Annotated in this window: 50 protein-coding genes and 1 tRNA gene (2 of these 51 only partly in view); 21 read left to right on the plus strand and 30 right to left on the minus strand. The window is 59.7% G+C overall.

Translation table 11 applies throughout. From position 1 onward, the window contains the following. The 4 genes from GAO09_RS00780 to GAO09_RS00795 form a co-directional block, all read right to left on the minus strand. Positions 1 to 442: the 5' portion of a CTP synthase gene (locus tag GAO09_RS00780; protein WP_153352169.1), read on the minus strand. 1,187 nt of this gene lie to the left of the window's left edge; the window shows 442 of its 1,629 coding nt (coding positions 1–442); its start codon is at positions 440 to 442; its stop codon lies off the left edge, out of view. A 142-nt stretch (positions 443 to 584) separates the two neighbouring features. Then, positions 585 to 1,025 (minus strand): preprotein translocase subunit SecG, encoded by a 441-nt coding sequence (secG, locus tag GAO09_RS00785; protein ID WP_153352170.1) that lies wholly within the window; start codon positions 1,023 to 1,025, stop codon positions 585 to 587. 108 nt (positions 1,026 to 1,133) lie between these two features. Beyond that, positions 1,134 to 1,913 carry a triose-phosphate isomerase gene (gene tpiA / locus GAO09_RS00790; protein ID WP_153352171.1) on the minus strand — a complete coding sequence of 260 codons (780 nt, stop codon included), beginning with the start codon at positions 1,911 to 1,913 and terminating at the stop codon, positions 1,134 to 1,136. A 155-nt stretch (positions 1,914 to 2,068) separates the two neighbouring features. Further along, positions 2,069 to 2,959 (minus strand): alpha/beta hydrolase family protein, encoded by an 891-nt coding sequence (locus GAO09_RS00795; RefSeq protein WP_153352172.1) that lies wholly within the window; start codon positions 2,957 to 2,959, stop codon positions 2,069 to 2,071. Between the two features lie 230 nt (positions 2,960 to 3,189). On the opposite strand from GAO09_RS00795, the gene parE reads away from it, so the two are divergent. Continuing rightward, entirely contained in the window at positions 3,190 to 5,223 is a 2,034-nt protein-coding gene (gene parE, locus GAO09_RS00800; RefSeq protein ID WP_153352173.1) for a DNA topoisomerase IV subunit B, read from the plus strand. Between the two features lie 32 nt (positions 5,224 to 5,255). On the opposite strand, the gene GAO09_RS00805 is transcribed toward parE, so the two are convergent. After that, on the minus strand, positions 5,256 to 7,820 hold the full coding sequence (locus GAO09_RS00805) for an HWE histidine kinase domain-containing protein (RefSeq protein ID WP_153352174.1): 2,565 nt from the start codon (positions 7,818 to 7,820) through the stop codon (positions 5,256 to 5,258). A 439-nt stretch (positions 7,821 to 8,259) separates the two neighbouring features. On the opposite strand from GAO09_RS00805, the gene GAO09_RS00810 reads away from it, so the two are divergent. Beyond that, positions 8,260 to 9,456: an AI-2E family transporter gene (locus GAO09_RS00810; protein ID WP_324184731.1), complete on the plus strand. Its 1,197-nt coding sequence runs from the start codon at positions 8,260 to 8,262 to the stop codon at positions 9,454 to 9,456. 83 nt (positions 9,457 to 9,539) lie between these two features. Next, the gene (locus tag GAO09_RS00815) at positions 9,540 to 9,968 is read left to right on the plus strand and encodes a hypothetical protein (RefSeq protein WP_153352175.1); all 429 of its coding nucleotides are present in this window, start codon (positions 9,540 to 9,542) and stop codon (positions 9,966 to 9,968) included. Positions 9,969 to 9,971: 3 nt separating this feature from the next. On the opposite strand, the gene GAO09_RS00820 is transcribed toward GAO09_RS00815, so the two are convergent. Continuing rightward, positions 9,972 to 11,144, minus strand: coding sequence for a DUF2336 domain-containing protein (locus GAO09_RS00820; protein ID WP_153352176.1), 1,173 nt, complete (start codon positions 11,142 to 11,144; stop codon positions 9,972 to 9,974). Positions 11,145 to 11,353: 209 nt separating this feature from the next. On the opposite strand from GAO09_RS00820, the gene GAO09_RS00825 reads away from it, so the two are divergent. Beyond that, positions 11,354 to 11,893 (plus strand): aldolase/citrate lyase family protein, encoded by a 540-nt coding sequence (locus tag GAO09_RS00825; protein ID WP_209018562.1) that lies wholly within the window; start codon positions 11,354 to 11,356, stop codon positions 11,891 to 11,893. A gap of 3 nt (positions 11,894 to 11,896) precedes the next feature. Here the strand turns inward: GAO09_RS00825 and GAO09_RS00830 are convergent, their stop codons facing one another. Together GAO09_RS00830 and GAO09_RS00835 are read right to left on the minus strand one after the other, a co-directional pair. Next, a complete protein-coding gene (locus GAO09_RS00830; protein WP_153352178.1) occupies positions 11,897 to 12,511 on the minus strand; it encodes a flavin reductase family protein in 615 nt (204 codons plus the stop codon). Between the two features lie 2 nt (positions 12,512 to 12,513). After that, positions 12,514 to 13,089, minus strand: coding sequence for a nitroreductase family protein (locus GAO09_RS00835; RefSeq protein WP_153352179.1), 576 nt, complete (start codon positions 13,087 to 13,089; stop codon positions 12,514 to 12,516). Positions 13,090 to 13,224: 135 nt separating this feature from the next. Between GAO09_RS00835 and GAO09_RS00840 the strand changes: the two genes are divergently transcribed. Continuing rightward, entirely contained in the window at positions 13,225 to 14,199 is a 975-nt protein-coding gene (locus GAO09_RS00840) for a hypothetical protein (RefSeq protein WP_410767681.1), read from the plus strand. A 24-nt stretch (positions 14,200 to 14,223) separates the two neighbouring features. On the opposite strand, the gene GAO09_RS00845 is transcribed toward GAO09_RS00840, so the two are convergent. From GAO09_RS00845 to GAO09_RS00860, 4 genes are all read right to left on the minus strand, one after another. Then, complete coding sequence (locus tag GAO09_RS00845; protein WP_153352673.1) at positions 14,224 to 15,081, minus strand: lysophospholipid acyltransferase family protein; 858 nt, start codon at positions 15,079 to 15,081, stop codon at positions 14,224 to 14,226. A 111-nt stretch (positions 15,082 to 15,192) separates the two neighbouring features. Further along, entirely contained in the window at positions 15,193 to 17,217 is a 2,025-nt protein-coding gene (gene thrS / locus GAO09_RS00850) for a threonine--tRNA ligase (RefSeq protein ID WP_153352180.1), read from the minus strand. Between the two features lie 120 nt (positions 17,218 to 17,337). Continuing rightward, on the minus strand, positions 17,338 to 17,709 hold the full coding sequence (yidD, locus tag GAO09_RS00855; RefSeq protein WP_153352181.1) for a membrane protein insertion efficiency factor YidD: 372 nt from the start codon (positions 17,707 to 17,709) through the stop codon (positions 17,338 to 17,340). A 3-nt stretch (positions 17,710 to 17,712) separates the two neighbouring features. Then, positions 17,713 to 18,162 carry an iron-sulfur cluster assembly scaffold protein gene (locus GAO09_RS00860; protein ID WP_153352182.1) on the minus strand — a complete coding sequence of 150 codons (450 nt, stop codon included), beginning with the start codon at positions 18,160 to 18,162 and terminating at the stop codon, positions 17,713 to 17,715. 293 nt (positions 18,163 to 18,455) lie between these two features. On the opposite strand from GAO09_RS00860, the gene folE reads away from it, so the two are divergent. The 3 genes from folE (at position 18,456) to GAO09_RS00875 (ending at position 20,650) form a co-directional block, all read left to right on the plus strand. Beyond that, complete coding sequence (folE, locus tag GAO09_RS00865; RefSeq protein ID WP_153352183.1) at positions 18,456 to 19,067, plus strand: GTP cyclohydrolase I FolE; 612 nt, start codon at positions 18,456 to 18,458, stop codon at positions 19,065 to 19,067. A 25-nt stretch (positions 19,068 to 19,092) separates the two neighbouring features. Then, positions 19,093 to 19,542 (plus strand): phosphoribosyl-AMP cyclohydrolase, encoded by a 450-nt coding sequence (gene hisI, locus GAO09_RS00870; protein ID WP_153352184.1) that lies wholly within the window; start codon positions 19,093 to 19,095, stop codon positions 19,540 to 19,542. A 124-nt stretch (positions 19,543 to 19,666) separates the two neighbouring features. Continuing rightward, positions 19,667 to 20,650 (plus strand): patatin-like phospholipase family protein, encoded by a 984-nt coding sequence (locus tag GAO09_RS00875; protein WP_153352185.1) that lies wholly within the window; start codon positions 19,667 to 19,669, stop codon positions 20,648 to 20,650. A 13-nt stretch (positions 20,651 to 20,663) separates the two neighbouring features. Here the strand turns inward: GAO09_RS00875 and GAO09_RS00880 are convergent, their stop codons facing one another. Both GAO09_RS00880 and GAO09_RS00885 read right to left on the minus strand, forming a co-directional pair. Beyond that, complete coding sequence (locus tag GAO09_RS00880; RefSeq protein WP_153352186.1) at positions 20,664 to 21,098, minus strand: CBS domain-containing protein; 435 nt, start codon at positions 21,096 to 21,098, stop codon at positions 20,664 to 20,666. A 134-nt stretch (positions 21,099 to 21,232) separates the two neighbouring features. Then, entirely contained in the window at positions 21,233 to 21,991 is a 759-nt protein-coding gene (locus GAO09_RS00885; RefSeq protein WP_153352187.1) for a rhomboid family intramembrane serine protease, read from the minus strand. Positions 21,992 to 22,129: 138 nt separating this feature from the next. Between GAO09_RS00885 and GAO09_RS00890 the strand changes: the two genes are divergently transcribed. From GAO09_RS00890 to GAO09_RS00915, 6 genes are all read left to right on the plus strand, one after another. Continuing rightward, positions 22,130 to 22,726 (plus strand): PAS domain-containing protein, encoded by a 597-nt coding sequence (locus GAO09_RS00890; RefSeq protein WP_153352188.1) that lies wholly within the window; start codon positions 22,130 to 22,132, stop codon positions 22,724 to 22,726. 123 nt (positions 22,727 to 22,849) lie between these two features. Continuing rightward, positions 22,850 to 23,461 carry a PilZ domain-containing protein gene (locus GAO09_RS00895; protein ID WP_153352189.1) on the plus strand — a complete coding sequence of 204 codons (612 nt, stop codon included), beginning with the start codon at positions 22,850 to 22,852 and terminating at the stop codon, positions 23,459 to 23,461. Positions 23,462 to 23,986: 525 nt separating this feature from the next. Beyond that, positions 23,987 to 24,595: a transglutaminase-like cysteine peptidase gene (locus GAO09_RS00900; RefSeq protein ID WP_153352190.1), complete on the plus strand. Its 609-nt coding sequence runs from the start codon at positions 23,987 to 23,989 to the stop codon at positions 24,593 to 24,595. Positions 24,596 to 24,722: 127 nt separating this feature from the next. Further along, complete coding sequence (locus GAO09_RS00905; protein WP_153352191.1) at positions 24,723 to 25,481, plus strand: hypothetical protein; 759 nt, start codon at positions 24,723 to 24,725, stop codon at positions 25,479 to 25,481. A 229-nt stretch (positions 25,482 to 25,710) separates the two neighbouring features. After that, complete coding sequence (locus tag GAO09_RS00910) at positions 25,711 to 27,108, plus strand: D-alanyl-D-alanine carboxypeptidase (RefSeq protein WP_324184819.1); 1,398 nt, start codon at positions 25,711 to 25,713, stop codon at positions 27,106 to 27,108. A gap of 107 nt (positions 27,109 to 27,215) precedes the next feature. Then, entirely contained in the window at positions 27,216 to 27,485 is a 270-nt protein-coding gene (locus GAO09_RS00915; RefSeq protein WP_153352193.1) for a hypothetical protein, read from the plus strand. 59 nt (positions 27,486 to 27,544) lie between these two features. Here the strand turns inward: GAO09_RS00915 and GAO09_RS00920 are convergent, their stop codons facing one another. Beyond that, entirely contained in the window at positions 27,545 to 27,982 is a 438-nt protein-coding gene (locus GAO09_RS00920) for a DUF1489 family protein (protein WP_153352194.1), read from the minus strand. A gap of 86 nt (positions 27,983 to 28,068) precedes the next feature. Continuing rightward, a complete protein-coding gene (locus GAO09_RS00925) occupies positions 28,069 to 29,466 on the minus strand; it encodes an L-serine ammonia-lyase (protein WP_153352195.1) in 1,398 nt (465 codons plus the stop codon). 227 nt (positions 29,467 to 29,693) lie between these two features. On the opposite strand from GAO09_RS00925, the gene GAO09_RS00930 reads away from it, so the two are divergent. Together GAO09_RS00930 and GAO09_RS00935 are read left to right on the plus strand one after the other, a co-directional pair. Then, positions 29,694 to 30,392 (plus strand): DUF599 domain-containing protein, encoded by a 699-nt coding sequence (locus GAO09_RS00930; RefSeq protein ID WP_153352196.1) that lies wholly within the window; start codon positions 29,694 to 29,696, stop codon positions 30,390 to 30,392. Positions 30,393 to 30,420: 28 nt separating this feature from the next. Further along, entirely contained in the window at positions 30,421 to 31,410 is a 990-nt protein-coding gene (locus GAO09_RS00935; RefSeq protein WP_324184732.1) for a heparan-alpha-glucosaminide N-acetyltransferase, read from the plus strand. Between the two features lie 611 nt (positions 31,411 to 32,021). On the opposite strand, the gene GAO09_RS00940 is transcribed toward GAO09_RS00935, so the two are convergent. From GAO09_RS00940 to GAO09_RS00980, 9 genes are all read right to left on the minus strand, one after another. Further along, positions 32,022 to 32,810 (minus strand): ABC transporter ATP-binding protein, encoded by a 789-nt coding sequence (locus tag GAO09_RS00940; RefSeq protein WP_324184939.1) that lies wholly within the window; start codon positions 32,808 to 32,810, stop codon positions 32,022 to 32,024. After that, positions 32,810 to 33,811 (minus strand): FecCD family ABC transporter permease, encoded by a 1,002-nt coding sequence (locus GAO09_RS00945; RefSeq protein WP_153352197.1) that lies wholly within the window; start codon positions 33,809 to 33,811, stop codon positions 32,810 to 32,812. The genes GAO09_RS00940 and GAO09_RS00945 overlap by 1 nt, the downstream gene beginning before the upstream one ends. Then, the gene (locus tag GAO09_RS00950; protein WP_153352198.1) at positions 33,808 to 34,785 is read right to left on the minus strand and encodes a FecCD family ABC transporter permease; all 978 of its coding nucleotides are present in this window, start codon (positions 34,783 to 34,785) and stop codon (positions 33,808 to 33,810) included. The genes GAO09_RS00945 and GAO09_RS00950 overlap by 4 nt, the downstream gene beginning before the upstream one ends. 5 nt (positions 34,786 to 34,790) lie before the next feature. Beyond that, positions 34,791 to 35,870: an ABC transporter substrate-binding protein gene (locus tag GAO09_RS00955; RefSeq protein ID WP_153352199.1), complete on the minus strand. Its 1,080-nt coding sequence runs from the start codon at positions 35,868 to 35,870 to the stop codon at positions 34,791 to 34,793. Positions 35,871 to 35,997: 127 nt separating this feature from the next. Further along, the gene (locus GAO09_RS00960) at positions 35,998 to 38,136 is read right to left on the minus strand and encodes a TonB-dependent siderophore receptor (protein ID WP_324184940.1); all 2,139 of its coding nucleotides are present in this window, start codon (positions 38,134 to 38,136) and stop codon (positions 35,998 to 36,000) included. 221 nt (positions 38,137 to 38,357) lie between these two features. After that, the gene (locus GAO09_RS00965; RefSeq protein WP_153352200.1) at positions 38,358 to 39,824 is read right to left on the minus strand and encodes a PQQ-dependent sugar dehydrogenase; all 1,467 of its coding nucleotides are present in this window, start codon (positions 39,822 to 39,824) and stop codon (positions 38,358 to 38,360) included. Between the two features lie 3 nt (positions 39,825 to 39,827). Next, the gene (locus GAO09_RS00970; RefSeq protein ID WP_153352201.1) at positions 39,828 to 40,262 is read right to left on the minus strand and encodes a DUF2231 domain-containing protein; all 435 of its coding nucleotides are present in this window, start codon (positions 40,260 to 40,262) and stop codon (positions 39,828 to 39,830) included. A 92-nt stretch (positions 40,263 to 40,354) separates the two neighbouring features. Continuing rightward, positions 40,355 to 42,271 (minus strand): potassium transporter Kup, encoded by a 1,917-nt coding sequence (locus tag GAO09_RS00975; protein ID WP_153352202.1) that lies wholly within the window; start codon positions 42,269 to 42,271, stop codon positions 40,355 to 40,357. A gap of 186 nt (positions 42,272 to 42,457) precedes the next feature. Continuing rightward, positions 42,458 to 42,533 (minus strand) — tRNA-Thr (locus GAO09_RS00980). Between the two features lie 309 nt (positions 42,534 to 42,842). Here GAO09_RS00980 and GAO09_RS29495 point away from each other — a divergent pair. Further along, positions 42,843 to 44,174, plus strand: a complete 1,332-nt coding sequence (locus tag GAO09_RS29495) for a hypothetical protein (protein WP_209018563.1) — start codon at positions 42,843 to 42,845, stop codon at positions 44,172 to 44,174. Between the two features lie 44 nt (positions 44,175 to 44,218). On the opposite strand, the gene GAO09_RS00990 is transcribed toward GAO09_RS29495, so the two are convergent. From GAO09_RS00990 to GAO09_RS01000, 3 genes are all read right to left on the minus strand, one after another. Continuing rightward, a complete protein-coding gene (locus GAO09_RS00990) occupies positions 44,219 to 50,197 on the minus strand; it encodes an IPT/TIG domain-containing protein (protein WP_153352203.1) in 5,979 nt (1,992 codons plus the stop codon). 168 nt (positions 50,198 to 50,365) lie between these two features. After that, a complete protein-coding gene (locus GAO09_RS00995) occupies positions 50,366 to 51,265 on the minus strand; it encodes a phage tail protein (protein ID WP_153352204.1) in 900 nt (299 codons plus the stop codon). Positions 51,266 to 51,337: 72 nt separating this feature from the next. Beyond that, a complete protein-coding gene (locus GAO09_RS01000; RefSeq protein ID WP_153352205.1) occupies positions 51,338 to 51,556 on the minus strand; it encodes a hypothetical protein in 219 nt (72 codons plus the stop codon). A 265-nt stretch (positions 51,557 to 51,821) separates the two neighbouring features. Here GAO09_RS01000 and GAO09_RS01005 point away from each other — a divergent pair, with 265 nt between their 5' ends. The 3 genes from GAO09_RS01005 to nadE are packed head-to-tail and all read left to right on the plus strand — an operon-like array spanning position 51,822 to position 54,639. Then, positions 51,822 to 52,073: an acyl carrier protein gene (locus tag GAO09_RS01005; RefSeq protein ID WP_153352206.1), complete on the plus strand. Its 252-nt coding sequence runs from the start codon at positions 51,822 to 51,824 to the stop codon at positions 52,071 to 52,073. Between the two features lie 29 nt (positions 52,074 to 52,102). After that, the gene (locus GAO09_RS01010; protein ID WP_324184943.1) at positions 52,103 to 53,662 is read left to right on the plus strand and encodes a class I adenylate-forming enzyme family protein; all 1,560 of its coding nucleotides are present in this window, start codon (positions 52,103 to 52,105) and stop codon (positions 53,660 to 53,662) included. After that, positions 53,662 to 54,639 (plus strand): NAD(+) synthase, encoded by a 978-nt coding sequence (gene nadE / locus GAO09_RS01015; RefSeq protein WP_153352207.1) that lies wholly within the window; start codon positions 53,662 to 53,664, stop codon positions 54,637 to 54,639. Before GAO09_RS01010 ends, nadE begins: the two co-directional genes overlap by 1 nt. A gap of 30 nt (positions 54,640 to 54,669) precedes the next feature. Here nadE and GAO09_RS01020 read toward each other — a convergent pair whose 3' ends face one another. After that, positions 54,670 to 55,785, minus strand: a complete 1,116-nt coding sequence (locus GAO09_RS01020) for a hypothetical protein (RefSeq protein WP_153352208.1) — start codon at positions 55,783 to 55,785, stop codon at positions 54,670 to 54,672. 147 nt (positions 55,786 to 55,932) lie between these two features. Continuing rightward, positions 55,933 to 56,325, minus strand: coding sequence for a PRC-barrel domain-containing protein (locus GAO09_RS01025; RefSeq protein ID WP_153352209.1), 393 nt, complete (start codon positions 56,323 to 56,325; stop codon positions 55,933 to 55,935). A gap of 305 nt (positions 56,326 to 56,630) precedes the next feature. On the opposite strand from GAO09_RS01025, the gene GAO09_RS01030 reads away from it, so the two are divergent. Continuing rightward, positions 56,631 to 57,671, plus strand: partial view of a long-chain fatty acid--CoA ligase gene (locus GAO09_RS01030; protein ID WP_153352210.1) — the 5' portion only. The gene runs 660 nt beyond the window's last position; 1,041 of the gene's 1,701 nt are visible here — the first part of the coding sequence; the start codon lies at positions 56,631 to 56,633; its stop codon lies beyond the right edge, outside the window.

Below are 57,671 nucleotides of genomic sequence, written 5' to 3' on the forward strand. Positions count from 1 at the left end.
CGATGTCGCCGACCGTGCCGCCGACTTCGCACAGAACGAAATCGTAGTCGTCATTGCCCTCGGTGACGAAATCCTTGATCTCGTTTGTCACGTGCGGAATGACCTGAACGGTTGCGCCGAGGTAATCGCCGCGACGTTCCTTGTCGATGATGTTCTTGTAGATGCGACCGGTTGTGATGTTGTCGGTCTTGGTCGCCGAGCGCCCGGTAAAGCGTTCGTAGTGACCGAGATCGAGATCCGTCTCAGCGCCGTCGTCGGTGACAAACACCTCGCCGTGCTGGGTCGGGCTCATCGTGCCCGGATCAACGTTGAGATAAGGATCGAGCTTGCGAAGCCGAACCCGGTAACCCCTCGCCTGAAGCAATGCTCCGAGGGCCGCGGCCGCAATTCCCTTCCCGAGGGAAGAAACCACGCCGCCTGTGATGAATACATATCGCGCCATGGGAGTCACCGGTTACCTTTTTAAGAATGATTCCGCCAGCCCTAATCGTCCGTTCTTCTGTTGAAAAACGACAGGGGAGAATCAGCACAAAACAAAACCGGCAGGCTTTTGGCCTGCCGGAGGTTCAAACTTTCGACCGGTATTACTGTCCGGTCGGGACAGCCGACGGATCGGCAGGAGCCGGAGCCGGCGTGGCCGGGGCAGCGGGTGCTGCAGCGCCGTTACCGGCTGCGGGAGCCGCACCGGACGGTACGCCATTATTGGCCGGCGGAGTTGCCGGTGCCGGGCCGAGCGAGTCGAGAATACCGGTGCCGGTGCCGCGCTGCTGCTCCGGAATACGATCGAGAATATCGGTCGGACGGGATTCGTAACGGGCGAGAATGCCGAGGCCGAGCGAGGTGATGAAGAACAGCGTCGCCAGGATCGCGGTGGTGCGGGTCAGCGCATTGGCCGTGCCGCGTGCCGACATGAAGCCGGAGCCGCCGCCGACGCCAAGGCCGCCGCCTTCGGAACGCTGAATCAGCACGACGCCGACAAGCGCGAGCACGATCAGGAGATGGATGACGATCAATACGGTCTGCATAACAATCCAGTCCGCCCCGGATGCCGAGGCCCAGTCAAATCTTTGCGGCTCTTTAGCCGAGGCGCGCGCGCTTTAAAAGCCCTTACGGCACGTTTTACGCGCTTTAACTCAGGCAACCTCGGCAACGAGCGGTTCACATGCGGCGTAAATGGCAAGAAAGTCGTCGGCTTTCAAGCTCGCACCACCAACAAGAACGCCATCGACGTTTTCGATTGCCATGATTTCGCCAGCATTGCCCGGCTTCACCGAACCACCATAAAGAATACGCATGGCGGCGCCTTCCCCGCCCAAACGCGCAACGAGTTCGGCGCGCATGAAGGCATGGGCAACCTCGATATCGCTGTTGGTCGGCGTCAGTCCGGTGCCGATCGCCCAGACGGGCTCATAGGCAATCACAGTGTTTTCCGCCGTGGCGCCTTCCGGCAAGGAATTGAAGATCTGGCGCTTCAGCACATCGAGCGTCTGGTAGGCATCGCGCTCGGCCAGTGTTTCGCCGATACAGACGATGGCGGTCAATTCAGCTTCATGAGCCGCTTCCGCCTTGGCGCGCACCAGATGGTCGGTTTCGGCGTGATCACCGCGACGTTCGGAATGGCCGACGATGACATGGGTGCCAAAGCAGTCTGCGATCATCTGCGCGGAAATATCGCCCGTATGGGCGCCCGAAACCTTCTGGTGGCAATCCTGCGCGCCGATCAGCAGCGGGCTATCGTCGCAGAGTGCTGTTGCCACATAGAGAAGGGTCGCGGGCGGGCAGAGAAGCGTTTCGACCTTTTCCGACAGGGGCGTCTTCACGCCTTCCGCCATGGCCTTGATCTGATCAAGCTCGGCGCGGGTGCCGTTCATTTTCCAGTTTCCGGCAATCAGCGGGCGAATGTCTGGCGTCATGAAAATCCTGTCCTCATCCCTATCGTTTCAGTTTGCCGATGCAAAAACTTGTCCGCGGCAAGCCCGGTCGTATCCAACTAAACCGTACTTAGCCAAGTCGGCAGAAAATTGGTATTCGAAAACGTCAACACGGTTCAAAACCATGGTTACCGGCGTCAGGTCCTGGCGTTTGTCAGGAGAAAGTTCAGAATTTCGCGCCAGTCGCTCATGCGCACCGGCGTGCCGTGGCCGCCGGTATTGAACAGCGTGAAACGAGTGGGGTATTTTTTGGCCAGCAGCGAGCGGAAAATGCTGATCTGATCTTCGGCCTTGTAGACCTTGTCGACGCTGCCATGGGTGAAAAACACCGGGATACGTACCTTTGCGGCAAGCGACGTCGGAAAATCCGGATCCGGCGGACCGCCGAGCACCGCCATGCCACTCAGATACCGCACGGCCTCCTTGTCGCGCGTGATGCCGGCACAGATGAAGCCGCCCATCGAAGCGCAGGTCAGGATGACCGGTCGCCCACCGGATTTTTCCGAAGCATGACGGATCAGCGCGGTGATATCCGCGACGCCCTTGTCATCGAAGCTTCGAACGCTCGGCGAATAATAGGTGCCGCCGTTTTCGACTGCGAGGTTTTTCAGACGGTTGAAATTGCCGCCGAAGGAATAGTCGTTGGCACCGAGGCGGCGATCCCCTCCCCGGCCGTGGATGAAGATCACGGTAAAAGCCGCGCCATCGCGTTTGCCGACACGGGTGACGTCGAGGCCGCGGCTACCGATGGAGAGCGTTTCGTTCTCCTGTGAACGGCGCACGCCGAGCGAGACGTATGGCGACTTCACCCGCCGTTCCGGCTCGCTGTCACGGCCGTTGATGTCACGCATTTCCTGGTAGTCGATGACCTTGAAGGCGCCGCCATCCTTGGTTTCCAGCACGGTCTGCTTTGAAAACAGCTCGTCCTTGAACGGTTTCAGCGGTCCGTCGGCGGCGACAACAGGTGAGGCTATTCCCAATGAAACCGCCAGAACCAGCGAGACACGCGACAAAAGAGCTGTGGACATGCGGCGTTTCATGGTGAGTGTGACCCTTTCAATCTTGCCTTCGACCGAGTGGCAAAGCATCACTTCGCCAAAAGCCGCTTTTGTGACCGTTCTTTGTTACCGTTTTCGGGCGGCATCGCGAAAAGGCCCGCTTTCTGGCAGAATTGCGGGCGATTCGAAACAGCACAAGATCGGGACGGCCGCGCATCGCGCCTCCCATCTCACGCAGACAGGTAGTAACGACGCCACCCATGGATGACAACGACCTCTTCGCCGCAATGCCCGCGCAGCCCAAGCCCGAGGCAAAAGAACCAGCACCGGAACCCGTTCGCGCTCAGCCGGCGACGCCGGCGACCGGTGGGGAATACGGCGCGTCGTCGATCCGCGTTCTCGAAGGTCTGGAGCCGGTGCGCATGCGTCCCGGCATGTATATCGGCGGCACCGATGCCAAGGCGCTGCACCATCTGTTCGCCGAAGTCATCGACAACTCGATGGACGAAGCGGTGGCCGGCCACGCGAATTTCATCGAAGTGCATCTCGATACCGAAGGATTTCTGACCGTCAGCGATAACGGTCGCGGCATCCCGGTGGAAAACCATCCGCAGGTTCCGGGCAAGTCGACGCTCGAAGTGATCATGACCAAACTGCATGCCGGCGGCAAATTCGACGGCGATGCCTATGAGACCTCCGGCGGTCTTCACGGCGTCGGCGTGTCGGTCGTCAACGCGCTTTCGGATGTTCTCGAAGTCGAGGTTGCCCGCAATCGCAAACTCTACAAGCAGGTCTTTTCCCGTGGCATGCCGCAGGGTGGGCTGCAGGAGCTCGGTGATGTTCATAATCGTCGCGGTACCCGCGTGCGCTTCCATCCCGATCCGCAGATTTTTGGCGAACATGCAAAATTCGAAGCCGGCCGCATCTTTCGCATGGCCCGTTCGAAGGCCTATCTGTTCGGCGGCGTTGAAATCCGCTGGAGCTGCGATCCCGGCATGGTGCCGGAAGGCGGGGACATTCCTGAAAAGGCAGTCTTCCATTTTCCCGGTGGCCTGAAGGATTATCTGGCAGCCACGCTTGGCAAGGAATTTACGGTTACCCGCGAGATCTTTGCCGGCCGCACGGAAAAAACCGGCGGCCACGGCGCCATGGAATGGGCGATCACCTGGTATGGCGGCGACCCTGCCCTGCATTCCTACTGCAACACCATTCCGACCCAGGAAGGCGGCACGCACGAGGCAGGCCTTCGTATCGCGCTCACCAAGGGCCTGAAGAACTACGCCGAGCTGACACAGAACAAGCGCGCCAAGGACATCACCACCGACGACGTGATGATCTCTGCGGTCGGCATGCTGTCGGTGTTCATCCGCGAGCCGGAATTCGTCGGCCAGACGAAGGACAAGCTCGCCACCGTCGAAGCCCAACGCATCGTTGAAAACACCCTGCGCGATCCGTTCGACCATTATCTTGCCGGCAACCCGAACGAAGCGGCCAAGCTGCTGGAATGGGTGATCGAGCGCTCCGAAGAGCGCATGCGCCGCCGCAAGGAAAAGGAAGTCAACCGCAAGACCGCGGTGCGCAAATTGCGCCTGCCCGGCAAGCTGGCCGATTGCTCGCAGAATACCGCTGAAGGCGCCGAACTGTTCATCGTCGAGGGCGACTCGGCCGGCGGCTCGGCAAAACAGGGGCGTAACCGCGCCAACCAGGCCATTCTGCCCCTGCGTGGTAAAATACTCAACGTCGGTTCGGCCAGCCGTGAAAAGCTGTCGGCCAACCAGCAGATCGCCGACCTCGTCCAGGCGCTCGGTTGCGGCACGCGTACAAAATACCGCGAGGAAGATCTTCGTTACGAGCGCGTCATCATCATGACCGATGCCGACGTTGACGGCGCGCATATCGCCTCGCTGCTGATCACCTTCTTCTATCAGGAAATGCCGGAGCTGATTCGCGGTAACCACCTCTATCTGGCCGTGCCGCCGCTCTACGTCATTCGCCAGGGTGCCAAGAGCGCCTACGCGCGCGATGATGCCCACCGCGCGGAACTGATGGAAACCATGTTCAAGGGCAAGAAGGTCGAAATCGGCCGCTTCAAAGGCCTTGGCGAAATGATGCCGGCGCAGCTGAAGGAAACCACGATGGACCCGAAGAAGCGCACGCTTCTGCGCGTTCTCATCGATGATGTCGATTTCGAGGGTACGCGTGAGGCGGTGGACAATCTGATGGGTACCAAGCCGGAAGCACGCTTCCGCTTCATTCAGGAACGCTCTGCCTTCGCGGAAAATCTCGATATCTGATCAAGGCCTGACAAAGCCTTTTCTACGCCGCCTCAGTCCTGCTGGGGCGGCGTTTCGCGTTCTTCGACGACCTTCATGACCGCAGAGATCAGTGCCGCCGCTTCATAGGGTTTGCGCACGACCGGCGCATCGAAACTGGCGGGAATGATCGAGCGGTCGCTGTAACCGGTGGCGAAAACGAAAGGCACGTTGCGCCTGGTCAGTTCCTCGGCGATCGGTAGCGAGGTTTCAGCCCCGAGATTGACGTCGAGGATGGCGACGTCGGGCGTGAAATCGCGCAGGCGACGCAGTGCCTCCGACGCGGACGGGGCAGTGGTCACCTTGCTGATACCGTGATCGGCCAGCATCGTTTCCACATCGGCGGCGACCAGCATCTGGTCCTCGACGAGAAGCAGGTCGAGTTCCGACATCAGCAAAACGGCCGCATCCTGCGGCTGTCCCGTGTTTTCCGCCAGTTCCGGCAGGATTTCAGTTTCGGCGATATGGATATGCTGCGCCGGGATCAGGAACCGTCCCTGGACACCATCCGACGCGTATTCAACCTTGCTCTTGCCACCGAGTTCAAACGGTACACTGCGATCGATCAGCACGGTGCCGAAGCCCGCACGCGACGGCGGTGTGACGGCAGGTCCCTTGCTTTCGCTCCAGTTCAGTTCGCAATCGCCATTGTCCAGCCGCTGCCATCTGATCTCCAGAAGGCCTCCTGTCACCGACAGCGCGCCATATTTGGCGGCATTGGTCGCCAGTTCGTGCAGGACCAGCGCCATGACGGAATAGGCCCGGCTGTCGAGCCAGACATAGGGACCGAGCAGGGTGACGGTGCGGGCGCCGTCCCGGTAGGGTTTCAGTTCGGCTTCGAGCAGTTCATGAAGCGCACCGCCGTCGCCGCCGCGCACCACCTGATCGTGGGCGAAAGCGAGCGCCTGGATGCGTCCCTTCAGGGTGGCGATATAATCCTGAAGGTTGCGGCCTTCCTGTACGGGATGGCCGATCAGCGCCTTGATGACGGCAAGGATGTTCTTGACGCGGTGGTTGAGCTCCTCGTTGAGCATGCGCTGGCGCACATCCGCCTTGCCGCGCTCGTCCTCCAGCAACTCGTTATGGTGCAGAACGATTTCGACCAGAACGGAACGAATGGCCTCCGCGATTTCCTCCTCGCCGACCGTCCAAGGTTGCGATTGCAGATGCACGGTTTCCTTCCAGATCGCAAAACTCTTGCGTGGTGTCAGGCGGTCGCCAAGCGGGCCCGTCTCGTAGGATTTTTCGGGATTTCCGGCCCAGTTCACCGTCTGCACCACTTCGCGGCGGAAGAAGAACAGGTAATCGCGTGGACGCTGCGACAGCGGGATGGCCAGCACACCGCAAACCTCGGATGCATAAGCGACGGCTTCGGGAAGTTGGCCGACGAGATTGTGGGTTGACCAAGTGCGGCTGTTGGAAACGCTACCGATGAAATCTGCAAGTGCAGTAACCGCGCCGACCGGTGGAGCCATGCCCGAGGGCGTCCATTCGCCATCCAGCCAAAGGCCGATACCGTCGCTCGGAATCATCGCCCGGAATTCGGCGATCGATGTGCGCAGCAGTCCACCGAGATCGGTGTGATGCGACGCGGTCTGCAGGAACTGGTCGAGAAAACGACGCGCTTCGTTGGTGGTGTCTAGGATCTGCTTCTGCTGGAGTGCCGAGAGGTGCATCGACAGGAACTCGCCGAACATTTCGGCGGCAACCCGCTGGGTCAGCGACAGGGTTTTCGGGCTGTAGTGATGACAGGCGATCAGGCCCCAGAGTTCGCCATCGATGACGATCGAGATCGACATGGAAGCGCCGACGCCCATGTTGCGCAGATATTCGCAATGGATTGGCGAGACGCTGCGCAGATGCGCGAAGGAGAGGTCCAGCGGCAGGCCAGCCTCGTCCAGCGTCGGAACAACCGGAACACGATGGCCTTCGGCATCGGAAATGATGCGGATAGTGTTGCGCAGGTAGAGGGTTCGCGCCTGTTTCGGGATGTCGCTTGCCGGAAAATACTGCCCCTTAAAGCTCTCGAGGTCGCGGCGCTTGTATTCGCTCACCACCTGGCCTGCGCCATCCTGCTCGAACCGGTAGACCATGACGCGGTCGTAACCGAGCATGGCATACATCAGGCGGGTCGACTTCTCGATCAACTGACTGATGCTGGAAATGCTGCGCACGCGGCTGATCAGCATGCGCGCGGTTTCGAGCGGCTGGTCGGAATGGGCCGCAGCCGGCTGGAATTCGATAATGACGGAGGTCTCGACACGATGCACGGAGACGTCGAAAGCGCCAGCCTCGTTGACATGCACACCCATGCGCAAGGCCGCCCGGCTCGGGTCATCCGATGTTGCCAACGCATTGCGCAGCGTATGGGCCGCCTCACCGCCGATTACTTCATCGAGGCGCAGTCCGTTGACCTCACCTGAAACGCCCAGCATGTCGGCAGCGTTGGCGGAATGGCGGGTGACCACGGCACCTGTGGCATCGCATGCCAGGAGGCAGCCATGTGGCTGGATGCTGCCTGGAATATGGATCGGTTCGCGGTCGCAATTGGTAAGATCGACCGTCATCTTGTCAGGCATGTATACTTTCCCTGAAAGCAGATCCGACTGCTTCCGATACGGCCAACCCATCGAAATCGACAGGGTTCCCGCGCAACCTCATCCTCTAGAACTCCGAAAACCAGACCGACGCCGCCGGCTTGCCGTGAGCGTTTCGTGTCCCTCCCGAAGGCATCGCTGCGAGATACCCGACAATGTACCACAGATATCAGCGCTTTAGCACGTGAGCAGATAGAGCACAGTCTTCAGATTTTCCAGATTACGCCGAAGGTTTCGTTTACGCATCGGCTTAAACAGCATCGCTGCCACACAGCTACTTTGTCACGATCTTCATATTTCTATCGTAAACTTGACCAATCGCAAGTGAGAGGGTTGCGATCCGGCCGCCAAAGGGTTCCCTTGCGCAGCGGGGTCACATGGCCCATATGCTGATCAACATTTCAGGGAAGAGCAGCCGGCTGTGAGTGCATTTGAAAAAAAGACACCATCCAAGGAACCGCGCTGGCTTGGACCGGTCGCGTCTTCCAGCGTTGCCTTGATTCCCTCCATTTCGGCGGCGCGCTGGCTGTTGGTGCTGGTTGTCTTTGCCGGCATTTATTTCTTCCACGGCTTCATCGTTCCGGTTCTGGCGGCTCTCGTCATCGGTTTCGCCAGCTGGCCGCTCTACAGACGCCTCCTTGCCCGCATCGGCGGCAGCACCACGCTCGGCGCAACGATTGCCATTCTCTTCATCATCACTTTCCTGCTGGTGCCGATCGGCATCGCCATTTCCTATACGACCGGAGAAGTGCGTGAATGGGTGGGCTGGGCGCTTGAGGTCAACCGCATCGGCGCACCCACGCCGGAATGGATCGCCACCCTGCCCTATGCCGGCTCATGGCTGGATAACCAGTGGACCAGTCATATCGGCGTGCCCGGCGCGATCGGCGAGTATATCCAGATCGTCAGCGGCGCCAATATCGGTAACATCTATCGCGCGGTCGTCGCGGCTGGCGGCGGCGCCTTCCACCTCGTTCTGACGCTGCTGTTCATGCTGATCGCGCTGTTTTTCGTCTACCGTGACGGTGCATCCTTCTCGCGCCAGATCGACCTGCTCGGCGAGCGCATCCTGCCGTCGCGCTGGGAGCGCATTTCGCGCGTCGTACCGGCCACGATCAGCTCCACCGTTACCGGCATGACGCTGATCGCCATCGGTGAAGGCATCGTGCTCGGCATCGCCTACTGGATTGCCGGCGTGCCCTCGCCCGTCACGCTCGGTGTCATCACCGGCGTCATGGCGCTGATCCCCGGCGGCGCACCGCTTTCCTTCACCCTCGTCTCCATCTACCTCGTTGCCAGCGGATCACCGTTCGCCGGTATTGCACTTCTGGTGTGGGGCAGTGTCGAACTCTTCATCGTCGACAAGACGGTGCGCCCGCGTCTTGTCGGCGGCCCGATCAAGCTGCCTTTCCTGCCGACCTTCTTTGGTCTTGTCGGCGGCGTGAAGACGATGGGCTTTCTCGGCCTGTTCATCGGCCCTGTACTGATGGCGTTGCTCGTGGCCGTATGGCGCGAGTGGGTGCGCGAAGTGGAACTGTCGGAGCCGCGCGAAGCGGAAGCGGCAAACATACCCGCCACGGAAACGCCAGCCGCACGCCGCGAGGTCGCATCCTCCTGATCCTGAATGACGCCGGCGGGCTTGCCTTGCTGGCGTCACGATCCTTGGCATAAACTCGTTCTGGAAACAGAACCGGGATGCCCATGAACCCTGCCATCATCGCCATGACCATTCTCGGCTGCGACGACGCCGTGAAGGATTGCCAGTATATCGCCACGCTGCAGCAGCGCTGGCCGTCGATCGAGATGTGTAACTCGGTGTCGGAGCAGCAACTGGCCTCCTTCGCCAATGTCTCCTACCCCGTGGTCATTGCCGTCTGCCAGGACCCCAGAGCACCGGAGACGGCCGACAACGCGTCCCCGCAGCCAAACCAGCCGGACACCGAAACGGCGGCCAAGCCGCCGGAAACCGAAGAGCAGAAACGACAAGAGGAACGCGGCATGGCAGCCCGTGCCATCAGTCGCGTAACATCGGCCCTGCCGAGCAGTGACGGTATTCGCACACTGTTCGGCAAGCCGGTACGGCTGGTGGAAAACAGCTATTCCTGGGTCGCGAAGAAATTCCGGGACTGAGGCTTACGCTGCGAAGGCAAGATCGCCGGCATAAGAGCGCGCCAGCAGGCGCTCTTCCATCAAATGCAGCTTCTCGATCATGTCGAGCATTTCCGCCAATGGCGACATCGGCTGCGCTTCGGCCCTGAAACGTTCGATCAGCGGCAGGCAAATGCTCTGCAGTGAAAAGCCGATCGGCGACCGCGCCGCCTCCCGCCATAAAAGGACAGCCTCGACAAAAACATTGGCGATCGACCGATCAAGGCCCGCCGCCTCGAAGAGCGCGCGCACCGCATGCATTCGGCCGGTGGCGAGGATGGATCGCACACGCTGGTCGTCGAGGCCTGACAGGTTGCAGATCGCACCGGAGAAGAAATCCACCTTGCCACCGCACAGGACATGAATGAGGAAAGCCGGCGTCAGGCGGCCTTTCTGGCGAAGATGTTCGACCAAGCCGGCAATATCGTGATGCCGCACCGTGCCGGCAATGGCGACGGTTGCCGCTTCACTGGCCTCTCGGGTGACATAATCGATACGCGACGCAGTCAATGTGGTTCGCATCAGATCACTGGCTGCCAATGCCTCGCTGACATGGCTAACCAGAAGATGGCGCGCATCGGCGGCCAGATCCTCACGATCGAGCAGCACGTTACGGATATCTGCATTGTGGCCATGACGCTCAGCAATACGACGCAGCGTGAAACGGGTGATCGATGCCGTTTCGTTTTCAAGCAGCAGCAGCGCCTCCTCCTTGCCCGCCACTTCGGCGATGGCTGCGGAAATGCCGCGCGACAGGTTCGGTCGAGAAGCCACAAGCGCCCGCGTCACGACACTTCCCCGCCCGACCAGATCGACAAGATCGATATCGGTCAGCACCGGTGAACGAGTTATGACGGAGGAGGCGATCAGTGGCTGGTCTTCGGCCAGCGACATGATCATGCCGCGCGGAGCATCCGGCGAATCGGCAACTGCCTCGGCGAGCGCTGTGCGCACCACAGGAGACGGATCGTCCAGCAGATGCGTCAGCGCCAGTACGGCCGCCTGCCGCTTTTCGTCCTGCACGGACGAGGCAAGATAGCCCCGCGCCAATGCATGGGCAGCTTTTGCCCTGTCTGCTGGCCTGGCGGTTTCCGCCCAACGAAGAAAAGCCTGTACGATCACCCCGAAACCCCAATACAAAAGGAGCGTTACCCGCATTTACCCTACGAAATGCAGCTTAGGCAAAAATCGTTTAAGATTGGTTCACCATAAGATTTAACCACGAACGGAGAGTATTTCTGTCCGCTTTACTGCCGAAAACATGGCTGATCGTTTCGCCCGCGGAAGACCTTGTCCCGGCGGGGGAAACCGCGTCTTGCACCATCGTCGCCGACCTGCGCAAAATGCAGGCGGGCCCGGACTCGTTCGTGCTCACCGGCGCGACCGGTGCGCTTCTGTCGGCCGTCACCACTGATGCGACAACTGCACTACTCGACCTTTGCGTGGCGAAAAGGATCGCATTCGTCATTCTCTCCGGCGTGCGTCACGGCACAGAGATTCAACATCTGGACGTCCTGCTGCAGGTCGCCGAGGCGCGCGCAGGCATATCGACCGGGACGACCCGAATCATCGCCATGGCTGGAGACAACCCGCATGGGCTATTGGCGGCCGCCAGCTTTGCGGAAAAAAGCAAACGCCTGATTGCGCTTGGATGGGATGCGGGTGCTCTGGCTGTGGCCATGGGGTCCAGACATGGGCTCGGCACAGAGGTTGCAGCCACCGCCCGCGCCACCCTGCTACTCGCCGCAGCCGCTGCGAATGTATCGGCAATCGATACGGTCGAACCGAACACGGACGACGAATCGTTCCGCGCCGCCTGCCTCCACGCCAGGGCGCAAGGTTTTTACGGAAAAATGACCGGCGTTCCTTCGCACGTGCCGGTCATTCAGTCGGTGTTTAGCGATTGATCATCAGCCCTTGGGCGTCGTCGGCCGCGTCATTTCAAAGACGTCTGCACCGCCATCGGCATAATCGCGATAGCCCATGCGGCCGAGCGGGCGGGCAATGCCCATATCCACCCTGCCCTCGTGCAAAATGTCTTCGCTGAGATGGATGCCGACCACCTGCCCGAAGACGACGATGGCCTCGGCCTTGCCGCCGTCCATCGTTTTCGGCTCGATGATGTCGGTCACCCTGCATTCCAGCGCCGCATAGGCCTCGGCCACGAAGGGCGCATCCACGAGCGTCCCGGGCTTTGCCGTCAGGCCCGCAATGGTGAATTCATCGACGCCGTAATCGACGCTGACCGAAGAAGCATTCATCTGTTCGGCAAGGTGCCGGCTGGCGAGGCTTGCCGTGAACACGCCTGTCTCGCGGGCATTGCGAAAACTGTCCTTCGGCCCGCTCGACGCGAACATGACCAGCTTGGGCTTGTCGCAGATCGCGTTGAAGAACGAATAGGGCGACAGGTTCAAAGAACCATCCCGCCCCTTCGTACCGATCCAGCCGATCGGCCGTGGCGACACGATCGCTTTGAACGGATCGTGCGCCAGACCATGCCGGTTTTCATCGGTCGAGTAAAACATCGTCATTCCACCCAGGAGACGATATCGGCCAGGTCCGGCCGCGGCCGATCCGGGGTATTGAAATCGCTTGAGCCGATATGGATGAAGCCCGCGGCCTTCTCGCCTTCATGAATGCCAAGCGCCGACTGCACGCGCTCGTCATAGGTGATCCACTCTGTCCGCCAATTCGCGACATAACCATGCGCCTCGCAGGCCATAACCAGATTGAGGCAAAGCGCACCAGCGGACAGCAGCTGCTCCCATTCCGGAATTTTTGCATGAGGCGCAGCGGTGCTGACGACGGCAACGACGAGAGGCGCACGGGAAAAGCGCGCCAGTTCCGCCTGCTGCGCTGCCTCGGTCATGTCAGGCGTCTTTTCCAGCGAGAGGCGCAGGAACTCTTCGCCGAGTTTGACCCGCGAATCACCGCGATAAACGATGAAGCGCCATGGTGCGATCTTGCCGTGATCGGGCACGCGCGAAGCAAATCGCAGGATTTCCGTCAATTCTTCCTGCGAGGGGCCGGGCTCTCTGTATTGCGCCACCGGGGTGGAATGGCGTTGGCGCAGGTAGTCGATCAGCTTGATATCATTGCCCATGGTCACACTCGCATGTTTGACAGTTCGATGACGGACGCGTCCGGCATTTCGGCCTGTTTTTGATACAGGCCTTGAATTTGCCTTGGCGTTGGTTTTCAAGTGAAGTCTGCAACACGAAGAGTCAATCCGGGCGACATGACCAGAACCTCCATTGCCGTTTATGTGATGATCGGTGCAGCTTTTGCTGCCCTGCCGGCATCACCGTCTTTTGCCCAGGATGCATTCCAGAATTTCAAGCAGCTCGGCGGTTCCACAAAGATGCCGAAGCTCAACGCCTTTTCGGCAACGCCCAGCGCTCCCGCTGGCCTTCTTGCCCGCAACGTTGCTTTCGAAGCAAAGCTGACCAATGACGGCGAAGCGATGAAGGATGGCCTGGCATGGCGCGTCTTCGGTCCCATCCCGGGTGCTGACGGCAAGCTGCCATTGCTGGCCAGCGCCGATGGCGGCACCGCCGATTTTCAACTGGCCCCCGGCGATTATTTCGTCAACGTCGCGTTCGGGCGCGCTGGTCTCACCCGCAAGCTCACCGTGCCCGAGCAGGGGCAGGTCGACAAGCAGACGGTGGTTCTCGATGCCGGTGGCTTCGTACTGAATGCGGTAACCGGCTCTGACGTCCGCATTCCGCCGGCACAACTGAGTTTCTCGGTCTATTCTTCGGAAAGTCGCGAGGATGGCGAGCGCGGTCTGGTGATCGCAGACGTCAAGCCCAACAGCATCGTGCGGCTCAATGCCGGCACCTATCATGTCGTATCCGAGTATGGCAGCGTCAACGCCGTGGCGCGTGCCGATATCCAGGTGGAAGCCGGCAAGCTGACGACAGCAACGCTGCAACATCGCGCCGCCCAGATCACGCTGAAACTTGTCTCCCAACCCGGTGGCGAAGCGATTGCCGATACCGCCTGGTCGGTTCTGACGGGATCAGGCGACGTCGTCAACGAAAGCGTCAGCGCCTTTTCGACAATGATCCTCTCCGAGGGAGACTACCTCGCCGTTGCCCGTAACAAGGACAAGATCTACCAGCGCGAATTTACCGTGAAAGCCGGCCAGAACGCCGATGTCGACGTTCTGCTTTCATCTCACGCCCAGACGGCCAACGCCGATATCGAGTAATCCGCGTCGTTTTTGTCAGGCCCGTCAAGCCGCTTCGCTGCGGTTCGCAGCCTTGCGTGCCTCACGCCGCGTCAATGGCCGCATGGCAAAGACGGCATCATAGAGCTTGGCCAGCAGCAGTTTCCGATCGGTTGTCGCTGCCATTTCCTCATAGGCAATGACGGAACCGATACGGGCACGAATGGTGGTGCCCGAAAGCCGCTTGAACTCGCGGATCAGCAGCGACAGGCGCAGCACGAGCGAGATCTTGCTGGCAAAATGGAAGAGCGGACCGTTCTGCCCTTCGAAATAGATTGGCAGCACATTCGCCTTGGCGGACTGGATGAGTTTGGCCGGAAACATTTTCCACGGCAGGTCTTCAGCACGGCCAAAGCCGCGTCTTGCCGTCGCGACACCGCCTGCAGGAAAGATGATGATGGTGACACCCTCTTTCAGCAGCTTCAGCGCCTCGTGGCGCATAGCCATGTTCTGCGCCAGCGCCTCCCTGGTTTCCTCGAAGGAGACGGGCAGCGAATAGGGCGCCATTTCCGGCACTTTTAGAAGTTCGTTATTGATCATCACCCGGAACGGACGCCCAAGCTGCTCCGCCAGTGCCAGACTGGCGATACCGTCACCGATGCCGAAGGGATGGTTGGCAAGGATGACCAAAGGCCCTTCCGGCAGATTGCGCGGCGGCCATTCGCCGGCCACGTCCATGCCGACATCGATCAGATCGAGCATCTTGCCGAAAACGCGGTCGCTCTTGCCGACGATATCACTGCGCCAGATGTCGTAGAGCCGGGCATACCGGTTGCGGCCTGACATGCCCTCGATCGAGCGGATGATCCAGCGTTTCAGCCGCGTATCGCGCTCGTTGGCGTATGAAAGTTCCCTGAACTGCAATGCGGCCTCCACGCGGACCATCAGACATTTTCGCCGGTTATCATTGCAGTTCGATGACGAAATGAAAACGGCGCCTGTGGATTTCTCCGCAGGCGCCGTTTGTTTGTCAGATCAGGCCGAGAGCTTGGCCTTGCGGGCAGCAAGCTTGCGCTTGACGTCCGGCGGCGTTGCCTCATCGACCAGCGATGCGACAGCTTCGTCGAGCGACATGGCTGTCTGTGCCTGCGAGCCGAGGCGACGGATATTGACCGACCGCTGTTCGGCTTCCTGACGACCGCAGACGATGATCACCGGCACCTTGGCAACAGAGTGCTCGCGGACCTTGTAGTTGATCTTCTCGTTGCGGAAATCGGTCTCGACCTGCAGACCGGCATCGCGCAGCTGTTCAGCAACTTCACGACCGTAATCGTCGGCATCCGAAGTGATGGTGGCGACGACGACCTGCGTCGGCGCAAACCACAGCGGCATGTGACCGGCAAAATTTTCGATCAGGATGCCGAGGAAACGTTCCATCGAACCGCAGATGGCGCGGTGGATCATCACCGGCTGGGTCTTTTCCGAGTTCTGGTCGATGTAGAAGGCGCCAAAACGTTCCGGCAGGTTGAAATCAACCTGCGTAGTGCCGCACTGCCATTCACGGCCGATGGCGTCCTTCAGCGTGTATTCGAATTTCGGACCATAGAAAGCGCCCTCGCCCGGCAGGATGCCGGTCTTGATGCGGCCTTCAGACTGTTCCTCGATCATCTTCAACACGTCGGTCATGACGCTTTCGGCGCGATCCCACAGATCGTCGGTGCCGACGCGCTTTTCAGGACGCGTCGAAAGCTTGACGACGACTTCCTGGAAACCGAAATCTTCGTAGACCGACAGGATCAGTTCGTTGATGCGCAGGCATTCCGCTGCCAACTGTTCGTCGGTGCAGAACACGTGGGCATCGTCCTGCGTGAAACCGCGCACGCGCATCAGGCCATGGAGCGCGCCCGAGGCTTCGTAACGATGCACGTTGCCGAATTCGGCGAGACGGATCGGCAGTTCGCGATAGGATTTCAGGCCGTGCTTGAAGATCTGCACGTGACCCGGGCAGTTCATCGGCTTCAGCGCGAAAACGCGGTTGTCGGCTTCCTCGTCGTCAGGATGCGTGAACGCGTAGGCCGATTTCACGGCGAACATGTTGTCCTGATACCAGCCCCAGTGACCCGAGGTTTCCCAGAGCGAGCTGTCGAGAACCTGCGGCGCGTTGACTTCCTCATACGTACCGGCCAGACGGCGGCGCATATAGGAGGTCAGGGTCTGGAACATGCGCCAGCCCTTGCCGTGCCAGAACACCACGCCCGGACCTTCTTCCTGGAAATGGAAAAGGTCCATTTCGCGGCCGAGCTTGCGGTGGTCACGCTTTTCGGCTTCGGCGAGAATGTGCAGATACTGGTCGAGCTCTTCCTGTGTGGCCCATGCCGTACCGTAGATGCGCGTCAGCATCGGCTTGGTCGAATCGCCACGCCAGTAGGCGCCGGCAACCTTCATCAGCTTGAAGGCGGTGCCGATCTGGCCCGTCGAGGCCATATGCGGTCCACGGCAGAGGTCGAACCAGCCGCCCTGATTGTAGATCTTCAGGTCCTGACCTTCCGGGATCATGTCGACCAGCTCGACCTTGTAGGTCTCGCCCTTGTCGGCAAACACCTGCTTGGCTTTTTCGCGCGTCCAGATTTCCTTGGTGAAGGCGGCGTTCTTCTGGACGAGTTCCTTCATCTTCTTTTCGATCTTTGGCAGATCGTCGGGAGTGAAGGGCCAGTCTTCCTTGCTATCCGGATGGATGCGCTTGAAGTCGTAATAAAAACCGTTCTCGATGACCGGGCCGATCGTCACCTGCGTGCCGGGCCACAGATCCTGTACGGCCTCGGCCATGACGTGGGCGGCATCGTGGCGGATCAGTTCCAGCGCGCGCGGATCGGTGCGGGTGACGATCTCGATCTTACCATCGGTGACGGGATCGGAGAGATCGCGCAGCTCGCCATCCAGCGTGATCGCCACGGCCTTCTTGGCCAGCGACTTGGAGATGGATTCGGCGACGGCAAAGCCGGTCGTGCCCGCGTCATAGGCGCGAACGGAACCATCGGGAAATGTAAGGGAAACGGACATGTTGAATTCTCCTAGCCAGTCCCGCCAACGAATGCGGGTGGACAAAAATGGGCTGCGAGACTTTTTCACGCAGCAACGAACGGCGCGGTGATAGTCAAAAAACACGACTGAGTAAAGGTTTCAGGCCTTCTTGCCGAAGCGCCAGAGCGCCCATGGCATCAGGCGGCGGGTTCCCTCACCCAGCACTTCCGGCACCGGATCGAGACCGGATGTGCCGCCAGGGCCGCAGCGGCCAACCCGGAACAGGGTCAACCAGAAGCCGGACCAGAAACCGTGGCGTGCGAAGGCCTCATAACCGTATTCCGAACAGGTCGGGATATGACGGCATCCATTGCCGATAAAACCGGAAAGCGTCAGCTGGTAGAGACGGATGAAACTCATGCCCATGAGGCGGCCCGGCGTTTTGCGGAACGGGCCGTTCCAGTTGCGGCCGGTATATTTTCTAACGTCACCAGGTTCGTCTTCATCCGGTTGGCCACAGGCGCCGCACATGTGTCAGCCCGTCGCTACGGCAGTATCGCTCTTCGCTTCCGCCTGATCGATCGCATCAACGACGGCATCGAAGGTCAGCATGGTGGAGGCGTGGCGGGCCTTGTAGTCCTTGACGGGTTTCAGCACCCGCATTTCCTCGAAACGACCGACCGGCCCTTCGCCGTCCTCTTTCAGCATGGCCAGCATGTCGATCCGCGCCTGCCGCAACTCTTCCACACTCGCGCCGATCACGTGTTTCGCCATCGCTGCCGATGAGGCCTGCCCCAGAGCGCAGGCTCGCACCTTGTGGCGAAAGTCGCTGACGATACCGCCTTCGAGCTTTATGAAAACCTTGACCTTCGACCCGCACAGCTTCGAATGTTTTTCCGAGGCACCGTCCGCGTCTTCCAGTTCACCGGAAAGCCCGATATTGCCGGCAAGCTCGAGAATGCGGCTATTGTAGATGTCGTCCATAATCACCAGTTTCCGGATTATCGCACACGTCGCCGAAGAGCGCATGTCGAACACTGCGTCTTCGCAGATGCTCCTGTCATACCGTTCGTTTTATCATTATATGCTAGCGGAGAAAGCCCGCATCAAGACGTAAGCTTTTGCATGACGATCATCAAAATCGGAATGCAATGTCTTGTAAAATGGCTCTCGCGGCGTCAGATAGCGCCAAAATGGCGTTTTGTGGCCGAATGCCCGGCGTCACTGTACTAGGATCGGATGCGACCTTGACCCGCATCAGGATCAGGAGACTTGAAATGGATGCCATTGTGAAGAACTTTCCGGCCACAGGCCTCGCTAATGCTCGCCCGACGCAGCAGGAGGCCGAGGATGCAGTGCGTGTGCTTTTGCGCTGGACCGGCGACGATCCGTCCCGCGAAGGTTTGCTCGATACGCCCAAGCGTGTTGCAGCCGCCTATCGCGAGCTGTTTTCCGGCTATGACCAGTCGCCCGAGGAAATCCTTGGCCGTACCTTCGAGGAAGTGTCCGGTTACAAGGACATGGTTCTTGTGCGCGACATCCCGTTCTATTCGCACTGTGAGCATCACATGGTGCCGATTATTGGCAAGGCGCATGTCGCCTATCTGCCGAAGGGCCGCGTTCTCGGTCTTTCCAAGATCGCACGCCTCGTCGAGGTCTTTGGCCGACGCCTGCAGACGCAGGAAGCACTGACGGCACAGATTGCCGATGCCATTCAGAGCGTGCTTGAACCGCGCGGCGTTGCCGTGATGATCGATGCCGAGCATATGTGCATGGCCATGCGCGGTGTCCAGAAGCAGGGTTCGACCACCCTGACGACGACCTTCACCGCTGAATTCCAGGACAACGCCGCCGAGCAGGCGCGCTTCCTGACCCTTATCCGCACCTGAAAACTGCCGATCCGCAGGTATTGCCATGACGCTGACATTTGCCGCACCGTCCGCCGACAAGCACGCGCTCGAAGCGGGCGGCGATTTCACGCCACGCTTCGACGCCCATGGTCTCGTCACCGCCGTCGTGACCGATGTGCGCGATGGCGAATTGCTGATGGTGGCGCATATGAATGCCGAGGCGCTGGCGCTGACGATCGAAACCGGCATCGCCCATTATTACAGTCGTTCACGCGCAAAAATCTGGAAAAAAGGTGAGACCTCCGGCAACCTCCAGACGGTTGCGGAACTTCGCACGGATTGCGATCAGGATGCCGTCTGGCTGAAAGTCCGCGTTGGCGGCCATGATGCCAGCTGCCACACCGGCCGCCGCTCCTGCTTCTATCGCACGGTAAAGGAAACCGATGGCAAGGCCATCGTCGAGATCGCCGATGATGACCGCCATTTCGATCCCGATTCCGTGTACGCGAGCTGAGGAACGAATCTTCTCGTCGTCCCGTTTCCTGTCACATTTGCCGTTGATCAATACTTTCGAAACGCATTCGGGAGCCTAATGATCATCTGGGTTGATGATCTGGCGTGGAGGAGACGCGGAAGACATGAACTGGACTTGGAATAGAAACGCCCCGCATCCCGCCCCCGTTACGGACGTCGGAGGTGCGGTTGTTCTCGATGCTCCGCCATCCCCTCCTGAAAAACATCATCCCGAACCTCGCAAGGCCAAGATCGCGCTTGCCCTCGGTGGCGGCGCTGCGCGCGGCTGGGCGCATATCGGCGTGCTGCGTGCGCTGGACGAGGAAGGTATCGAAGTCGGCATGATCGCCGGCACCTCGATCGGCGCGCTGGTCGGCGGCTGTTATCTTGCCGGCAAACTCGATGAACTGGAAACATTTGCACGCTCGCTCACCATGCGCCGTATCGCCGGCCTGCTGGATCTGACGATCGGCGGCGGTGGTCTTTTTGGGGGCATGCGGCTGACCAAACGCATGCAGGAACATATGGAAGGCATTGCGATCGAGGACCTCAGCCGTCCTTTCGTTGCCGTCGCGACCGAATTGCAGAGTGGCCACGAAGTCTGGATCGCCAGCGGCTCGCTGATCACGGGCTTACGCGCCTCCTACGCCCTGCCCGGCATTTTCGAACCTGTCAAATGCAACAATCGCACTTTGGTCGATGGCGCGCTGGTCAATCCGGTGCCGACATCCGTGTGTCGTGCCTATGAGCAGCCGCTCGTCGTCGGCGTCAATCTCAACTACGATATCTTTGGCCGGGCCGCCGTGGTGCGCCACAATGCCAGCATTCAGGAAATCGAGCAGCGACAGCGCATGGACGATGCCGGTGGACGCGCCGCCAGCCGTATCAGCATGACCGGCACGATGGTGCAGGCCTTCAACATCATCCAGGAGCGCATCTCACGCGCGCGTCTTGCCGGTGATCCGCCGGATCTGGCGCTGCATCCGCGCCTCAGCGATATCGGCCTGTCGGAATTTCACCGCGCCGGTGAAGCCATCCGGCGCGGCTACGAGGAAACCAAAGCGCAGATCGTTGCGTTGAAGCGCATGCAGGAAATCTGCGCCCGATAATCGGCTTCAGCGGTCAGCCGGCGATATAGGCCTTGATCTGTTCGGCTTCGTGTTCGATTTCGCTGATCCGCGATTTCACCACGTCGCCGATCGAGATAATGCCGACAAGCGCACCATCGGCCTCCACCGGCACGTGCCGGAAACGACCGGCCGTCATCATTTCCATCAACTCGTCATTGGTATTGTCTTCGCGACAATGGGTCACATTCGCAGTCATCGAGGATGACACCGGCTTTTCCAGCACCGCCGCTCCTTCACGGGCAATGGCACGCACCAGATCCCGCTCCGTAAAAATTCCGGCAATGCGACCTTCGAGGCTTGTCACCACGACGGCGCCGATATGCTTTTCGTTGAGGATGGCGGCAACCTCGCTCAGCGTCTGCTCCCGACTGACCGAAACGACAGTCCGACCTTTCGCATCCAGCATGCTCTTAACGGTTTGGGGCATGGTTCTCTCCTCACGTTTCTTTTGCGTCTCACCACAAGGCTGAAGCACCAAAAGCCCTCCCCGGCCAGCGCTGCAACCAGAAGGATGGTGCCCCTTAAGAGACCCAAAAGCAATGTTTTGTCAGAGAGCGAGACTTACCGCACGCGATCAAACAGGCCGAACAGCAGATAACCGAACAGAAAACCGCCTATATGCGCGTCCCAGGCAATGGCGTCGGAACCGGCATCGATCAGGGGCAAGCCTACCGCCGCCAGCAGGTTCCCGGCGAACCAGAGAATCACGAATGTCTTTACGGTCCGGCTGCGCATGGCGCCGGTAATCGTCTGGCGCGGGTAAAGATGGCCGAAGGTCCGGTCATAGCCGCCATCCCTCGGAAATGCGAACCTGCAGGCTGCGCCCATCAATGCGGAGACCACGCCGGAAGCACCGATCAGAATCGTCGTCTCACCCCAATTGATCGCTGCGTGAAAAAAAGCCGAAGCAGCGGCCGACAAAATCCAGAACAGCAGATAGCGCGCGGTACCTATGCGACGCACCACCGGCGCACCGAAAGCCAGAAGCCACAAGGTATTGAAAATGAGGTGCTGAAAGCTTCCGTGCAGAAAGGAATATGTGACCGGCGTCCACAGCCACTCCAACCCCTGTTCCGACAAGGGGTGGACATAACGCACAGGACTGAAGGCGAACTGGACCATAAACCAGTATTCGATCTGCTCGGAAGGCGCATAAGCCTGAAAAAGGTAAACGGCCGCCAGAACAACGACCGTCACAACCAGTGAGGTCGGCAGATTGAAGATTGGCTGCCTGCCATTGTCTTCTTCTTCAAGCACGGCCTGTTGCGCCCGTTCCTCATCCGCCTCTGAATGCGGCGGCACATCCTGTCTGTCAGCCATTCATCACCTGCTGTTCTCTCTGCCTCAGCCTTACCGGACGAAGGGTGCGAACGGAAGCACTCGGCGACTTGGCACGGTTTTCGCTACGTCTGTCACAAGGGCTCGGGAAAGAATGAATCTTGTTCCGAAATATAACACATGAGTACCATGCAGACCGACGCAGGAAACGAATTATTCAGCTACTGGCTTGAACTGAAACGCGATGGAACGATCCCGCAGCAGCGGGAATTCGAACCCGCGCGGGTACGCCACATGCTGCCCGACCTTTTTATTCTCGGCAAAAATGATGCCGGCACCATGTCGTTTCGATTGGCCGGCACCCGCCTTTGCGCGCTGTTCGGGCATGAACTTCGGGGGCGCCCCTTTACATGCCTTTGGCACAAGTCCCAACGCCGGCAAGCGGGCATCGGCATTCAGGCCATGCTTGCCCGAGGCAACCCGATGGTTACCGATGTGACCGGCGTGGGCGCGGAAAGCAATCATGAATATCAGATGATGCTTCTGCCAATGCGCTCGGGCGAATCGGAAGCGGATCGCATCCTGGGCGCAATCTTGCCCCGCCAGCCCCGCGCGAGCGCATTGCTGGAGCACATTTCCTGCCTCTATGCCGGTGAGTCGCGCAGTATCGCCGAGGAAAGCGTGGACATTCACCCCGAAGGTAAGCGTTTTACCCGCTTCATGCGACGTCTTCTTTCTGTTGAAATAGTAGATGACGGACTTTCGGGAAGAAGCTGACAAGCCAGTCAGAACGTTCTATTAACCGCGATGCGATATCCATTACAGCGCCTTGCACCGTCAGGCGCATAATGGGCATCATAACATTTCAGAATTTACGCATCGCGACTTGAGAGAACGAGCATGTACTCTTTCCAGCCAGCTCAACCATCGACACCACCGCAGGGCGCGCAGGAGCGTTCCTTCCAGCGGGTGACGGTCGGCATGAGCGGCCGGCTGATGCTGGAAAGCCACGATGAATTTCCCTGCACGGCAGTGGAAATGTCGCCGGGCGACGTTGTCTTCTCATGCGAGGCGCGCCCCTCGGCCGGCGAACGAGTTATCGCCTACATCGAAAATCTCGGGCGAATCGAAGGCAATGTCATCGGCGTCACGGCCGACGGCTTTTACATGTCGATCAACGCGACCGACCGCAAGCGCGAGAAACTGGCCGCCCAGCTCACCTGGCTCGCCAACAAGCATGAACTCGGACTGCCGGAAGATCGTCGCCACGATCGCCTGACGCCTCGCATCACCCGCACAGAGATCGTGCTGGACGACGGCCGCAAATATCCGTGCAAGATCGTCGACCTCTCGCTTTCCGGCGCCGCCATCGATATCGAGATTCGTCCGGCACTCGGCACACCGGTCATGCTCGGCAACATGCGTGGCCGCATCGTGCGTCATTTCATCGAGGGCGTTGCGATCGAGTTCGCCTCCGTCCAGTCCCGCGAGTCGCTGCGGGCTTTTCTCTAAGCCGCCGCCACCGCTCCCAATCTTTACACTTTCGAAGCCGGCGACCAAAATCGCCGGCTTTTTTGTGCCGTTTCGACGGTGCAACGGGACAGTTTCGAGAAAAATACGGGGTATCGCTAAAAAAATCTCGTTTCGGGACGATTTTTTTGACACCAAAAACCGACCCGTGCCAGCCTGAAACAGTGACAAAGTGCCTGATAAACAAGGTTTACGAGCCATTTAGCATGAGTTGAGGCTCGATTCTCAGGCCTTGTGACGGGACCGACAAAGACCTTCTCAAGAGCGTTAAAAACCAAGCAGATTCAGTAGGATAACGCCTCCATACCAGCGTCGCGAAGCGTCGATGATTCAAATTTGAACTAAATTTGCGGAAAATACCCGTCGAATTTTCGTCGAATTCAATTCGAATTTTCGGCATGTTTTAGCTGAATTGAATTCAAATAAGCACTTGTTTTTACGACGGTATTTTCCGCCGGATCAAAACCTTGCTGCGATTGTCTCCTCACCAACGGGGAGACAAGAAAAATGACGAAGAGCACAGCCCTGGTGATCGCCGCTATCGCCACCTTCATCGCAGTATTTCAGCCACAGGCGGCATCCGCTGCCAGCGGCACGATGAAGGTCATCGGTCAGGCCAACCCGCCGATCGGTCATTACGAATTCTGCAAGACCTATCGCAGCGAATGCGTTCGCACCAATGGTGACCGCGGCGCAGTCGCACTGACCGAAGACAAGTGGCGCACGCTGCTCGACGTCAACTACACCGTCAACACCGCCATCCAGCCGATGACCGACCAGGAAATCTACGGCGTCGAGGAAAAGTGGGCCTATCCGACCACGGTCGGCGACTGCGAGGACTTTGTCCTCCTGAAGCGCAAGATGCTCATGCAGAAGGGTTTTGATGCCTCTGCCCTGCTGATCACCGTCGTGCTGCAGCCGAATGGCGAAGGCCATGCCGTCTTGACCGTGCGCACCGATCGCGGCGATTTCATCCTCGACAACATGCGCAACAAGGTCATGCTCTGGGCCGATACCGAATATACCTACCTCAAGCGCCAGTCGAACGAAGATCCGGGCCGCTGGGTCAAGTTGCAGGATGGCCGCACCATCGCAGTCGGCAGCGTCAGCCAGTAATTCTTGCAATACCCTCACTGAAAACTTGCCCGGCCCACTTAAACGTGGCGCCGGGCTTTTTCGTTTGCCCTGCCTGCTCCGCACAAGCCTCATATGGAAAGACGTGCCTGACAGCAGGCAGGTCACAATGGCGCAACAGGACGACTATCAGGAACCACTGATCAGCAATCGCATGGCATTCGGCCTGATGGCAGGTCTTGGCCTCATGGTTGCCGCAACCTTCGCCATCAGTCTGGGCGGCCAATGGATCGGTCCAAGGCTGGCGCTCGGCAGCCATACCGACAGCCGTGAAGAAGTCAGCGTCCGCATTGGTCAGGACGAGTTGCGCCTGCCGGTCAACACCATCCGTTTCGGCGAACAGCGGCGCTCCGGCGACAGTGACCGCATCGACCTTTATCTTACCTGGCCGGAAATGCAGGGCTATAGCGTCAGCCTCAAGAACCGATTCGACGGCTCTCACAACACAGACGGACTGATCTTTCTGCAATTGTCGCAGAGCACCATGTCGCGCGACATGTCCGGACGCGTGGAGCCGATCTATTCCCGCCTGTTCGACGGCGATCCCCTGCCCGGCCCCTATGGGCTCACCGCCCATCACCTTCGTGCCGATAGCGGTTATGGCCAGGAAGTCATCCTGACCGCACCGATGGCCGACGGCGGCAGTTATGCCGTTCGCTGCCTGATGCCCTCCCAATCCACCGCAGCAAGCTCCAGGTCGGCTGCCGCCGCCAACAGTGCGAGTTGCCAGAGAGACATAAGGGCGGGACAGGACCTGACGGTCCTTTATCGATTCTCTCCGTCGCTTTTGCGCGACTGGCAACGCATTGACGCCGCAATCGCTCGTTTTGTACGTGAGCGCGCAACCAAGCGAAAACCCGCGCAATAAGCCGCTAAAATTCGATCAAACGCTGCAACGTCGGGTTCATCATAAACCAGTTGGTAACGCTGCTGACCTAAAGTGCACCGCAACGGCACGCTGCGGGGGCGCGACCGGACCCATTACCATCGAGTTGCAAGTAGCGAGTGCAGGCGTGTTGAAAAACCTCTTCAGTTCATCTCTCCCCAAGGATGGCACATCGAAAACCGCTCGGGTTGCTGGTCGGTTCGTTGCAGCGATCGTAGCGTCGACGATTTTCGTCAGTCCCGCTCTTGCTGCGAAATATGCCGGCATCGTCGTCGATGCCAAAACCGGCAAGGTTCTTTATAACGAAGACGGCGACGGCCTTCGTTATCCGGCGTCTCTCACCAAGATGATGACGCTTTATCTTACCTTCGAAGCGCTCGAGTCCGGCAAAATCTCTCTGAGTGACAAGGTTCCGGTGTCGGCGCATGCCGCATCAGAGCCTCCGTCGAAGCTCGGCGTTCGCGCTGGCGGCTCGATCAATGTCGAACAGGTCATCCTGTCGCTGGTCACACGTTCGGCAAACGATATGTCCACCGCCATGGGCGAATTCCTCGGCGGCTCGGAAGCGCGTTTCGCGCAGATGATGACCAACAAGGCACGTGCGCTCGGCATGACGCGCACCACCTATCGCAACGCCCACGGCCTGCCGAACACCGCGCAGATGACAACGGCCCGCGATCAGGCTCGCCTCGGCATCGCGCTGCGCCAGCACTTTCCGCAGTATTACGGCTATTTCAACACCCGCAGCTTCAAGTTCGGCAGACAGGTCATCGGCAATCACAACCGTCTCGTCGGTAATGTGAAGGGCGTTGACGGCATCAAGACCGGCTATACGCAGGCTGCCGGCAGCAACCTTGCCACATCCGCACAGCTCGACGGCCGCTCGATCGTTGCCGTCATCCTCGGCGCCAAGGGTAGTGCCGCCCGTGACGCGCAGATGCGCAAGCTCGTCGCCACCTATCTGCCGCAGGCATCACGCGGCGGCAACAGCAACCTGATTGCCCAGACAGCGCCGGCCCCTTCGCTTCCGGTGACCGATGCACCGAAGCCCAGCACACCTTCGGTCGACGTTCGCCAGCTTGCCTCGATGGACCTGCCGAACGCAGGCCCGATGCCGGAAACCCGCTACGAGCAGAAGGTTCCGGGCGCCAACGCCTATGCCGCCGAACCGAAGTCGCAAGGCGCTCGTGATGCTGTTTCTTCGGTCATCGCAACGAACGCTCCGGTTCCACCGCGCGGCCTTGCGCCGGCAGCGGGCTACCTGAAGGAACCGGCATCGGATCAGAAGATCGTAGCCGTTACGGATTCTGTCACCACCGCATCGACACGATCCGATCGGCAGGCCGCAACGGCACAGCAGATTGCCGGCTGGGTCGTGCAGATCGGCGTTTCGCCGAACCGCGACATGGCTATGGATCTGCTGTCCAGCGCACAGGACAAGGGCGGCAGCGCACTTCGCGGCGCAAAGCCCTTCACGGTCGCCGTCAACTCCAACGGCAGCCAGCTTTATCGCGCCCGTTTCGGCGGGTTCGACGACCAGAAGACGGCCGTCAATGCCTGCAACGCCCTGAAGAAAAAGGGCATCAAGTGCTGGGCTTCGCTCCAGTAAAGCAAATGGGTGACGCTGCCGTCGGGTAACCGGCGGCGGCAGCCGGGCTGCGTTTCTTGTCCCGGTTTCGTTTCAGCCCTCGAAAAGTAAAGCGTACGAGGTCAGATATGGCAGTGAACGAAAACAACATCGAACGTGAATTTCCGACGACGTTGAAGAGCCCGATGCGTGGGCCGTCGCTGCATCCTTTGCACGAGGCTGCCATGCGGATTGCCGGCATGGGCATGAACCGGCCGCGCGAAAAGACGCGTGATCTGGTCGGGCTTCTTCTGACCCACGCGGCACGCGCCTGGCGCTACACGCAGCCGGAAGCGAAGATCCACCTCCACATTTCCGTCCGCTCAGGCAACGCGCCGATCCATATGCGTCTGCGCTGATCGACCGAAATCAATCTTGAGAATTCACAAGCGCGTCCCTGTGGCGCGCTTTTGTCGTTTCAGAGAAGGCCGAGTTCTGCAAGTTCACGGCGCAGATCTTCCGGCAGCGCCATGACGTCTTCGCCAAGGCTGCCGAGATCGGCGGGCGCATCTTCCGGCGTCAGATACCGCCAGCCCTGAAACGGCCGGCGCGGCTGCGGCATGGTCTCGATCACTTCCGGCCCGAGAATCAGATGGCAGCGTCCTATGCCGTCACCGCCGGTAAAGGTTTCGATACCCAACAGTTTCTGGCGTGCCATGACCTGCCCCTTGATCACCCAGTAGAGCGATCCGCCATCCAGAAGTTCATCCACACGCTTGGGAACCATTCGCGTCGTGTGTACCGAATGCGGCTCGAGACCGGCAGCGATCGCGCTCAGGCAGCGCTCGGCGACCCAGTCTCTTTGATCCTGAATGGATTCTGCGCCGACGCAGAGTTTGACGATGTGAAGTGCCATGTCCCGCTTCAAGACCCATACGCGCGCCGCGTCAAGCCGCGGTCGCGGCATGGCAGGCCTGCATCCACAGGCCCGCGATCATGCGATCAACATTCGACGACGTTGACGGCGAGGCCGCCGGTGGAGGTTTCCTTGTATTTCTCGCTCATGTCGTTGCCGGTCTGTCGCATGGTTTCGATACAGGCGTCGAGCGGTACAAAATGCGTTCCGTCGCCCTTGATGGCCAGTGAGGCAGCTGTCACGGCCTTCACGGCACCCAGCGCATTGCGCTCGATACACGGTACCTGCACCAGACCGGCGATCGGATCGCAAGTCATGCCGAGATGATGTTCGAGAGCAATTTCGGCGGCGTTCTCGATCTGCTCCGGCGAGCCATCCATCACTGCCGCTAATCCTGCCGCCGCCATCGCGGCAGCAGAGCCCACCTCGCCCTGACAGCCGACTTCGGCGCCGGAGATCGAGGCATTGTGTTTGATGATGCCTCCGACAGCCGCCGCCGTCAGGAGGAATGTGTGAATGTCCTCGCGGGTCGCATCCTCATGAAAATGCAAGAAATAACGCACTGTTGCCGGGATGACGCCGGCCGCACCATTGGTCGGCGCGGTGACGACGCGGCCGCCACCGGCATTTTCCTCGTTGACGGCCATCGCGTAAACGGACAGCCAGTCATTGGCGAGCAGCGGGTTAAGCCGGTTGGAGCGCCATTCGGCCTCCAGCTTTTCGTGGATGGCGCGGGCACGGCGCTTCACCTTCAGGCCACCCGGCATGATGCCGTCCACCTGCAGGCCGCGATCGATACAGCGGCTCATCGCGTCCCAGATGCGGTCCAGCCCTTCGTCCAACTCGGTGCTGCTCATCTTGGTTTCTTCATTGGCACGCTTCATCGCGGCAATGCTGAGGCCCGCGCCACGCGCCATTTCGAGCATTTCCTTCGCTGATGCGAAGGGATAAGGCACCCGATCGGAGCTGATCTTCTTGTGACCGCGCATGGCTTCGAGTTCGGTATCCGTCACCACGAAACCGCCGCCGATCGAATAATAGATACGCTTCAAAAGCAGGCGGCCGTCTTTGTCGAGCGCCTCGAACGCCATGCCGTTGGCATGGCCCGGCAGCGGTACCTTCTTGTCGTAGATCAGGTCCGTCTTCGGCTGAAAGTCATAGGCAGGATGGCCGGGCGGCGTGACACGCCCCGTGCGCTCCACCTCGGCAATAATGCCATCCATAGCATCCGGATCGACGCTTTGCGGCGCCTCGCCCATCAGGCCGAGGACAACCGCCCTGCCCGTGCCGTGGCCGATACCGGTAAAGGCGAGCGAGCCGTGCAGGCTGACCTTCAGCGCCGCCACATGCGCGCCTGCCGGCCGTGGCCAGTCATCCGAGAGGATAAGGTCGAGAAACCGATTGGCGGCCGACATTGGTCCCATCGTGTGGGAACTCGAAGGACCGATACCGATCTTGAAGACGTCAAAGACGGAGAGAAACATGGCAGTCCACATCGCGAGTAAGATGAGATCAGGCTACGCTTGACGAAACACAAGCTAAGGCGATTGCCCGACATCCGGTTTTGTCGCAGCGACATAGGATCAAAATTCCTGTCGTGCAATGTGGATAGGAAGATCGTGATCGCGCAACCATCTTGCCGGGCATGCTGATTCTGACGCATTACACTAGAATTCGTTGAAATTCGGTCTTTTCCAACCCGGTCATACCCATGTCGAATGCGGACTATATCGCGCTTGCCCTCTTCATCGTCCTCTGGGCGCTCTACAGCTGGTTCTCTGCCGGTTCCGGTGGCAAATACCTGCCGCGCCAGAGCCTCAACCGGGTGATGGCCGAGCGCCGCAGGAACTGGATCTACAATTCGCTGAGCCGCGACCTGAAGATGATCGACACGCAGATCCTTGCGGGCCTTCAGAACGGCACGGCGTTTTTCGCCTCGACATCCATCCTTGCCATCGGCGGTTGCTTTGCGTTGCTCGGCGCCACAGATCAGGTCGAAGCCGTGTTTCGCGATCTCGCCATCGCCTCCTATGGCGGCCGCACCTCGTTCGAACTGAAGGTCGCGGGGCTGACCGTCATTTTCGGTTATGCCTTCTTCAAGTTCGGCTGGTCCTATCGCCTGTTCAACTATTGCACCATTCTCTTCGGTGCACTGCCGATGATGCACGAGACGAACGGCAACCGCGAAGCCGCCGAACGCGCTGCCGATCAGGTGATCCGCATGAACACGATCGCCGCCAGCCACTTCAATTCGGGCCTTCGCGCATTTTTTCTATCGATCGGCTATCTCGGTTGGTTTGCCGGGCCCTATATGTTCATGGCAATGACCATCGTCGTCATCGTCGCGCTGACCCGTCGCCAGTATTTTTCAGAGGCGCGCCAGGCTGTGATGGAAGACGGGCAATCCTGAACCAGAGATCGATCCTGAAAGAGTTTTCGTGGCCATTGCTGAAACAACGTCTACCGCGTCCAAAAGGCCGCGCATCCTTCTGATCGACACGCTACGCGGCCTGGCACTGATCGCCATGGCTTCCTACCATTTCACCTGGGACCTCGGCTTTTTCGGTTATATCGACCCGGAAACCGCAACCCAAGGCGCATGGAAGTTTTATGCGCGCTGTATCGCCAGTTCCTTCCTGTTCCTGGCCGGTTTCAGCCTTGTTCTGGCCCATATCCCCGCCATTCGCTGGCAATCGTTCGCCAAGCGTTTCGGCATGGTGGCCGCTGCAGCACTCGTGATCAGCATCGGTACGTTTTTCGCGACGCCCGGCGAGTGGATCCATTTCGGCATCCTGCACAGTATTGCGCTGACGGGATTGATCGGGCTTGCCTTTCTGCAACTGCCACCGCTGATAACGGCACTGATCGCCATCGCCATTGCCGCGGCGGGTTATGTCAACGGATATGTTTATCCCGGCATCTTCAGCAGCGAATTTTTCGATCCGCGCTACCTCAACTGGACGGGATTTGCTGCGACGCCACCGCGTTCCAATGACTTTGTGCCGCTGTTTCCGTGGCTGGCGGCACCGCTGGCTGGCATCGCTATCGGCCGATGGACGCTGGATCGCGGGTGGCTCAATCGGCTCGCGGCCATGCAGACGAAGCCCAACATTCTGGGACTGGCCGGACAACACAGCCTTGCCTTCTACCTGATCCACCAGCCGGTGCTGATCGGCTTGCTCTACGTATTCTCGACCGTTTACCCCGCCCCGGCGCCTGACCCGATGCAGAGCTACATGAGCACGTGTGAGAGTGGATGTAACGGCACTGGCAGCGATGCCGGCATGTGCCAACGCTTCTGTTCCTGCACGGGCGAGCGCCTGTCACAACAATCGCTGCTGGTGCCGATGAACGAGGGCAAGATCAATCCGCAGACGGATGAGCGCGTTCAGACACTCGCGCAGGAATGCTCGATAAGCGCACAATAAGCCAAACCAGTTCCTGAATTTGATCCATTCCATTCACGACGACCATGTCGCGAACAGAACGTTTTTGATCAAAATTTCCACCGCATCCAAAATATCTCCAAGCTAAATCAATCGCTTGTAAAATGGTTGCAGACGGCTTCGTCTACCCTCCCAAAACCTATGCCCTACAATTCTCGTGTTCCATCGTGGATACACCGGGAGGCGTCCCGGCGAGTTGGAGCCGGCGCAGGGCATGAGGGTGAGACGCAAAACCTCATGTCCTGGGTTCGCGGAACTGGTTCCCCTCCGGCGACACGGGGGAAACGGCAAGGTCATAAAACACCGAACCGTTTCTGAAGCCCGAAAGAGCGCGCCGGGCGTGCCTGTGCGGCACACATGATCGCCAGTCGGCGGCAAATCACCGGGATGGCTTTTGCAGAGGAACCGAAGTCGCGGGCAAAAACCGTCGAACGGGGCACTGAGAGGTGTCAATTACTCACTAAATTACGAGGCAGCTTTCAGTGCCCCGACCACATGCCCCGCAAAACGCGGGTGTTTTTTGAAAATCTCAAGATCGCCAAGCGTTGACTCTGCCTGCTTTTTGAAAAGGCTTCGTCGGCCCATGAAGAAGCTCAGCGCGGAACGACCATCGGTGTTCCGGTGATCGGATCGGGCACCACCATCGCCGACAGGCCAAAACCGATCATCAGATTGTCTTCCGTCAGCACATCCTGCGGCGCGCCCGCCGCGACCATGCCGTTCGGCCCCAGCAGAACCAGCGTGTCATAGAAACGCGCCGCCAGATTGAGATCGTGCAGTACGGTGACGACGGTCACGCCCTGCGCACGGTTGCGCTCACGGATCAGCGAGAGGACCTCGATCTGGTGGGTGAGATCGAGCCATGTCGTTGGCTCATCCAGCAGAAGGCAGGGCGTGTCCTGCGCTAGGACGAGCGCGACCCATGCGCGCTGGCGCTGGCCGCCGGACAGCTGGTCGATCGGCCGTTCCGACATGTCCGTCAGACCGACTTCCTTCAGCGCCCGCGCGACAGCCGCAGCATCCGCCTCGCTCCAGGCGGAAAACAGGCCGCGCCATGGCGTGCGACCACGACGGACGAGATCGGCAACCGTGATGCCTTCCGGCGCCTTCGATGCCTGCGGCAGAATGGCGAGGCGGCGTGCAAGGGCGCGCGTATCCATGGAAAAGATATTGTCGCTTCCGAGCGTGACCTTGCCCTTGCCCGGCGTGATCAGGCGGGCAAGCGCCCGCAGGAGTGTGGACTTGCCGCAGCCATTGGGGCCAAGGATCGCCGTCATCCGGCCAGCCGGGAAATCCAGTGACAGATTGTCGATGACTGTGCGTTCACCGTAACCGATCGTCAGACCTTCGGCCTTCAGCGCATTGTCGTTCTCAAGCATCATCAAATGTCTCCGGCGTCCATTTCGCGCGACAGAAGCCACAGCAGATAGGGCGCTCCAAAAATGCCGGTCATGACACCGGCGGGCAGTTGCAGGCCTGGCACGATGGACCGGGCAGCGAGATCGGCCAGCACGGTGATGATCGCGCCGGCGACGGCCGCTGACAGGATGCGACCACCCGGCTGTTTTGCGCCGGTGATGCGCATGCCGAGCGGCCCGGCCATCAGCGCGATAAAGGGAACGGGCCCGGCGACAGCCACGCCGGTTGCCGCCAGAAGCACGCCGGTACCGGCCAGCTGCAGCCGCGCGCGGTTACTTTTGAGGCCAAGGCCGGTGGCGAGATCATCGCCCAGTTCCAGAAGGCTGAGCGCCCTCACCTGAATAACAAGGATGACGGCCAGCACCGTGCCGCAGCCAAACACCTGGCCCGCATGACCCCAGTCGCGCGCGGCCAGCGAGCCGGTGAGCCAGCGCTGCGCCTCGGCGGCCTGTTCGGGCGGCAGGCGGGTGACGACAAAACTGTTGGCGGCTGCCGTGAGAAAGCCGATGCCGAGGCCGACGAGTATAAGCGTGATCGGCACCTGGCTGCCATCGCGCTTGATGGCCAGAATGGCAACAAGGCAAGCGGCGGCGAGCCCACCGGCGGCGGACAGAAGCGGCATGGGCAAAGACGTGCCCGCCAGTACTCCGCAGACAATGGCAAGTCCCGCACCGGACGTGAACCCCATGACGTCAGGCGCCGCCAGCGGATTGCGCAGCAGGATCTGGAAGATGGCACCCGAGGCACCAAGGGCTGCACCCGCGCCGATGGCGGTAACGACGCCTGGGCCACGCAACACACGCAGCGTGAGCGCGCCCGGCCCCTTGCCGGTGAGAAGCCCGGTCCAGAGGTCTGCGGCAGAGAGCCTGATCTGGCCGATCATCAGCGACAATACGATAGCAATCAGCAGAGCCGCGGCAAGGATGAGGCTGCCGCGAATTCCGGCCATTGTTTTCGCGTTCATGCTGACGCTCCCGCACGCAGACGGCGCGCCATCCAGATGAACATCGGTGCCCCGATCAGCGCGGTCATGGTACCGACCCGGATTTCCGTCGGCGGGATCACGATACGGCCGATCGTATCGGCAAACAGCAGGATCGCTGCACCCAATATGGCCGACGCGATCAATTCACGGCGCAGGACATGGCCGCCGGCCCGGCGGGCAAGACGCGGCACGAGCAAACCGAGAAAGGCGACCGGTCCGGCGACGCCGACGGCCGCACCGGTCAGTGCCGTAACGGCGACAAGCGCGCCGAGCTGTATACGGCCTGGCTTGGTGCCAAGGCCACGCGCGAGCGCCGAGCCCAGCGACAGGGCCTCGATGCGTGGCGCGATGGCGATGGCAAGGCAGGCTCCGAACACGGCGGCGATCGCCATATAGCCGAGCGGGCGCATACCGGCCTGCGCCAGCGAACCGGTGACCCAGAACCGAAACACTTCCAGCGCCTCATTGCGGGCAAGGATGATGGCGGACACGAAGGAGAGCAGCATGGCGCTGAGCGCGACGCCGGCCAGCGTCAGGCGCACCGGACCCGCATCACCTTTCAACCCGCCGCCGAGCGCAAAAACAGCAACTGCGGCAGCGGCCGCACCGGGAAAGGCAAGTGCTGCCATCAGGCCGTTATCAGCACGGCCGGCGATCAGTGAGCCAATGACGACAGCGAAGGCTGCGCCGGCATTGATGCCGAGAATACCGGGATCGGCGAGCGGATTGCGGGTGATCGCCTGCATGATCGTGCCGGCCATGCCGAGTGCCGCACCGGCAATCAGGCCGGCGATCAGGCGCGGCATGCGGACGGACTGAATGGCGATATGGGCGGGATCGTTCGGATCGAAAGCGGAGAGCGCTTGCCAGACCAGCGAAAAACCACCTTCCCGCACACCGACCGTCAAAGTCAGCACTGCCGCAAGGACGAGCGCCAGGACTGCGACCGCCATGGCCCTCACGGCGCCAGTCCTGCCTTGACGCTGGAAGCGACCTTGGTTGCAGGATCACCATCGAGGGCGAGCGTGATATCGCTCTCCATCTCCTTGAGCGCGAAAGGCAAGGACAGAACGCTGCCGAAGGAAAGCGCCCCGGCAATCAGCGATCCGGCCATGACTTCGCGGCCTTCCTTGTGTGCTTTCAAGGTCTTGCGCATGGGGAGTTTGACGATATCCGGCACCGTATCGAACGACGAGATCCAGACCAGGAGATCGGCATCGAGCGCCGACAGGTCTTCCGGCGACAGCGGCGCGTAAAAGCCTTGTGTCGTTTTCGTCTCGGCGAGCTTCGGCGTCAGCTTGAAACCCAGTTCGCCCATGAAGGTCGCACGCGTATCCGAGCCGATGAAGGCGCCGGTCTCACCATTGAAATTGTAGGCGCAGACGCCCGTCTTGCCGGCCCATTCGGGATGACGTTCACGGGCGGCGGCAAAAAGCGCTTTGTTTGCCGCGATCAACTCATTGGCCTTGTCGACGTTGCCCAATGCGCGACCGTACATCTCGGTCTGGATATCCCATCGCGTGCCATAGGAAGGATTGTCGGCGGGTTGCATCAGTACAGGGGCAACCTGCGAGAGCACGTCATATTCGGCTTTGGAAATGCCGGATCCGACACCGACGATCAGATCGGGTTGCAGCGATGCGATGATTTCGATCGACACCTCGCCGGAAATGACAGTGGGTTTTGCATCGCCGAGATAGCTTTCCGCCCAAGGCCAGACGGCATAGGGTCGGGCACCGAACCATTCGCGGATGCCAACCGGCGGTGTGCCGAGCGCAAGCAGGGGATCCTGGGTATTGTAGCCGATGGAGACGACACGCGTTGCCGGCTTTTCGAGGATGGTCGTACCAAAAGCGTGCTCGAAACGGATCTCGCCTGCCTGCGCCAGAGCCGGTGCGGCCAGCGGCGGAAGCGCGAGGCCCGCACCCGCCATTGCCGGGAGAGCCAGACCGCTGCCGAGCCCGCGCAACACCTGCCGACGGCTGACATCCGCCATCTTCGATTTGCGGCTCTGCAGCTCGGATGACACGTCGCTCATAAACAGGTCCCAATATCTCATGTTTTATCCGCTCCTAGCACGGCAAACCGGCCGCGCCGAGACCCGAACCAACAAAAAAGCATTCCACGGCGGGTGGCCGGGGAATGCTTCAGGCTGGATCGGCGGTTTACCAGGTGTAGCGCAGGCTTGCCCGATAGGCGCGGCGGTTGCCGTAGAAAGCCCCGGAATTGACTGCCGTCAGGTATTCCTTGTCGAACAGGTTCTCGACATTGAGTGACAGGGCTACGTTATCCGTCACCATATACTTGGCCGCGAAGTCGAAAACCGTTCTGGAGGGGAGCGTCTCCGTGTTCAGATTGTTTGCCTCTATGCCGGCGACAAGGCGTGCGCCCATGCCCAGCGTCAGATCGCCAAAAGCGTCGTTTCCGGGCACGGTATAGTCTGCCCAGACCGAAGCCATGTGGGTGGGAACCTGTTCCGGACGATTGCCGACGATGGCTGCATTGGCGTCCACCTTGATCTCGGCATCGAGATAGGTATAGGCGGCGATCAGGTTCAGCTGATTGGTCAGCGCCACCTTGGCTTCGAGTTCGAGACCGCGAACGTTGACCTCGCCCACCTGATTCTGGAATGGGGTTCCGGTGATCGACTGGACGAGGTTCGTCTGGGTCAAATCAAACACGGCGACGGTAAACAGTGCGTCCATGCCTGCCGGCTGGTATTTTGCGCCGATCTCGTATTGCGTCCCTTCCTGCGGCTTCGGCTGGCCGAGCAAAGTGCTGCGGTCAACGCTCAAGGGCTGGAAGGATTCCTGATAGCTGGCGTAGAGGGAAAGCTCGTCGGTCGCCTTGTATGTCAGCCCGAGGCGCGAGGTCACGGCTTCGTCGACGGTATGGGTGTTCGACAGTTTGTCGTTGTTGTTGACGAAGTCGTAGCGCGTGCCGGCGGTGATGATCCACTGCTTGTTGAGCGTCAGTTCTTCCTGAAGATAAACGCTCTTTGCTGCCTGGGAACCACGCGAGAACGACTGCGGGACGCCACTGAGATCGACACCCGTATAGACCGGATTGAAGGGATCGATCGGAGCCACCACGCCAATACCGTACTGCGCCACCTGCGATGCGTCATCGTGCGCATAGCTGACGCCGAACAGCGTCTTGCTGTCGACGGCGCCGAAGCTGGCATCATATTGCAGCTGATTATCGATATCGAAACGCTGCACGTTGCTGTCGACGCCATAAGCGGAGCGCGGATCAGTGGCGGTATCACCACCTAGGAAGACCTGCTTGTAGATCAGGCTCAAATCCGTGTAGCGCATGTTCTGACGGAACTCGAGGCCATTGCCGAAATTGTGGCGGAACTCGTAGCCGATGTTCCACTCCTCGGTGTCCATGGCATCGAAGCCCGGCTCGCCGAGATAGGTTTCGGAATCGATCAGGCCACGCAGAGTGGCCGGAATGGATTGGGCGGTCGAGCCGTCGCGCCGCATGTAATTGGTCAGCAGGGTGAAGTCGGTATCGTCGGATGGTGCAAAGGTCAGCGCCGGCGCGATGTAGATGCGGTCGTCATCAAGAAAATCGTAGCCGTAGCTTCCATCCTGTCCCTTGGCAGTCAGGCGGTAGGTCCAGACGCCATCGGCATCGATCGGGCCGCCGAAATCGATGCCGGTTTCGACATGATCCTCGCCGACCGTCGTATAAACCTCGCCGAATTTCACATCCTGCGGGCGCTTGGTGACGACATTGACGATGCCGCCCGGCTCCGACAGGCCGAACAGTGTCGAATTGGCGCCTTTCAGAACCTCCACGCGCTGCACGCCGTATGGCTCCAGCCTGCTGCCCGTGAAGACATTGACACGCATCGGCAAACCATCACGGAAGGTTCGTCCGCTGGAATAGAAGCCGCGGATCTGGAAATAGTCGTAGCGGTTGTCTGAACCGTAGATATCGGAGGAAACGCCAGGGGTGTAAGCAACCGCCTCATCCAGTGTCTTGACACCACGGATATCCATTTCGCGCTGGGTCACGACCGAGACGGAAGCCGGCGCGTCGAGCAGCGGCGTGTCGGTCTTGGAAGACGTGCGTGAGCTTTTTCCGACAATGGTCGCGTCCGGACCGATCGATTTATCTCCGCTTTCGGTCACGGTAATGGTCTGCAGAACGGTTGCGCCGGCCGCGCTGTCGCTCTGCGCGAGCGCTTGCGACGCGATCAGGATAGCTGAGCTGGAAAGCAGGACCGTCAGCGAGCAACGACCGGCGCGCAGGGAGGAGAAGCGGCCAGGGACAATATTCGAACGAGACGCCACGCGGGCTTCCTTTCTTCAGAAAAGCTAATCAAGCCAATAGTTTCGCAAAAATCGCCATCCGAAAATCTTTGCGCTCCAAAAATGGAGTTCTGAAGTCAAGTATCCTTCGTGTTAAGAATGTGTCAAGGAATCGGCGTCTGGTTCCAACATTTTTTCGCCACACTGTTGCCCGGATGCGATCCGGCAGAACAGTGTGGCGTTTGGCAGTTTCAGTGCATTGTTTACGGTTGGGTTGCGGGTGCGATTTCCGTCGGCGACGGGGTCGTTCCACTTGCCGGCGGTGGAGTTGCCTGCGCCGGTGTCGCCGTTTGCTGAACCGGCGATACCTGATCGGTGCCAACCGGTTGCGGTGTCACCTTGCCATCGGCAGCAGCGACACGCCAGACCGTATTGCCGGCATCATCCGCCACCAGCAGCGCGCCCGTACCATCAATGCCCAGACCGACCGGGCGACCGCGCGCCTGTTCGTTTTGCAGGAAACCGGTTACGACATCCTGCGCCTTGCCGGAAGGCATGCCGTTTTCGAAGGGTACATAAACGACCTTGTAGCCATTGAAGGCATTGCGGTTCCAGCTGCCGCGCTGGCCGACAAAGGCGCCCGCCGCGTAAGTGTCCGGCATGGCCGACCCTTGCGTGAAGGCCAGCCCGAGCGCCGCGACATGACTTGAAAGCGCATAGTCCGGCTTGATGGCGCGCTCCACCATATCCGGCCGCGGCGGATAAACGCGGGCATCGACATGGTTGCCGTAATAACTCCACGGCCAGCCGTAAAAGGCGTTTTCCTTCACCGACGTCATGTAGTCCGGCACCAGGTTCGGGCCAAGTTCGTCACGCTCGTTGACGACGGTCCATAGTGCACCGGTTTCGGGGTTGAAGGTCAGGCCGTTCGGATTGCGCAGGCCCGACGCGAAGACACGCGCGGCTCCACTCTGACGGTCAACCTGCCAGATGGCGGCACGCCCCTTTTCGGCTTCCAGGCCGTTTTCAGCAGCGTTGGAATTGGAGCCGACAGATACATAGAGCATGCGGCCATCCGGGCTGAGTGCCAGATCCTTGGTCCAGTGGTGGTTGAGCGGTCCGCCGGGAAGCGGCGTCAGCACCCGTGGTTCGCCGGAAATCTCTGTCTGTCCAAGTTTATACGGGTAGGCGACGATGGCATCGGCGGCAGCGACATAAAGCGTGTCGTCGATCCAGGCGAGACCGAAGGGCGAATGCAGATCCTTCAAAAGGTCATGGCGTTCATCCACAGTTCCGTCGCGATTGGTATCGCGCAGCAGGGTAATGAGATTGCTGGGCGGAGGTGAACCTCCGCCGCCGCTGGCCATCGACATGATAAATCCACGGATATAATCCTTGGGCCGTGAAAGCGGCTTGCCTTCCGGCGCACGGGACTGGACGACAAGCACATCGCCATTCGGCAGTGTATGCAGGGTGCGCGGATTGACGAGATCTTTCGCATAGGCCGTGACCTTCAGTCCCTCAGCCACGGCTGGCGTTTCATTGTCCTTCCAGCCGACAACTTCGGCGACCTTCAGATCCGGCAGCAACAGTGAAATCGGTTCCGGAAGAACAGGATCGGGACCGACCTGCTGGGACAGATCGAAATTATCATTGCTGTCGCTGCAGGCGGAAAGTGCGAGACCCAACGAGGCGGACAGAAAGACGGTATAAGCGAGACGCTTCTTCATGGGTCAGATCCTCCAGGCCAGGCGAGCATATTTGCGAGAAGACAGCGCCGCCGTGAAAAGCATCAGCACGAAGGTGACCGCCGAGGTGGCGAGGCCATAAGGTACGATCGCCGTCCAGCCATCGCCGGCGTGCAGAAGGCTGTTGAAGATCGCCAGCGCCAGAATGACGAGATAAAGAAGGATGACAAGGAGGCCCGGACGCAACGGCCTTGTTCGCGGCCTCACCAGATCGAGCAATCCGGCCAGTAATCCGACCGCGCCGCCGACCAGACCTGCAAACAAAAGCCACGCGGAAAAATTCGTCCACATCAGGTTGGCCGTCTGCCAATAGGCAAGATCAGTCAACAATGCCAGCGTGAAGCAGACAAAGGGAAAAGGAATGAAAACCGCCTGATACGGGTAAGCGGCGGAATCTCGGGCGGACGGCGATGTGCTCATCAAGGGCTCCCGGGTGAACGAGCGTCAGATGAGCAGGCAACAGTTGGGAACACCGATTTGTTCCACCGGTATCGAGGTAATGGAAGGTGGCGTCAGATCGCCACCTGCTCTCCCAGTTCGACGACACGGTTGGGCGGAAGCTTGAAATAGGCTGAGGGGTCGATGCTGAAATCGGCAAGACCGATGTAAAGGTGCTCCTGCCAGCCTGCGAGGCCGGTGTTTGGCGTACTGATCAGGTTGCGCCGGCCGAGATAAAACGAGGTCTGCATGATCTCGAACTTGAAGCCCTTTTTCTTGCAGAGCGTCAGCGCCTTCGTCACGTTCGGCTCATCCATGAATCCGAACGTGATGTCGAGGCGGAGAAAACGCTTCGAAAGCCGTGTCATCTCGACCCGCTCGCTGTCAGGCACATAGGGCTTGTCCTGAGTCCAGACGGTAAGAATGACGTTCTGGTCGTGCAGGACGTGATTGTGCTTGATGTTGTGCAGAAGCACGCCCGGAGTGCGATCCGGCACACTTGTGAGAAACACCGCCGTGCCAGGTACGGTGACCGGCGCATGGTCGCTTTCACGGTCGATCGAGCTTTCCACCGACTTGATGAACGTTTCGAGCGGAATGTCGTTTCGCGCGGTCTTCTCTTTCAGATATTTCGAACCCTTGGTCCATGTCCACATGACCATCATGATGGCCAGCGCCAAGACGACCGGCACCCAGCCGCCATCATGGATTTTCAAAAGATTGGCAGCAAGGAAGACCGCTTCGATGATGAGCAGCGGCAAGAGCAGAGCCGCGGCGACGAAGGCCGAATAACCACGCACCGAGCGCAGGAACTGGAACGACATCAGCGTCGTCACCACCATCGCGCCAGTAACGGAAATTCCGTAGGCCGTGGCGAGCGATTCCGAATCGCCGAACGAAAAGATCAGAACGATGACGCCGATGAACAGGATGGCGTTGACAGCCGGAACATAGATCTGCCCGGTATTGGTTTCCGAGGTGAACTTGATGGCGAGACGCGGCAGGAAGCCCAGGTGAACGGCCTGACGAGCCAGCGAAAAGGCACCGGTGATGACCGCCTGACTAGCAATGATGGTCGCCATGGTGGCGAGAATGACGACTGGCAGCAGCGCCCATTCGGGATAAAGCAGATAGAACGGATTGGCGATGGTTTCGGGATTGGTGAGCACCAGCGCGCCCTGTCCGAGATAATTCAGCGCCAATGCCGGAAATACGAGGATGAACCAGGCGGTCTGGATCGGCTTGCGACCAAAATGGCCGAGGTCGGCATAAAGCGCCTCAGCCCCGGTCACCGTCAGAAACACTGCGCCGAGAATGATCAGTCCGACGGTGCCGGCATGGGTAATGAACCACAAGGCGTTGAGCGGATTGAGCGCTTCGAGAATCGTCCAGTCATCGCTGATATGGATGACGCCGCCCCAAGCCATGACGATGAACCAGAGAACAGTGATTGGCCCGAAAAAATTGGAAACGGCCGCCGTTCCCTTGGACTGGATGGCGAAAACACCGACCATGATGGCAGCCGACATCGGCAGCACGTAGTCGGAAAAAGCGGGCGTGACGAGCTTGAGACCTTCCAGCGCCGACATGACCGACAGCGCCGGGGTGATCATGGCGTCGCCGATGAACAGCGCCGAGCCGATGAGACCCGCAAAAAACAGCACCGGCATATAGCTGCCGGTCTTTTTCATCAGCAGTGCCAGCAGGGACAATGTGCCGCCTTCGCCGTCGTTATCGGCGCGCAGCAGGAAAAGAACGTATTTGAAGGTGACAAGGATGGTGAGCGTCCACACCATCAGCGAGATCATGCCGATGACTTCATCATGATGCACGGTGCCATTCTTGGCGAACGGGCGCAGTGCTTCGCGAAACGCATAAAGCGGGCTCGTGCCGATGTCCCCGTAGACCACGCCGATAGACCCGAGCAGGAGGACGAGGAACTTGCGGGTTTCCGACGTCGCCTGCGGGGCGGCAGTATGTGAGGCAGTCATAAGGTCTCCAGGCGCTCGGCCTTCGTTGCGAGATGAAGGCGAATATGGGGCATCAGTGACGCGATGGCAAACCACCACGCCTTCAACTTTGCTCCTATCGCCAGACATTTCGCGCCCACGCGATGACATTTATCATGAACATCAAAAAGCATGGGAAAAGCTGGTTGTTGTTGAAATTGGAAAAAATGGTGCCGCTTACGTGACTCGAACACGTGACCCCGTCATTACGAATGACGTGCTCTACCAACTGAGCTAAAGCGGCCCCCGCCTGCCGGGCGCACCCGGTTGCGATGTGAAGGGGCTGATACAGGCAAAGAGAAAGGATTTCAAGATGCGATTTTTGCGAGGGCACTCATTTCCGACAGAGTGATATCCACAGCCAGGACTGAAGCCGCGCGACTTCCATCTTTTGCGTTCAAACCTGCCACGCAAATGCCGCGAGCGAATGCATTCTGCCGACAGTGGCCGTGACCTTATTCACCGCATAGCGGCGTGCACCGCTTGCAGTTCATTGTCTAAAAGTCTACCGAAAGAGCAATATGAGCGGACGTATCGATATCAGGGCCCGGCAGTGAGCGGTTTGGAAAAAGCCATCAGGAACGCGCTCGCGCAATCCGAACGAAACAATGCGGATATCCGGGCGCGCATCTACCATTCCGCCCGACAGGCGCTGGAAGCGGGACTGCGCAAGCAGGATGTGACCGATCCCGACCTCGTCGACGCGCAGCGGCAACGGCTTGAATCCAAGATTCGCGAGATCGAGTTCGAGGAACGCCAGCGTCTGGCCATCGAGCGCGCCCAGGCGCCCGCCATCCCGCCGGCCAATCAACCCGATCGCCAGCCTGCGAGCCAGCCAGTCAGCGCGGCACCCGTACCAGGTGCACCGACGACGGCACCAGCAGCAAACCCGGGTCCGGTGGCAAACGGCGACCATGCCGAAATGCGCACGCCGCCTGCGACAGCTTATGGCTCGGCATCCGATTCGTCTTTGGACGAGCTTTCAGCGTTCGTGGGTGGCAACAGGCGGAACAACCAAACCGCTTCGCCTACCGATGCGGGCAGCCTTGGCGATCTGGGCGTATCTCGTCGCGGCGGCAGTGAGCAGCCGGCAGAACTGCGTCCTCGGCGTGAAATTGAGGCGGAAAAGCCAGCCAAACGCAGCTGGTGGCAAGGCAAAAGCAAGACACCCGCAGCCAAACCGGTAGCGCTGCCGCAGACGCCGAAAGCGGCGCATCTGGACGTGGCCGCTGGAAAGGAAGGACGACCACGCAAGCGTCGGCGCTGGATTTCCAGTCTGGTCGTGCCGCTCATCGTGCTCGGTGCGGCCGGTTGGGGCCTTTGGTGGGCTGGCAACAATGGCCTGATCGTCATGCCGGACTTCAACAACACGCCGGTTAGCAATGGTGGCAGCAACAGCCAGGCACCGGCAGGTTTCGAGCCGGGCCGTGGTTTTTCCGAGGAATGGGCGGAAGTTTTCATTCCGAAAGACACGCAAGGTATCGTGCCCGCGAGCAATGCCAGTGTGGAAGCTGTCCACGCATCAGGCGGCCAGGCGGTGCGTGTAACTTCGCAGACACCCGGCCCCGACGGCGAGGTCGCAATCGAGGTGCCTGCGGCAATTCTCCGGGAGATGGCCGGCAAGACTTCGACGGTCGCAGTCACGTTGCAGACAGCAGGCGATCGTTCCGTCGAAGTGGCCGTGCGTTGTGATTTCGGCAGTCTGGGCGGCTGTTCCCGACATCGTTTCAAGGCGACGCAGGAAAAGACCGACGCGCTGTTCAGAGTGAATTTCGATCGCTCGCTCGCCCCCAACACGCCCGGCCGCATCTATCTCAATAGCGATGTTCTCGGCGGCAAAATGCCGATCTATATCTTTTCGATGCGTATCCTGCCCGGCCAATAAGTATGGCTGGTGTCGGAGGCGGCTTCCGCCTCCGACATATTGTCTCAGAAACGTGTCGACATGCGTGCGCGGGCACCAACACTGACACCTCCCTCACCTTCGATATCGAAGAGAAGTGCGAAGTCGAACATCCATGCCGTTTCGGTCTGCAGTGAGGCACCGGCCGTGACTGTGGCAAACGTTCCTTCGCCATCAAGCCCGGCGAAACCGACCGTGCCTCCCAGACGCGGCGTCAATACCATGCCGTTGCTGAGCACGATCCGGCGCTCGATTTCCGCACCTATGCTGGCCCTCAACTGCTCCATGGAAAAGCCTTCCAGCAGAAGTCTGTCGCCCGCATCGTTGCTGACGGCATAGTCCTTCACCGTCTCGGTTAGATAGACTGCCCGCAATTTCGGCGTAACAACCATCGCTTGGTCGAGATACCACTCACCCTTTAGGGAGCCATCCCACATCCAGCGGGTCGTATCGAACTTGCCGTCGAAGAACGGTGTATCAATATCGTTCCAGGAGCCGCCATAAAGCAAGCTCGTGTCGAAAAACACGCCCTTGGCAATTTCCATCGACACATAAGGACCGGCAAACCAGCCATTGCCCGTCAGTTCTGCATCTTCGTCGGCGGGATCGGTCATCCTGTCGAAATGGGCGGAAACACCGATCAGAGCTCGATCGCTGAGAAGATAGTCCATGCCGACCGACAGAAGCGCAAAACTGCCCCAGCGATCATCTTCCTTGTCATTGTTCCCGCGGCCATTGGCGCGGATGGCGCCATCCAGCCAGATATTGAACCGGCGAGGCTCGGCAGCCTCCAGTCCATCGGAACGATCCCGTGCTGCTTCCATTTGCGCCAGACTGGTCGAGAATGCGGCACGCATGCCATCCTCCTGGGGCGACATGCGCAGGGTGACAGGATCACGGGCATTTTCCATGCGCCGCCGTTCAAGAAGACCGGGAACCCTTATCGTCGATGACAGCAGGCTTTGCCGCGTTCGCACGAAATCATGGACGAGTTCATCGATATCGTCCGCCACCATGGTGGCGTTGAAATTGAGATTGTAGGCGACGGTTCCAACATTGGAGGCGCCGAAGGCGCTAATCAGCTGATAACCGACGACAGCCCTACCCGAAAAAGCGGGGTTAGGTGTGAAGCGCAGGTAAAAACCGCTCGGAGCGACCGGGCCCGCCTGAGCCAGTTCGCCGCGGATAATTTCCGCGGTACCGGCTGAAGGCGGCAAGACGGTGCCAAGAATGGCATCGACGAAAGGCCCGCCTGTTGCGCCGGAATTCAGATACACATTGGGCGGTGTACCACCGACGGGAACCGTCACCTCCTTGTTGTCAACGCTGACGGATCTCGGCTGAACCTGCAGTGTGAAGCTGGCCGAGCCTGTTACACCCGCGGCATCACTTACGCCGATTGTGAAACTATAGGCACCGGGCGCCGCTTCGGTGGACAGCGGGCCATTAAGATCACCGTTGGAAACATTCAGCACCAGGCCGGGCGGCAGACTGCCACCATCAAGACGGTATATCAGCGGAGCAGTGCCACCGTTCGCGGAAATATCCTGACTATACGCCTCTCCCACCATGGCCTGCGGTAATGCGCCGCCGGCCGGAGAGAAAACGAAGGTGCCGGCGCCTGCATTGACCGTGAGTTCGTAAGTAGCCATCGCAATAGCACCGGCCGTGTCGGTTGCCGTCACCTCAAGCGAATAGCTGCCTGTGGCCGTCGGCGTACCATTGATGGCGCCACCGGTCGTCATGACGAGACCGGGTGGCAGGCCGGCAGCGGCAAAACTTGCGGTCCCGCTGCCCCCTGTCACGGTGATGCCGGTGTAGGAATAGGCCAGCCCGGTTGTCGCCGGCGGCAGGCCGCTGGCGGTGGGAGGTGACAGAACAAGCGCGGCAGCCAGAACACGCATGGAATAGGCAACCGTCCCGGTCGCGCCGCCGGCATCGGTGGCAGTCACAGACAAGCTGTAACTGCCGGCTGCCGTGGGCATGCCCGCGATCATGTTGCTGCCCGGCGCAATCGCGAGGCCCGGCGGCAGGCTGCCGCTGCTCACGGCAAAATCGTAGGGCGCCGTGCCCCCGGAGGCGCTGAACATCTGAGCATAGGCGTCTCCGACCGTTCCATCCGGTAGTGAGCCAGCTGTCGGAGCCAGCGTGATGATGGGATTGGTTACGATGATGGAGACCGTAGCAGGCGCGGACGTGCCCGAAATATTGCTGGCCGTGTAAGCAAAACTATCAGTGCCGACAAAACCTGATGACGGTGTGTAAGTGATAGCCGTTCCCGCAACCGAAAAGGTTCCATTTGACGGTGCCGTGGTAACTGCAACGGAGGTGGCCGTCCCACCGGTTATATTGAGCGCAATCGGGTTGTCGGCAGATCCACGCACAACATTTGCCGTCACAGGATTGGCGACTGGCGACTGTTCGGCGATATCAAGCGCATAGACACTGCTGCCCGTTGCGCCATAAAAATCTGTCGCGGTTACCGTAAAGTTACTCACCCCTGCGGTGGTCGGCGTGCCGGCAAGTGCACCGGTGGAAAGATCAAGCACCAAACCGGCCGGCAATGTGCCGCCTGTCACCACATAGGAATAGGGCGCGGTTCCAGCGGATGCGACAAAAGGCTGGTTATAGAAACTGCCCACCTTACCGAGGGGAAGAGCCCCGGTCACAGGAGAAAGGGAGAGTGTCGGCGCGCTGACTGTGACTGTGACTGTGGCGGGTGCAGACGTGCCGGACGAGTTTGTGGCGGTATAGGTAAACGTGTCACTGCCGGAATAACCGGCCGTTGGCTCATAGGTGATGGCGGTACCAGCGGCCGTTGCTGTGCCATGGGAAGCCGTGTCGAACACGGCGACAGAGGATGCCACACCGCCGGACAGGGCAAGCGGAACGGCTGTCGCGCTCGAATTGGCCGCAATGCTGAACGGCAAATCCGATGCCAGCGGCAGCGGCAGAACCACTTCAAGCGTATAGCTGACAGCACCGAAAGCGGAGACGCTATCGGTCGCAGTGATGGTGAAGGAGGACGTCCCAAGCACGGTCGGTGTGCCGGACAGAAGACCACCCGTCGACAGATTGAGACCAGCAGGCAACGCGCCCGTGGTGACTGCATAGGAATAGCTGCCATTGCCACCAGAGGCCGTGATTTGTTGCGAATAGGCACTGTTGAGCGTGGCAAAAGGCAAGCTGCCGGTTGCCGGTGAAAAAACGAATGTCGGGACTGCCACCGTCACCGATACGGTGGCAGGCGCCGAGATGCCGGCGCTATTGGTCGCGGTATACGTAAAACTGTCCGGACCGAAATAGGCCGCGTCGGGTGTATAGGTAATCGATGTTCCGCTCGCTGTGGCCGTGCCATTCGTCGCCTGCATATCCACGGCGACCGATGCAGCGACGCCACCCGTGATGTTGAGTGCTACGAGATTGTTGGTCGAGCCGATGGCAACCGTGGCGGAGGCAGGATTGGCGACCGGCTTCTGTTCGTTGATTGTCAGCGTATAGCTGGCCGTGCCCTTTGCACCATAAATATCCGTTGCCGTGACCTGGAAAGTGCTCGAACCTGCTGCAGTCGGCGTTCCGCTCAGAACGCCCGCAGGCGAAAGTGTCAAGCCGGATGGCAGAGCGCCGCCTGAAATCATGAAGGAATAAGCGTCCGTGCCGCCTGTTGCGGTGAAGGACTGATTGTAGAAGATGCCGTTGACACCGCTCGGCAAGGCACCCGTAACCGGATTGAGAACCAGCACCGGTGCCGTCACGGTAATGGTCACGGTGGCGGGGTCGGATGTTCCGCCGGCATTGATGGCCCTGTATGTAAAGCTGTCGGAACCCGAATAACCCGCCGTCGGTGCATAGGTGATCGACGTACCGGATGCCACGGCATTGCCATGGGCGCCATTGGTTTCCACGGCAACGCCCGTCAACGCGGTACCGGTGATATCCAGCGTTATGCCGTTGTTCACACTGTTTGCGGCTACTGTGGCAACGGAGGGATTGGCGACCGGTGCGGCGAGATATGTGAACTGGATGGCGGTACCGCTGGTTCCCCCCAAAGTCGTGACAGCAACACCCACTGCTCCGGCGGTACCTGCTGGGGATTGCGCCGTAATCGTATCGGCATCGACGACGACGACATTACTGGCTGGCGCCGAACCGAATGCGACCGTGGCACCGGAAGTGAACCCGGTGCCGGAAATCGTAACCGGCGTACCAGCTGCCAAGGGTCCTGATGCAGGCATGATTGAAGTGACGGTCGGAACGGCGAGATAGGTATAGGCACCTGCGCCGGTAATACTGGCGCCTCCGGCAGTCGTGACCACGACATCGACAGGTGCCGCAATGCTACCGGCCGGTACGGTCACGGTCATCTGCGTGTCGCTGTTGGCTGTCACCGTGCCCGGCGCCCCCGCAAACGTCACCGAAACGGGATCGGAGAGCCCGGAGCCAGTTATGACAACACTATTATTGCCGGCCAATGGCCCGGTTGACGGAGAAATGCCTGAGATGACCGGCACGCCACGATAGATATAGGAACCGGCCGGGACGCTTCCGCCCGGTGTTTTGACGACGATGGGAACCGCCCCCGCTGCGTGCGGCGGCGCCGTGATTGTGATCTGGTTTGCGGTATTGACCGTGACAGGGACAGTTGTCCCGTCAAAGGTCACCAACGCGTCTGACAGATTGGTGCCGGCAATGGTGACATTGTTTCCGCCGCCAACCGACCCCTCTGTCGGCGTAACATTGGTGACTTCAGGCGCTGTGACATAGGTGTATGAGCTACCGCCACCGGTTCCACCGAGCGCCGTGACGGTAACGCTGACTGAGCCGGCCATGCCGGCCGGCACTTGCGCTTCGATCTCGTTGGCATCAGTGACAGTATAGACGGTTACCGCACTGGTGCCGAATTGCACGCCGGTGACATCGATGAAATTGTTGCCGCTAATGGTAATGTCCTCGCCGCCATCCAATGGCCCCCGCGCGGGCGTCAGCGACGAAACGACAGGCGACCCGACATAGGTGAATATCGAGGCAGCGCCCGCCGTGCTGGTGCCGCCGACAGTGGTCACGGTCACAGGGACATTGCCGGCGGATCCGGCCGGTGCCACGGCCGTGATCTGCGTATCGCTGTTGACCTGATAGCTGGCTGCCCCCGTAGAGCCGAAAGATACGCCGTTAGGCCCCGTGGCGCCGGTGAACGCCGTACCGGTGATAACGACGGACACATTGCCTGTCGTCGATGACCTGGCGGGTGAAACCGATGTCACCGCAGGCAAAGCGATATAGGTGTAGGATCCGGCCGGCGATTGTCCTCCGCCGGTTCGCGCCACCGAAACGCTGGTTGCACCTGCAGCACCGGGCGGAACACGCACTGAAATCTGGTTGGGGCTGACGAGTGTAAAGTCCGTCGTCACATTTCCGCCGAACGCAACGGTTTCAACGGCGGCCATGCCTGACCCGGTAATCGTGACGGTGTTCCCACCGAGCACAGACCCTGTCGCGGGGGACAGGGATGAAACAGAAGTCACGCCCCCAAAGCAGATCAATCTGACACGCACCGAACCCGTGGCGATCGTTGGTCCACTACTGAAACCACCAAAAGCATAAAATTCGTAATCTGCGCCTGATGGAAGCTCAAAGATGCCCGATATGTTGATGTCGGCACCAATCGCCCTGACGTATGTGTCACCTATGTTGCTGTTGTAAAATTGCGTACCGGCGGGTGTCGGATAGGACGGGTCCAGTTCCTCTGGTGAACTGCCGAAAGTCTGCACGTCATAGCGCATCGCCTCGTTAGGGTCGAAACCGGTCGCCTCGTATTCGTCATCCTCATCCGGTCCAAACGTCTGCCAATTTCCCCAAGAAGCAGTCAAAGCATCGCATGCCGCCGATGCCCGCGCTGCCTGGGCGCCCGCGAGCAGCATGATCAACATACATAGCGCCGTCATCACGCGGCTCAGCCACGTTCCCATGGCGTTTTGCCCCTGCACTTCACGGTCATGTCGCTGCATATGTTACCCTGTCGCTGGCGAGGCATCACCACCTCAACACAACCCAAGGTATAATAATCCTATGCGCGCATAAATACGCTCGACATCCATTGGTTACATTATTTTTTCCTTATATCTTTATTGCAACAGTCACCGGCGGAAGGCCTGAACTGCTTCCGCCGGAACGTGTCACGGTCGTGGGGGGAAAAGCCCATTTACGAGGATGCATTGCGTCAGGCCCAGTCCCGGCGACTGTGTCACCAAGGGCACCGGGCCGCCAGTGTTGGGGCCTACTGCCACCGTGCCACCCGTAATGCCGGAATTGACACTGAACGTGATTTCGGGATGACCGGGCGTGCCGGTGAGGTTGGTTGATACACCACCGAGAGGGACGGCATCAGCGGTCGAGGTCGAGGGGACATAGATGTTGGCGCCTCCGCCGCCACTGCCGCCATTGCCAAGAAACGCGCCCGAGGTGATGGTACCCGCACCATTCGCCATCTTGCCCGCAAAACTGGCGTTCACGGCCAGATCGCCTGTCTTGGCGGGGATGGTGACCGTTTGCGAAGCGCCGCCTCCGGTGCCGGTGAAGGTGGCGGGATGCGTGTGCGGCGGCAGATTTTGTGGAACGAGCGTAACGGCCGATTGGCCAAATACCTGTCCAAGCGCGACCGGATCAAGGCCCGGTCCCTGGCCGCTGCCAACCACGCTGCGCGATTGCAGGTTCGGCAAACCGAAAGTGGTGCTGCCATTGCCGCCATAGGTGGTGCCGAGCAAGGCGAATAGCGCGGTATTTGTATTGACTGCCAGAATGGCACCATTGGCCGGAAGGAAATCGCGCGGGCAGTAACTGGATGCAAAAGTGCAGACGGAGCCGATATAGCTTTCAGGACCACATGCCATCGCCTGGCGAGGGCTGGCAACGACCGCTGCCCCGGCGCCAAGGACGCTGACGGTTATGGCCAGTGCATTCAATCCCGCCAGCGATCGGTGGGTCGTCAAGGTTGAGAACCGCATGTCTTCTCCTCTTATGCCGCCATAGCAGCGGGCGATGTGCCCTGCCTCGGTCAGCGCAAGCGGAATGTACATCAGCTACCCATCTCAACAACCTATCACATACATATGTTTACCTACATAACTGTGAGTTGTTTTTTGACTTCTTTAGTGCCGGATGCCGGGATCGTCGGCAAGCGCATCATGGCGCTTCAACTGCTCAATGGCGGACAAGGCCTCGTTCGCCGACCAACCGGCACGGATTGCAGCGTTAAGCAATTTGGCTTCCGCTTCAACTTCCAGCTTGAGGTAAAGCGGTTCGAGCGCTTCCTGAACCGTCAGCAGATGTTCGTCGGGCGGTACAATGTTGTCAAATTGCGTTGCCATGATTCACTGTCTCCCTCTTTCATCGTTTTGGGTAAGAAGATTAAACTGGGCGGCGCGAAAACAGTTCCCTAAAAATTGTGCGAACGGATCGGGCGTAACGTCAACACGCCGTGATCAAGTATTCACGTTCGTTATTGCAAATGACGCGGTCCGAATTAGCGAAAGATTCAGCGATGACGAATATGGTCCGATGTCATCGACGGACCGGGGGCAGAAAATCTCGCCGCGTGACGACCATGACGGTCCAGTGAAAGGATTTTTATACATGTCCGATTATGCGAACAACATACGCAGCTTCATCGCAGAAAATTTTCTGTTTCGCGCGGATGCCGAAATTGCAGACGATCAATCCCTGCTCGATAGCGGCGTCATGGATTCAACAGGTGTTCTGGAGCTAATTGCCTATCTCGAAAGCACCTATGGCATCCGTGTCGCCGACGAAGAGATTATCCCCGACAACCTCGACAGCATCTCGAAGGTCACCGCTTATCTGACGTCGAAGAAGATCGCCGCCTGAAAGGGCTGATCGCGGCCGGGGGAACGGGCGTGCGCATCGAAACTCTCACTGCAAAAAACCGGTCGGACCGCGCTGACAAGACAGCGGTGGTGGGCGGTGACATGCGCCTGACCTACGGCGATGTCGATCGCCACTCATCGCAACTTGCGGCACAGTTACAGAGGTCTTGCACCGGTCGCGGCGACCGCATTGTCCTTCTTCTCGACAATTGCGGCGAAGCGGTCGTTTCTTTCTTCGCTGCATGGAAACTCGGTGGGATCGCCTGCCCGCTGCATCCATCCATCAAGGCCGAAAAGCTTACAGAGATTTTTCGCAGCATCGAACCGGTCGCAATCATCGCGCACGCCAGATTGCTGCCAGTCGTGGAAATCGCCTGCGCGCTTTACGGTCAACGTCCGATGGTCATTGGCGTACAGGCAGGTGCCGACGACAACAGCAATGTATTGCGCTTCAACGAGCTAGTCACCAGCAACGCGGGTTTTGATCCGCCGGTCGGCCTCGGCGAAAACGACCTGGCGTTGTTGATCCACACATCCGGCTCCACCGGACGCCCCAAAGGTGTGATGCTGAGCCACGCCAACATTGCGGCGGCCTGCACCTCGATTGCAGGTTATTTGGAAAACACCGAGAACGATATCGTCCTCAGCGTCCTGCCGCTGTCGCATGGTTACGGCATTACCCAGATGGTCACCATGGCCATGGTGGGCGGCACGCTGGTTCTCGAAAAGAGTTTCGCCTTTCCGCGGGTCATCCTGTCACGGCTGCAGACTGAAAACGTGACCGGCTTCCCGCTGGTGCCGGCCATGGCGGCGCTGTTTGCCGGCATGCCGGATCTTTCGGCGCAAGCCGTGCCACATCTGCGCTATATGACGAATGCTGCTGCCGGCATGCCGCCAACCACGACCGAACGGCTTCAAGCATGCCTGCCGCAAACGTCGCTTTACCTGATGTATGGCCAGACGGAATGCCTGCGCACCGCCTATCTGGCGCCGCACGAGGTGGCGCGTCGGCCGCTTTCGGTTGGCCATGCCATTCCCGGTACGCGTGTTTCAATTGTTGACGACAACGGCCAGCTCGTAGCGTCAGGGGAAACCGGCGAACTGGTTGTGGAAGGCCCGCATGTGATGGGCGGTTACTGGCGAGACGACGTCGCGACATCTGCTGCCCTGCGCCCAGGCCCCAACGGCCCCCGCCTGCATACCGGCGACCTGTTTCGTACCGATGAAGATGGTTTCCTCCACTTTGTCTCCCGCCGCGACGACATCATCAAGACACGCGGGGAAAAGGTCAGCCCGCAGGAAGTGGAGCGTGTGCTCTACGCCCTGCCGGGCGTGCTGGAAGCTGCCGTCGAGGGCGTGGACGATCCGGTTTTCGGACAGGTGATCAAGGCGCATGTGGCCGCCGATCCGTCAGCCGGCCTGAGCGAACGGCTGATCCAGCGCCACTGCGCCACGCATCTGGAAGATTTCATGGTTCCCAAACTGGTGGAATTTCACGAGGCCCTGCCGAAGACGGCAACGGGCAAAATTCGCCTCAACGCTGCGGATGCAGCCGAGGCCAAGGAAAACAGAGAGAGCAGGATAGCGTGATGGCAAATAACATGGGTTTCTCCACAGACAGCCTGAAGCTCGATGCGGAAGCCGAGATCGAACGCATCTGCGCCTGGCTGCGCGAAACGGTGGCGAAGGACCTGCGCAAACGCGGTGCAGTGCTCGGCATATCCGGTGGCATCGATTCCAGTGTGACTGCAGCGCTTTGCGCGAAAGCTTTCGGCCCGCAAAAAGTCATCGGCATTTTTATGCCCGAACATGATAGCGATCCGGAAAGCCTGCGGCTCGGGCAGGCGCTGGCCGCCACGACCGGTGTCGAAACCGTGCTGGAGGATATCGGCCCGGCGCTGGCGGCTGCCGGTTGCTATACCCGCCGCGACGGTTTCATTCGTCAGGTCGTGCCGGAATTCGGCGAAGGCTGGGGCTGCAAGGTGGTGTTGGAAGACGCCCTGACCGGCCGTGGTTACAATATTTCCTGGCTGGTCGTTGCCAATCCGGCCGGCGAGCAGAGCCGTCACCGCATGCCGCTGGAAGTTTATCTCGGCATGATCGCGGCCGCGAACATGAAGCAGCGCACCCGCAAGCAGATCGAATATTACCATGCCGACCGGTTGAACTACGCGGTTGCCGGCACACCGAATCGGCTGGAATACGACCAGGGTTTCTTTGTGAAAAACGGCGACGGCGCCGCCGATTTCAAGCCGATCGCGCATCTCTACAAGACCCAGGTCTACCAGCTGGCCGAGGCACTTGGCGTGCCGGAGGAAATCCGCCGGCGCCCGCCGACCACCGACACATGGTCGCTGCCGCAGGGTCAGGACGAATATTATTTCTCCCTGCCCTATGACCGCATGGACCTCTGCCTCTATGCACTCGACAACGGCGTGTCACGGGAGGAAACCGGCGAGGTAACCGGCCTGACGCCGGATCAGGTGGATGCCGTGTGGCGCAATATCGCTTCCAAGCGCAAGGTGGCGGAATATCTGCATGCCGAGCCGAAAAAGCTGATCGACTGAGATCTGCGGCCATTCGGCGACTGATTTGCGTCAGTCGTCGAACGTGTCGCCGACCAGCGGCATCCAGCGTTCGCCGGCAATGCCGCTGATAAGGGCCTGCCCGGCCTTGATCGGCTCCAGCAGCGACTTGTCCTTTGCGTGCGCCACATAAAAGCTGCGGCCAAGAAAGACAGCCTTGCGCTGCAGCAAAGCTGGTGTCAGCCACGGATGGGCCGCGCCTCGAACCGAGGCGCACCCATAATTATAGGCGTGAGCGAACATGTCCTCGACCATCTCTCCTGTCCTTGCCGGCATGGAGAGTGCCTGCAGCACCCAGCCGATGCCACCGGCTTTTGCGAAATAGACGTAGGCGGCGGCCGGTCTGCCATCCGGGCCGTAAGCGACCCGCCATTCGGGATAGCCAAAACTGCGTTTCTGTTCGGCTTGCCGGATGAACCAGTCGATATTGCCCGCATCCCATTGGGGGCGCATCGGGTAGACATCCTTCAGGGCCAACAACGCCTGACCGAATTCACCGGCCGTGACGTCGCGAAACTCCAGCCTGCGTGCCTCGCCATTTCCAAATGACGGACGGCGAAGAACAGCAATCGAGCGATCCGCGATCCGGCCGACCGGTCGAATGAGACGCGCCGCAGTGACCCGTCGTTCCATCAATTGAACCGCAGTCGAGGCAGGACGCAGAACACACATCCAATTGAGACTATAGGCCGGATCAAGCGGATGGCCGAGCTTCTGCCACATGCCAAGCGCCGTGTGGTTTGCCGTTTCGGTGAGCGAAATATCCTGCGGACCGGCCAGAAATGCGCGCAGGAGACGAGCGCCGATCAGCGGATTGGCCTTGGGATCATCCACCATCATGGAGCCCGCGAAGGCTGCAAGCAGGGAGCGGCCCTCGAATTCCAGCCTTGCGGGGGTAACGCCGATAAAACCGCAGACCCGGCCTGCCTCATCCACAGCGACCTTGGAATGCAGATCCGGCTCGTTCCAGGGATGCCTGAAAAAAGATTGCTCTATACTGGCTATCAACGACTGAGGCACGGCTTTCCCGCTGCCGGCAACACCTCTAAACGTGTGCTGGAACATGCCCGCCACACCTTCGATATCGCCTTTTTCAAAGTCCCGTATGACCGTTGTCTGTCCGCTCATGCCGATGCCACTGCAATGCCGGGCCGTCCAGGAAGGGATACGGCCAAATCTGATGTCGGCGCATTGTGCCAATACAAGCTTAAACAAACGAAAAGAGGCCCCGCGAACGGAGCCTCTTCCCACAATTACAAATGTGTTACTCGGCCGTTACATCCAGTAAGGCGGCACGCCATAATAATCGTAGACCTTGCGGTCATTGGCACTGTACCAGCTGTCGTCATCGAGATCCGAATAACGCGGCGCGCCGGTGATCTGGTCCTTGGTCAGGTCGATGCGGTAACCATCGAGCTGTTCGTCGTAGCGCAGCTTTTCCCAAGGCAGCGGATAATAGTCATCGCCGATGCCGAGGAAGCCGCCGAAGCTGAGAACAGCATAAGCCACACGGCCGCCGCGTTTTTCGAGAAGAAGACGCTCGATCGAACCGATATGCTTGTTATCGGCGCCGTAAACCTTGGTGCCTTCAACCTTGTCGCTGGCAATCAGCGAGTGGCTGTCCTTGACGTAAGGGTCCTGACCGGCGCGGGGTTCCTGATGCAACATGATGCACCTCCTCTTGTTGTTGATTGCACTTTCGAATTACACAGACAAAACCCGCCACCGCCCGCTTGGTTCCTGAAAAATACTGACGGTCTTTCGGAAGTGACAGCTGCCAAGTTCAATTGACGTTTACGTCAAGGTTATCTAATCTTCTCGTGATTGGCCGATCAGGCCACGTCCGTGCGATACTGTCGACTGGGTGAAAAGGTGGGAGGACCTTTGCGCTTGTCACATTGAAGCAGTATGGCTTCCGGTTCCCAGCTAAGGGCGACCGGAAACGGAACGTCGACACAAGGGAGGGAGAATGAATGACTGATCTTGCTGCCGCACCGGCGCGGGCGCCTGTTGAAAAAATCTGGCTGGCATCGTACCCGCCGAATGTTCCGGCCGAACTGCCGCCGCTGCATCACAGCTCGCTGGGAGAGCTGTTCGAGGAAAGCTGCAAGCGCTATTCCGACCGTACCGCTTTCACCAGCATGGGCAAAGGCCTCACCTATGAGGCGATGGAACGCGAAAGCCGCAAGATCGCTGCATTCCTGCAGGCGCAAGGGTTGAAAAAGGGCGACCGTGTTGCGGTGATGATGCCCAACATCCTGCAGAACCCGGTCACTGTTTACGGCATTCTTCGCGCCGGCATGATCGTGGTCAACGTCAACCCGCTCTATACGCCGCGCGAACTTGAACACCAGATCACAGATTCCGGGGCGACCGTGATCTTCGTTCTGGAAAATTTTGCCAACACGGTTCAGCAGGTTCTGGGCAAGACGCCGCTGCGCCATGTCGTCGTCACCACGATGGGCGACATGCTGGGCCTCAAGGGCCATATCGTCAATCTTGTTGTGCGCCGGGTGAAAAAGCTGGTGCCGGTTTGGACGATCCCCTCCGCCCTGCGCTTCAAGTCGGCACTTTCGAAAGGGGCAAGCCTGTCGCTGCAACCGGTCGAGGTTTCTCCCGGTGATATCGCCTTCCTGCAATATACCGGCGGCACGACCGGAATTTCAAAGGGTGCTGCGCTGACGCATGCCAATCTGCTGGCCAACAAGGAGCAGATGGGTGTCTGGCTGGATTCTGCGTTTATCGGCAAGCAGCGCCCGGAACAGCTGCAGTTTCTCTGCGCGCTGCCGCTTTATCACATTTTCGCATTGACCGTGAATTCGCTGATGGGAATGGCGACCGGCAGCAACAATATCCTCATCCCGAACCCGCGCGATCTGCCGGCTCTTGTCGGCGAGTTGAAAAAATATCCGATCCACATTTTCCCGGGTCTCAACACATTGTTCAACGCGCTGATGAACAATGCCGAATTCCAGAAGCTCGATTTTTCAGCGCTGATGCTGGTCTTCGGTGGC

The organism is Endobacterium cereale (genome assembly GCF_009617585.1).
Lineage (GTDB): Bacteria > Pseudomonadota > Alphaproteobacteria > Rhizobiales > Rhizobiaceae > Neorhizobium > Neorhizobium cereale.

Bases quoted from the DNA above. Each gene is read 5' to 3' on its own strand.
- GAO09_RS01025 (WP_153352209.1), bottom strand. From the start codon at position 56,325: ATGTTGCATCAGGAACCCCGCGCCGGTCAGGACCCTTACGTCAAGGAC.
- GAO09_RS00830 (WP_153352178.1), bottom strand. From the start codon at position 12,511: ATGTTTTACTCGACCGATGAAAACCGGCATGGTCTGGCGCACGATCCG.
- nadE (WP_153352207.1), top strand. From the start codon at position 53,662: ATGGCAAATAACATGGGTTTCTCCACAGACAGCCTGAAGCTCGATGCG.
- GAO09_RS00875 (WP_153352185.1), top strand. From the start codon at position 19,667: ATGAACTGGACTTGGAATAGAAACGCCCCGCATCCCGCCCCCGTTACG.
- GAO09_RS01000 (WP_153352205.1), bottom strand. From the start codon at position 51,556: ATGGCAACGCAATTTGACAACATTGTACCGCCCGACGAACATCTGCTG.
- GAO09_RS00915 (WP_153352193.1), top strand. From the start codon at position 27,216: ATGGCAGTGAACGAAAACAACATCGAACGTGAATTTCCGACGACGTTG.
- GAO09_RS00970 (WP_153352201.1), bottom strand. From the start codon at position 40,262: ATGAGCACATCGCCGTCCGCCCGAGATTCCGCCGCTTACCCGTATCAG.
- GAO09_RS00835 (WP_153352179.1), bottom strand. From the start codon at position 13,089: ATGGGCAATGATATCAAGCTGATCGACTACCTGCGCCAACGCCATTCC.
- GAO09_RS00795 (WP_153352172.1), bottom strand. From the start codon at position 2,959: ATGTCCACAGCTCTTTTGTCGCGTGTCTCGCTGGTTCTGGCGGTTTCA.
- GAO09_RS00895 (WP_153352189.1), top strand. From the start codon at position 22,850: ATGTACTCTTTCCAGCCAGCTCAACCATCGACACCACCGCAGGGCGCG.
- GAO09_RS00840 (WP_410767681.1), top strand. From the start codon at position 13,225: ATGACCAGAACCTCCATTGCCGTTTATGTGATGATCGGTGCAGCTTTT.
- GAO09_RS00990 (WP_153352203.1), bottom strand. From the start codon at position 50,197: ATGCAGCGACATGACCGTGAAGTGCAGGGGCAAAACGCCATGGGAACG.
- secG (WP_153352170.1), bottom strand. From the start codon at position 1,025: ATGCAGACCGTATTGATCGTCATCCATCTCCTGATCGTGCTCGCGCTT.
- GAO09_RS00815 (WP_153352175.1), top strand. From the start codon at position 9,540: ATGAACCCTGCCATCATCGCCATGACCATTCTCGGCTGCGACGACGCC.
- GAO09_RS01005 (WP_153352206.1), top strand. From the start codon at position 51,822: ATGTCCGATTATGCGAACAACATACGCAGCTTCATCGCAGAAAATTTT.
- yidD (WP_153352181.1), bottom strand. From the start codon at position 17,709: ATGTGCGGCGCCTGTGGCCAACCGGATGAAGACGAACCTGGTGACGTT.
- GAO09_RS00805 (WP_153352174.1), bottom strand. From the start codon at position 7,820: ATGCCTGACAAGATGACGGTCGATCTTACCAATTGCGACCGCGAACCG.
- hisI (WP_153352184.1), top strand. From the start codon at position 19,093: ATGACGCTGACATTTGCCGCACCGTCCGCCGACAAGCACGCGCTCGAA.
- GAO09_RS00820 (WP_153352176.1), bottom strand. From the start codon at position 11,144: ATGCGGGTAACGCTCCTTTTGTATTGGGGTTTCGGGGTGATCGTACAG.
- GAO09_RS00880 (WP_153352186.1), bottom strand. From the start codon at position 21,098: ATGCCCCAAACCGTTAAGAGCATGCTGGATGCGAAAGGTCGGACTGTC.
- GAO09_RS00950 (WP_153352198.1), bottom strand. From the start codon at position 34,785: ATGGCGGTCGCAGTCCTGGCGCTCGTCCTTGCGGCAGTGCTGACTTTG.
- thrS (WP_153352180.1), bottom strand. From the start codon at position 17,217: ATGTCCGTTTCCCTTACATTTCCCGATGGTTCCGTTCGCGCCTATGAC.
- GAO09_RS00975 (WP_153352202.1), bottom strand. From the start codon at position 42,271: ATGACTGCCTCACATACTGCCGCCCCGCAGGCGACGTCGGAAACCCGC.
- GAO09_RS00900 (WP_153352190.1), top strand. From the start codon at position 23,987: ATGACGAAGAGCACAGCCCTGGTGATCGCCGCTATCGCCACCTTCATC.
- parE (WP_153352173.1), top strand. From the start codon at position 3,190: ATGGATGACAACGACCTCTTCGCCGCAATGCCCGCGCAGCCCAAGCCC.
- tpiA (WP_153352171.1), bottom strand. From the start codon at position 1,913: ATGACGCCAGACATTCGCCCGCTGATTGCCGGAAACTGGAAAATGAAC.
- GAO09_RS00995 (WP_153352204.1), bottom strand. From the start codon at position 51,265: ATGTACATTCCGCTTGCGCTGACCGAGGCAGGGCACATCGCCCGCTGC.
- GAO09_RS00885 (WP_153352187.1), bottom strand. From the start codon at position 21,991: ATGGCTGACAGACAGGATGTGCCGCCGCATTCAGAGGCGGATGAGGAA.
- GAO09_RS00945 (WP_153352197.1), bottom strand. From the start codon at position 33,811: ATGAACGCGAAAACAATGGCCGGAATTCGCGGCAGCCTCATCCTTGCC.
- GAO09_RS00860 (WP_153352182.1), bottom strand. From the start codon at position 18,162: ATGGACGACATCTACAATAGCCGCATTCTCGAGCTTGCCGGCAATATC.
- GAO09_RS00890 (WP_153352188.1), top strand. From the start codon at position 22,130: ATGAGTACCATGCAGACCGACGCAGGAAACGAATTATTCAGCTACTGG.
- GAO09_RS00965 (WP_153352200.1), bottom strand. From the start codon at position 39,824: ATGAAGAAGCGTCTCGCTTATACCGTCTTTCTGTCCGCCTCGTTGGGT.
- GAO09_RS00905 (WP_153352191.1), top strand. From the start codon at position 24,723: ATGGCGCAACAGGACGACTATCAGGAACCACTGATCAGCAATCGCATG.
- GAO09_RS00940 (WP_324184939.1), bottom strand. From the start codon at position 32,810: ATGATGCTTGAGAACGACAATGCGCTGAAGGCCGAAGGTCTGACGATC.
- GAO09_RS00930 (WP_153352196.1), top strand. From the start codon at position 29,694: ATGTCGAATGCGGACTATATCGCGCTTGCCCTCTTCATCGTCCTCTGG.
- GAO09_RS00925 (WP_153352195.1), bottom strand. From the start codon at position 29,466: ATGTTTCTCTCCGTCTTTGACGTCTTCAAGATCGGTATCGGTCCTTCG.
- folE (WP_153352183.1), top strand. From the start codon at position 18,456: ATGGATGCCATTGTGAAGAACTTTCCGGCCACAGGCCTCGCTAATGCT.
- GAO09_RS00920 (WP_153352194.1), bottom strand. From the start codon at position 27,982: ATGGCACTTCACATCGTCAAACTCTGCGTCGGCGCAGAATCCATTCAG.
- GAO09_RS00955 (WP_153352199.1), bottom strand. From the start codon at position 35,870: ATGAGCGACGTGTCATCCGAGCTGCAGAGCCGCAAATCGAAGATGGCG.
- GAO09_RS01020 (WP_153352208.1), bottom strand. From the start codon at position 55,785: ATGAGCGGACAGACAACGGTCATACGGGACTTTGAAAAAGGCGATATC.